Origin of the sequence: Szabonella alba (genome assembly GCF_016765775.1) — a bacterium.
Lineage (GTDB): Bacteria > Pseudomonadota > Alphaproteobacteria > Rhodobacterales > Rhodobacteraceae > Szabonella > Szabonella alba.
In genome coordinates this window covers 227,674-284,479 of record NZ_JAESVN010000002.1, presented here as the reverse complement: position 1 = coordinate 284,479, position 56,806 = coordinate 227,674, and the positions used below count along the sequence as shown (strand labels likewise).

The following is a 56,806-nucleotide window of genomic DNA, read 5'->3' as shown; positions in this document are numbered from 1 at the left end:
CCGATTTCGGCGCCGAGGTCGTGAAGATCGAGGCCCCCGGCAAGGGCGATCCGCTGCGCGCATGGTCGGTCGAAAACTCTGAACTCTGGTGGAAGGTCTATGCGCGCAACAAGAAAAGCATGACGCTGAACCTGTCACGGCAGGAAGGGCGCGATATCCTGATGGAGATCCTGCCGCATTTCGACGTGCTGGTGGAAAGCTTCGTGCCCGGCAAGCTGGAGGCATGGGGACTGTCGCCCGAGGCGCTGCATGAGCGCAATCCGGGACTGGTGATCGTGCGCGCCTCGGGCTGGGGACAGACCGGCACCTACAGCCCGCGGCCCGGCTTCGGCACGCTGATCGAATCGATGAGCGGCTTTGCCCATATGACCGGGCAGCCCGACGGCCCCCCCACCCTGCCGCCCTTGCCGCTGGCCGATATGACCGCCTGTCTTTACGGCACCATGGCCACGATGATGGCGCTTTATCACCGCGATCTGCGGGGCGGGGCGGGGCAGGTGATCGACCTTGCGATCTATGAACCGATGATCGCGATTCTGGGCCCATCGGCGGCGGAATATCAGCATTTTGGTATCGTCCAGCAGCGGCGCGGCAATCGCGCGCCCACCAATGCGCCGCGCAACACCTATGAAACGCAGGACGGCAAATGGATCGCGATTTCCGCCGCCACGCAGGCGATGACGGAAAAGACCCTTCATGCCATCGGCCGCCCCGAAATGATTGCCGATCCGCGTTTCGCAACCAATGCCGCGCGGGTGCGCAATGTCGAGGAACTGGATGCAGCCCTGCAGGCCGAGATCGGCGCGCGGCCACAGGCGGAAATGCTGGCGATCTTCCATGCCGCAGGCGTCACCGCCGCCCCGGTCTATGACATCACCCAGTTGTTGGAAGATGAACATGTCATCAGCCGCGAGGTCATCGTGGATGTGCCTGACCGCGACCGGGGCAGCGTGAAGATGCACAATATCATCCCGCGCATGTCCGGCACACCGGGGCGGATCCGGTCGACCGGGCCCGCGCTTGGCGAACATGGCGACGCGATCCTGCGCGAATTCGGTTTTGACGAGGACCGCATCAGGGCTGCCCGTGCCGACGGGCTTTTCTGACCTGACAAAGGTGATCCGGGAAGGAGCAAGAGTGAGATGAGCGACACGATGATGATCGCGGTGGAACCGCTGAAGGAATTCTGCCGTCAGGTGCTGCGCAAGGTGGGCGTGCCCGAGGACGACGCCCGCCTGTCGATTGATGTGCTGGTCGAGGCCGATCTGCGCGGGGTCTATTCGCATGGCGTCGTGCGTCTGCCGATCTATGCCGAACGGCTGCGCGCGGGTGTGATGAATTCCGCGCCGAAAATGGTGACAAGGCGTGAGACGCCATCGACCTGCATCTTTGACGGCGACAATGGCATCGGCATGATTGTCGGTGTCCGGTCAATGGAAGTGGCGATTGAAAAGGCCCGCCGTTCGGGCGCGCCCTCTTTCATCTCGGTCGAACGCAGCAACCATTACGGCGCTGCCGCCTATTTCGCCGAACAGGCCGCCGATGCGGGGATGATCGGCTTTTCCTTCACCATCGGCGGCATCAACCATATGGCGCCCTGGGGTGGGCGCGAGGCGATGCTGGGCAACAATCCCTTTGCCATCGCCCTGCCCACGCCCTGCGGTTTCAACATCGTGCTGGACATGGCCTGTTCGGTGGCCGCGCGCGGCAAGATCATCGTCGCCGCCGCCAATGGCGATCCGATCCCGCCCGACTGGGCGCTTGGCCCCGACGGGCAGCCCACCACCGATGCCGTCGAGGCCCTGAAAGGTCTGGTGCAGCCCGTGGGCGGGCCGAAAGGCTATGCGCTGACGCTGATCATCGGGCTGTTGTCCACCATGCTGTCCGAGGCGTTTTTCGGGTCCGAAGTCACCCATCTTTATGAGGATTTCGACAATCCGCAGAATATCGGCCATCTGCAGGGCGCGCTGCCGATCGAGCTGTTTCAGGATATGGACCGCTATAACGAGCGGATCACCAAGGCGGTCGAGGAAATGCGCAACACCAAGCCCGCCGCTGGCGTCGAACGGGTCTATCTGCCCGGCGAGCGCGAGCATCTGGCGCGTGAGGCCGCAATCCGGCAGGGCATCCCGCTGGGCCATGGCGTTCTGGACGACCTGCGCCAGATCGGCGGCAAGCTGGGCGTGCCCTTTGACGATATCGTCACCGGCCGGGCCTGACCGGCCCCCTTGCCGCTGTCATGACAAGGGCGGACCTAGCCTGCCGAATGGCGGGTCCGCCAGTAGAACTGGGAAACCTCGGACAGATGCTCTCTCATCGCCTGCTCTGCCGCTGCCGGATCGCGGGCGCGGATCGCCTCGAAGATCTGCGCATGGGACGCATAGGCCCGCGCCGCCGATCCGGCCTGACGCAACGAGGTCAGGCGCTGTTCGGTCAGCCATTCGGCCAGCGTCGCGTTCAGCGCGTCAAACAGCGGATTGCCGCAGATCGCCGCCACGCGGTTGTGAAAGGCGACATCGCTGCGTGCAAAGGCATCGACATCGGCCAGCGCGCGCTTGTTCTCGGCCAGATGGCGTTCAAGATCAGCGATATCCGAGGCGCGCGCCATCATCGCGGCGCGGCGCACGATGGCGCTTTCCCAGAATTCCCGCGCATCCTGAAAGTTCCGCAGCCCTTCGCGGTCGCGCAGCAGATTGGCCACAACGCCCGAGAATTCGCCCAGAATGACCGTGGCATCAGGTTCGGTGACAACCGCGCGCCCGCCATTGCGCAATTCCAGCACACCCTTCTTGCTGAGCGCGAAAAGCGCCTCACGCACCGAGGTGCGGCCAATGCCCAGCATCTCGGCCAGTTCGCGTTCGGCAGGCAGGCGGTCCCCGACCTTCAGATGCCCGGTGCGGATCCATTCCTCGATCTTCTCGGCCGCCTCTTCATAGAGTTTGCGGCGCCGGATCTTCTGGTTTGGAACGTCCCACATATGACCTGCCTGTTACCAAGGGTGGCCCAGTATAATCGGCATGTCCGATGACGTCCACGCTTTGCCCGACCGCCCGGCCAACGAATGCCGCCTCTGCCTCATTCCAATCGAAATTCAGGAAAGCTCCGTCCTCCATGTTTGTCGTGACCGTCCATTTTGAAATCCATCCGCCCCTGATCGAAGACTTCCTGCCGCTGATCCGGGAAAATGCGCGCCGTTCGGTCGAGGATGAACCGGGTTGCCGGCAATTCGATGTCTGTATCGACCCCGGTGCCCGGCACAGAGTCTTTCTGTATGAGGTCTATGACGATGCCGATGCCTTCAGCGCCCATCAGCAGACCCCGCATTTCGCGCAGTTCGACGGGGCGTCACGGACGATGGTGGCGGGGAAATCGGTCAGCATCCTCAACCGGCTCTGATCTGGCTGTTGTGGCCGCCCGGCAATGGGGCTAATCGGGGCGGGAAGGCGGTTCGACCATGTTCCCCATTGCAGATGAGTTCAGGCAACGACTGCAATCCCTTGGCGGGGTTCTGGTCGCACTGTGTCTGCTGCTGGCGCTGGCCTATGAGGGCACGGGCCGCCCTGCGCTGGTTCAGGTGGCCGGTCTGGGCATTCTTGTTGCGATCCTGTGTTTCAGCCCGGGTATCAGCAAGTCACGGCTGATCTTTCTGGCCGTCGGCGCGGCGCTTCTGGTCTGGAGCATACTGACCCGGGCCGACTGGATGACCGGGGTTCTGACCGCGCTGCACCGGGGCGGCATCGTGATTGCGGTCTTCACGGCGCTTGCGGCCCTGCGCATGGCGGCCATGGCATCCCCCGCGATCATTTCCTGCGGACGGTTTCTGGCCGAACAGAAACCCGGGCGGCGCTATCTGGCGCTGTCCTTCGGCGGGCATCTTTTCGGGCTGGTTCTGCTTTACGGCTCTATCTCGCTTCTGGGCACGCTGGCGGCTGCCAGTGCCGCCCGCGCGGCGGATCCGCAGATCGCCGAAATCCGCCTGCGCCGGATGCTTCTGGCCATCCAGCGCGGTTTTGCCGCCACCTTGTGCTGGTCGCCCATCGCCTTTTCCATGGTGATCGCGACAACGCTGGTGCCCGGCGCCACATGGAGCGCGGCAGCCCTGCCCGCCTTTGCCAGCGGCATCCTGTTCATGGCGGTCGGCTGGGCGCTGGATACGATCTTCAAGCCACGCACCCCGCCCCGCCCTGCGGCCGGCGACGCCGATCCGGGCGGCTGGATGCAGCATCTGGCGCCGCTGTTCTATCTTTTCGCGCTGGTGCTGGTCGGGGTCGCTGTGCTGCATCATCTGACCGGGATCGAGGTGATCGGTGTAGTCATGGGCATCGTGCCCCTGATCGCGCTGCTGTGGATGCTGCTGCAAGAGGCGCGCCCGGCCAATGAGGGTGAGGCGCGTGAAACGGGAATGGCCGTCACGCGGCTGGGGCGTCGGGTGGGCCGGTTCGTCATCACGGAATTGCCCGGCTATCGCGCCGAGATCCTGCTGTTGTTCATGGCGGCCTTCATCGGCAGTCTGGGATCCTTCCTGCTGGTGCCGCTGATGCAGGACTACGGCCCCGATCTGGGTTCGATCCATCCCGCGCTGATCCTGTTCGCGGTGGTCTGCATCATTCCGCTGGCAGGACAACTTGGGATGAACCCGCTGCTGTCGGTGTCCTTGCTGATCCCGTTGCTGCCATCGCCGGACGTGCTGGGCATTTCCCCGGTTGCCATGGTTCTGGCCGTCACCGGGGGCTGGTCGCTTTGCGGCACGACCTCACCCTTCACGGCCTCGGTCCTGCTGATCGGCAATCTGGGCAAGACCTCGGCCCGGCGGGTCGGTCTGGTCTGGAACAGCGCCCATGCGGCAATCCTGATCCCGGTGCTGGCGGTCTGGGCGATCCTGAACGGCTGATCCGCACACTGCACCGCCAGCTTCATGCCGATGCGGCGGTCAGATCCCCTCGGCGTGGCGGGTATCCAGCAACAGCAGCGTCAGTTCATCGCGCAGCGCCTTCAGGTCCATCGCATCGGCGGGCGGCAGGCCGGGTGCGGCCAGCGCATCATCGAATGCGTCAAGCACCGGTTCCTCACCCTTGCGGATGCTGTCCATTGAACTGCCGTCAATGTCGTCGAACAGGGCGCGCAGGCTGACCATCGCCTTGTTGAGGCTGCCCATGAAACTGCCTTCGGCATCGGGCTCCTGCCCGTGGCGGATCAACATCGCGGTCAGCGCGGCATTGTGCCGGTTATGCAGGGCGCGGAAGCGGTCCACGACAGGGCGGAATTCAGGCTCGGCCTTTTCCACCATCGTCACGAAACCCGCCAGCGCATCGGCGCTGCGCCGCTGCAGGGTCAGCAATTCCCGCACCGCATCGGGTTCGGCGTCGAATTCGGGATTTGCCATGATCGGGGCACCAATCGGTGTCAGCATGGAATGTCCTTTCTCGATCTGGTCACGTCGGGACGCGGCAGAAGTGCCGCGACCTGACAGGAACAACCCCCGCCGCGCCGGAAGGTTCCGAAATTGGCCCGGTTTCCTGTGCAGCATCCGCGTCTCCTGTGCCGCACCTGCCGCCGCCTTGATGCGCATGAATGGCATGTCCAGCGCCATCCAGCCCTTGGCTTCTGCCGCCGGGATGCTTAGGTGCCAGTCAACCGGAGGTTTCCGCATGACCCGATATTCCCTTCTGGATCTGTCTCCCATTCCCGAGGGTGAGACCGCCGCCGAGGCACTTGCCCATACTGTCGATCTGGCCCGCGCGGCCGAGGACTTCGGCTATCACCGCTACTGGCTGGCCGAACATCACAACATGCCCGGCATTGCCAGCGCCGCGACCGCCATCGTGATCGGCCATGTCGCCGCCGCGACCAGCACCATGCGCGTGGGCGCGGGCGGCATTATGCTGCCCAATCACGCGCCTCTGGTGATTGCCGAACAGTTCGGCACGCTCGCCACGCTTTACCCTGGGCGGATCGACCTTGGCCTTGGGCGCGCGCCCGGCACCGATATGGCGACCGCCCGCGCCCTGCGCCGCCATATGGCGCCCGAGGATGCCTTCCCCCGCGATGTGCAGGAACTGATCGCCTATCTGGGCGACATGCCGGACAATGCCGCCGTGCGCGCCATTCCGGGGACCGGCACGCATGTTCCGGTCTGGATCCTCGGCTCCAGCCTTTATGGTGCTCAGCTCGCGGCCTTTCTGGGCCTGCCCTATGCCTTTGCATCGCATTTCGCCCCGGCCATGCTGGAACAGGCGCTGCAGATCTATCGCAGCACCTTCCAGCCTTCCGAACATCTGGACCAGCCGCATGTGATGATCGCCGCCGGGGTCTGCGCGGCGGATACGGATGAGGAGGCGGCCTTCCTGCGCTCCTCCCAGATGCTGGCCTTTGCGCGGTTGCGCACCGGCAGGCCCGGCAAGCTGCCACGGCCGGTGCGCGATATCGGGGCCGAGATTCCGCCGCAGGTCATGGCCGGGGTGCAAGAGGCGCTGTCGGTTTCGGCCACCGGATCGGCCGACACGATCCGCACAGAGCTTGCCGCGATCATCGAACGCTACCGCCCGGACGAGTTGATGGTCACCGGCATGATCCATGACCATGAGGCGCGGCTGCGGTCCTTCGGCATCGCCGCCGGGGTTCTGGCCGATCTGTAACGACCGCCGCAACACCCCTGCAAATGACAAGGGCTGCCTGATCCTGTGATCAGGCAGCCCTTTTTGTATTCGGTGGCCCGCTGTCAGGCCCTTGCTGGAATGACCGGCGCTTCGGGTTCGGGCGCCATCTCCTTGCGCGAGATCAGCACATAGAAGGCCGGCACCACGAACAGCGTGAAGATCGTGCCGACCGTGATGCCGGAAAAGATCACCAGACCCATCGCAAAGCGTGCCGCCGCCCCCGCGCCATCCGCCGTCATCAGCGGCACAACGCCCAGCGCGGTTGCCGCCGTCGTCATCAGGATCGGGCGCAGGCGCTGACGGGCCGAGGCAACGATGCCCTCGGCACGGCTCAGCCCATTTTCATGGCGCAGCTGATTGGCGAATTCCACCAGCAGGATACCGTGTTTGGTAATCAGCCCGATTAGCGTGATCAGCCCGACCTGCGTGTAGATGTTCAGCGTTCCCAACCCCAGATTAAGCGGCACGATCACCCCGAAAATCGACAGCGGCACCGACATAAGGATGATAAGCGGATCGCGGAAGCTTTCGAACTGCGCCGCCAGAACCAGATAGATGACGACGATGGCCAGCGCGAAGGCCACGGCAATCGTGTTGCCTTCGGTCTTTTCAAGCCGCGACTGGCCGGAATAGTCGATGAAGAAGCCCGAGGGCAGCAGGGGTGCTGCGATTTCCTCGATCACGGCCAGACCGTCACCGGTTGACACGCCGGGCAATGGCAAGGCGGTGATCGTGGCCGAGTTGAGCTGGTTGAACTGCTCGATCGTGGCCGGGGCCGCGCGGGTCTCGACCTCGATCACGGCCGAAAGCGGCACCATGTCGCCCGTGGTCGACCGGATATAGATTTCGCCCAGCCGTTCGGGATTGTCGCGATATTCCTGCGGAACCTGCAGGATTACGTCATAGCTGTTGCTGTCACGGTCGAACTGCGACACCGGCCCGTCGCCCACCAGAAGCGCAAGCGTCTGGCCGATCTGGCTGGCGGGCAGGTTCAGCGCCGCCGCCCGGTCCCGGTCGATGCGCACGACAAGCTGTGTCGTGTCGAAATTCAGCGAATTCTGCACAACGATGAACCGCCCCGAGGCCTGCGCCTCCTGCCGGATCTGGTCGGCGACCTCAAAGACCTGTGACGGATCACCGGTGGACTGGATCACCATGGAAATCGGCAGACCACCCCCGGCCCCCGGCAGTGATGGCGGGGCGAAGACGAAGGCCTGGACGCCCGCAACCGGGGCCAGCCGGGCCTGAAGATCGGCCTGAATTTCCGCCTGCGACCGCTCCCGGTCCGCCCAGTCGTCAAAGGCCCAGAGCGCGATAGCCGAACTGGTCTGCCCGCCGAACCCGGTGATCGAGAAATTCGCCGAAAGTTCAGGCAGGTCATCGGTCAGTTCGCGCATCTGGTCGACATAGCGCTGGGTATAGTCGCTGGTCGCATAGCTGGGCGCGTTGACGAAGGAAAACAGCGCGCCGGAATCCTCTTCCGGGGCGAGTTCGCCCGATGTCTTGGTGAGCAGATACCCCGTCACCCCCATCAGCACGACGACCAGAAGCACCGTCACCGGCAGATAGTCCAGCGATGAGGACACGCGCCGTTCATACCAGCCCTCGAAGCGCACAAAACCGCGGTTCAGGCTTTGCTGGAACCGGTTTTCCCCCCCGCGTTTCAGCAACCGGGCCGCCATCATCGGTGAGATTGTCAGCGCCACGATCCCCGAAATGAAGACCGCGCCCGCCAATGTCACCGCGAATTCCTGAAACAGCGCGCCGGTCAGACCGCCGGTGAAGAACAGCGGCAGGAACACCGCGATCAGCGTCAGCATCATTGCGATGATCGCGGTCGAAAGCTCCCGCATCGAGGTAAAGGCCGCCTGCATCGGGCTGAGCCCGTCATCGGCATGGCGCTGCACATTCTCAACCACGATGATCGCGTCATCGACGACCAGACCGATGGCCAGAACCATGGCCAGCAGCGTCAGAAGGTTGATCGAATAACCCATCAGGAACAGGATGAACATGACGCCCACCAGCGACAGCGGGATCGCGACCAGCGGCATCAGCACAGACCGGATGGAGCCAAGGAACAGCAGGATGATGACGGCCACGATCACCGTGGCCTCGATGATCGTGCGCAGAACCTCATTGATCGAGGCCGAGATCTGCTCGGTCGAGTCATACATCATCGTCAGAGTCATGCCCTCTGGCAGGCTGTCGCGGATCGCGGGCAGTTCGGCCAGAACATTGGCCGAGGTGTCCAGCGGGTTGGCCGAAGGCGTCGGGAAAACGCCGATGAAGGTGCCCGGCTGACCGTTGAAATTCACGATCGTATCGGTGCTGGCGGCCTCAAGCGCGATGCGCGCGACATCATGCAGGCGCACGACCTCATTCCCGCTGCCTGAAATCGGCAGCAGGCCAAAGGCCTCGGGCGTCTGCAGGGTCGATTCCATGGTGATCGCATAGGTCACCAGTTCATTCGTGGTGCGGCCCGGCGCGGCAAGAAAGTTCGCGCCGTTGATCGCGGCCGACACATCCGCCGCCGTCAGCCCCTGACCGGCCAGCCGAACCGGATCAATCCAGACGCGCATGGCATAGCTGGCCCCGCCCAGAACCTGCGATTCCGCGACGCCGTCGATGGTGGACATGCGCGGCACCATGACCCGCTCGATATATTCGGTAATCTGTTCGGGCGTCATCGCAGGATTCTGCACGCCCAGATACATCATCGCGAAGGTCATGCCGGTGCCCTTGACGATGCTGGGATCCTCGGCATCCTGCGGCAGGCTTGACCGGACCTGCTGCACCTTGGACATGACTTCGGTCAGCGCGGTATCGGGATTCTCGCCCAGCCGCATCTGGACTGTCACGACCGAGGCCGAGGGGCGTGAGGTGGTGGAGACGTAATCCACGCCTTCGGCCGTCGCCACCGCCGCCGCGATGGGGGAGGTGACAAAGCCCTGAATCAGATCCGCCGAAGCGCCGGGATAGACGGTCGTGACCGTGATGACGGTCTCATCCACTTCGGGATATTGCCGGGTCTGCAGGTTGAACATGCCTTGCAGCCCCAGCAGAATGATGAGCAGCCCCAGAACGGTCGAGGCGACCGGCCGCTTGATGAACAGTTCTGAAAGGTTCATTCCGTTGCGCCTTCCTCTGTCTGAGCCGTTTCGGCGGGCGCGTCGGTCTGCGCTGTTTCGGCCTGCGCGGTTTCTGCAGGCGCGTCGGATAGGGTTACCGGCGAACCGTTCGACAGACGGTTCTGACCGCTGATGACAACGCGGTCCCCGGCAATAACACCCTCGCGGATCTCGATCTGACCTTCCGAGCGGCGGCCCTTTTCGACAAAGACCTGCCGCACGACCAATGTTTCGGGGTCTTCCTCGCCCTGGCGGACGACATAGACGAAATCACCGTAAAGACTGCTGATGACCGCGTTCTGCGGCAGGCTGATGATGCCCTCCTCACGCGGCAGGTCCAGACGCAGCCGCACGAACTGGCCCGGCGTCAGGCTCCCCTCGGTCATGTCAACCGTACCGCGCACCGCGACCAGACGGCTGGACGGATCCACGCGCGGGTCGATGCCGCTGATCTTGCCGTCAAAGCTTTGGCGGTTGTCGTCACTGCGCAGATGCAGGGTCTGGCCGATGAACAGATCCGGCAGGCTTTGCTCGGACAGGCTGAAATCGACGCGCATCACGCTCAGGTCCTGCAGGGTGGCGATGGTGGTGCCGGGCTGCACATATTGCCCCAGATCGACCCGCGACAGGCCGATGGTGCCTCCGAAGGGGGCTGCGACCTCACGCTGTTCGACAACCGCCTCGGCCCGGGCGACCTGGGCCTCGGCGGCGCGGAAGGCCGCGCGCGTGGCGTCCAGCGTCGCATCGGTGGCCACTCCGCGCCGCTGCAATTGCTGCTGGCGTTCCAGATTGGTGCGCTCCAGCTCAAGCTGGGTGCGCGCGGCTTCAAGATCGGCATTCTGCACGACATTGTCCAACCGGATCAGGATATCCCCCGCCGCAACCTCGGTATTGGGCTCAAACAGGACTTCCCGCAGGATGCCCGGCGCCTCGACCGTCAGTTCGACCCCCTGATTCGCATTGACCGTGCCGATGGCATTCAATGCCGGCTGCCATTCGTCGGGCTGCGCCTCGACGGTTTCCACCGGAAGCGGTTGAACCGGCAGATTGGAAAAGATCTGTTCAATCATCCGGTCGCGGAACAGATTGAAACCGATCAGTCCGCCCCCGATCAAAGCCAAAAGAACTACTGCAATTACAAGACGTTTGATCATGGGGTGATCCTGACTCACCGGTCCGGTCCCGGACCATTGTTTTCACCGTCCTGCAGCCACAAATGGCCGCAGGGCGCAACGCGGAAATGCCCCCCTCCGAACAGAGAGGGCGGATGAGGCGACGCTGCGCAAAGCAATACACGCGAACGGCACTTGATCCCAGAGCCGCGTCGCTATACCGTCTGGTCGGTAAAGTCAACGATCCTTGAGAACAGTTGCGCGCATCAGGAAGAAAGGCACGTCATCGAACATCCCGCCCCCGAGATCAGCCGCAAATCCGACACCCGCCGCCGCATCCTGGATGCGGCCGAGGCACTGGCACGATGTGAGGGTTCGGGCAATCTGTCGCTGGATGCCGTTGCCGCGCGGGCGGGTGTATCCAAGGGCGGTTTGCTGTACCATTTCCCATCCAAGGGACGGCTGATGGAGGCGCTGGTCGAGGATTATCTGGGCCGCTTCGCCGCCGCTTTGGGTGCCGAGGAACGCACGGGCCAGCCCGACGCGGTGATCCGGGCCTATGTCACGCAATTCCGCACCGAATGCCGCGACAAGAAGAAACCCGCCTCGGGCCTGCTGGCGGCGCTGGCCGAGGATCCGGACATGCTCAGCCCGGTCCGGCGGCATGAAAGCGATTTTCTGGCGCGGATCCGGGCCAATGCGTCAGATCCGCAGATGGCGACGCTGGCCTTTCTGGCCATCAACGGGCTGCGCGCGATGGATCTGCTGAACACGCAGGTTCTGCCACCAGATGAGGTTGATACCCTGCTGGACTGGCTGGGCAAGCGACTGGAAAGCTGACCCTTTCCCATCCTGCCCATTCCGGCGGACCAGATCGCGGCACAGGGGGTCACAGGCCGCCTTTACCGTTTGCCCCGATCTACTCTCCCGCCCCGTTCCCCTTAGTCAGCCATGACGTCCACCCGACCGGCCCGTCCTGCAACTTTGTTCTGAAACAGAACAATTTGGGCTTCTATGCCCAGTTGGCGTAAATTTTCTTGACAGGTTTCACCTTTTATCCCCCTTATTAGTTCCATGATCGAACAAACGATTCAGGCTGAGCTTGTCGTTGATGCCGCGCCCGCCCCGGTCGCGGCGCTGGCTTCCTTTCCCGGATCGGATGCGGATGGCTGGGGCAGGATCGGGCTGACCGGGCTGACCCCGGCGCTGGACTTCGCGCCAAACCTTGGCTGCTTCCTTGTCCGGCACCGCGACCGGCTGGTGCTGTGCGATACCGGCATCGGTCCGGGGCCGAACATCTATCTGGACGGATTGCGCGGCAGCCTTTTGCAGCGGCTTGCGGCCATCGGGGTTGCGCCGGATCAGATCGACCTTGTGCTGTTCACCCATCTGCATATGGATCACATTGGCTGGGCCTCGCAGCCCGGGCCGGGTGGCGGGCGGATCGCGACCTTCCCGAAGGCACATTACATCGCCGCCGGGGATGAGCTGGATTACTGGTCCTCGGGCGCGGTTTCGGCAAAGGCCCATCACCACGCCGCCTATGCCGAGATCCTGCATCCGCTGGTGGCGACAGGCGCCGTCGCGGGCATCGCCCCCGGAACCGATATCACCCCCGGCCTGCGCTTTCTGGCGATGCCGGGCCATACGCCGGGCCATTGCGCGATCCGCTTTGACGGGGGGCCGCAGCCGCTGGTGATTGCGGGGGATGTCTTTCACTGTCCGGGGCAGGTGGAACGCCCCGACTGGTCGCACCGGGCCGATATGGACCCCGACCGCGCCCACAGGACAAGGCAGGATTTTCTGGAACAGGCCGCCGCCGAAAACTGGCGGATCGGCGCGGGGCATTTCCGCAACGGACTGGCCTTTGGGGAAATTGCGGCAAAGGGCGGCGGATACCGCTTTGTGCCACAGGGAAACGGTCGTTCAGCGACCGGATGGTGAAACGAAAATTGGTCACAGGGAGAATGAGATGAAACAACTTTCGGGACTGCTTCTGACAACCGCGCTGGCGCTGCCCTTGGCGGGGACCGCGCAGGCGGTGGAAATCGAATACTGGCAATATCACTTTGCCGAGCGGGTCGAGGCGATGGATCAGCTGATCGCGCGCTTTCAGGACGAAAACCCCGATATCACCGTCAAGCACACGACCTTTCCCTATGCCCAGTATCAGGCCAAGGTCGCGGCGGCGGTTCCCGCGGGCGAAGGACCGGATGTCGTGCAGCTTTATTACGGCTGGCTGCGCGATTACAACAAGGCGGGCCTGCTGGCGCCGCTGCCCGCGGATGAGTTCGACCCCGCCACGATTGATGCGGAATTTTTCCCCATCGTGCAGTCGATGAAGGTGGACGGCGCCTATTACGGCCTGCCGACCGCCGTGCGCACCATGGCGATGTTCTACAACAAGGATCTGCTGGCCGAGGTGGGCTATGACCCCGAAACCCCGCCCACAACCCTGGATGAGGTGGTCGAGGCGACGCAGAAGATCGTCAAGCGTGACGAGGCGGGCAATCTGCTGGTCGCGGGCATCACCGCCGCCCCGGTATCGCAGGATGCCCATTGGTGGCGTGAGGTTCTGGTGCGGCAGTTCGGTGGCCAGTCCTATTCGGAGGATTACCGCACGGTCACCTATAATTCGCCCGAAGGGGCCGCCGCCCTGCAGGCGATCAGCCAGTTCTTCACCGATCTGGACGTGGTCGATTACGGCTTCATGGATGAGGCGCAGGCCTCTTTCGCCGCCGGAAAGGCCGGTTTCCTGATGGACGGGTCCTTCCGCATCGGCGCCGTCAGCCGCGTCGAAGGGCTGAACTGGGGTGTCGCCCCCCTGCCCACCCATAACGGGATCGAGGGCAATTATTCCTCCTACTGGCTGAACGGCATCAGTTCCCAGACCACGGGGGAAGAGCTTGCGGCAGCGCAGAAGTTCCTGAAGTTCATCACCAGCCCGGACTCGATGCAGCTTTGGCTTGATGTGGTGGGCGAACTGCCCGCGCGCCCCTCGGTGGCGATGACGGATGCCAATGCCAGCCATCCGGTTTACGGCCCTTTCATCGCCGGTCTGGCCCATGCCCATGCGACCGATTTCGTCAATGAGGCCGCCCAGCGCCAGATCTGGCTGGACATGATCGACATGATTGATGTCGGCGGCATGTCGGTCGAGGAGGCGCTTGCAGCCTCAGCCGAGGCCGAACAGGCGCTGATCGACCGCTATTACGCCGAATAATCCGATCCGAAACCCCTCTGCCGTCCGGTCTCCGGGCGGCAGTCCACAGGGCAATGGCCGCATGAAACACCTCTACAACCGGCTGAGTTTTCAGCAGAAGAAGGCCTATTGGGCGTGGCTGTTTCTGGCCGTGCCGATCCTATTCTTCGCGGCGGTGCGGTTCTATCCGACGATCAACGCCGCGATGATCTCCTTTACCGACTGGAACCTGCTGACCGAGGGCAAATGGGTCGGTCTGGCGAATTATGAACGAATGTTCACAGACAAGGTGTTCTGGAAGGTCTTCGCCAATACCTTCCTCTATCTGATCGTGGGCCTGCCGGTCAGCCTGACGCTGGCCTTTGTCGTGGCCTATTACCTCGATCAGGTCCGGTTCATGCATGGGTTCATCCGCAGTCTTTACTTCATTCCCTATCTGACAACGGCGGTGGCCATGGCATGGGTTTGGCGCTGGGGCTATCAGCCCGCACCGATGGGGGTCATCAATCAGATATTGTCCAGCATCGGAATGCCGCAACAGCCCTTTCTGCGCTCCCCCAATCAGGCGCTTTATGCGGTGCTGGCCCCCGCGATCTGGGCGGGACTGGGCTTTCAGGTCATCATTTTCATGGCCGGGCTGCGCGCCATTCCCGAAACCTATTACGAGGCCGCGCGGATCGACGGGATCGGCAAGCTGGCCACGCTGTGGGAAATCACCCTGCCGCTGTTGCGTCCGACCCTTGTTTTCATTGTCGTGCTGACCTCGATCGGCCTGCTGCGCATCTTTGATCAGGTCTATAACATGACGGTGGACGGACAAGGCGGGCCGCTGAATGCCACCCGGCCCCTTGTGCTGAACATCTACAACACCGCCTTCAAGGATTTCGACATGGGCTATGCGACCGCGCAGACCATGGTGCTGTTTCTTGTGCTGCTGATCATCACGCTGATCCAGCTTCGCCTGATGAGGTCGAAATGAACGCCCCCGCCGGCCAGCCCCGCCTGCCCTTCGGGCTCAGCGGCTCACCCGGGCGGATCGTGGTCTGGACACTGCTGTTTCTGGGCGGGGTGGTGATGATCTCACCTTTCCTGTTCATGATCTCAAGCTCGCTCAAGACGCCCGACCAGATCTATGACCTGCGGCTGATCCCCGAACGTCCGACGTTGGAAAACTATGTCGCGCTGTTCCGTGACAGCCTGTTCCTGAAATGGTTCGTCAACTCCTTCATCACCTCGACCCTTGTCACCCTGTCGGTGTTGTTTTTCGATGCGCTGATCGGCTATGTGCTGTGCAAATACGATTTCCGGGGCCGCACCTTCGTCTTCATCGCGATCCTTTCCACCCTGATGATCCCGACCGAGATGCTGGTGATCCCCTGGTATCTGATCAGCGCGCATTTCGGCTGGATCGACACCTATTGGGGCATCATGTTTCCCGGGCTGATGACAGGGTTCGGCGTCTTCCTGATGCGGCAGTTCTTCCAGTCGGTGCCGGATGAATTGCTGGATGCCGCGCGGGTCGATGGTCTGGGGGAATTCCGCATCTGGTGGACCATCGCAATGCCGCTGGTCACCCCCGCCCTGTCGGCGCTGGCGATCTTCACCTTTCTGGGCAACTGGACGGCCTTTCTCTGGCCGCTGATCGTCACCAACAGCCGCGATCTTTACACCGTGCCGGTGGGGCTTGCCTCTTTCGCGGGGGAAAACCTGACGCGGTGGGAGGTGGTGATGACCGGTGCCGCTGTCGCGACCATCCCGACGCTGATCGTCTTCATCATCTTCCAGAAATACATCGTCCGGGGCGTCGTCCTGTCGGGTCTCAAGGGGTAAACATGTCCAGCCATCACGATGCCGACCGGTCGCGCTTTCCCGATCCGGTCTATGCCAGAACCGTTCTGGCGCCGCTGTTCGACCATTCAAAGCGGGAGTTCGCGGGCGAGTTGTCGCGCATCAACCGCGCGCATTGCGTCATGCTGACCGAAACCGCGATCCTGACCGCAGCCGAGGGCACGGCCATCGCCGGCGCGCTGGCGCGGATCGACGCCACGCTGGACCCCGCCGCAATGGTCTATAGTGGTGAGCATGAGGATATGTTCTTTGCCATCGAGGCGGAGCTGAAGGCGATCCTTGGCCCCGACATGGCGGGGCGGCTGCATACCGGGCGCAGCCGGAACGACATGGATCACACGATCCTGCGCCTGCGCCTGCGGGACGAAATCGACGCGCTGGCCACGAAGGGGCGGCAGCTGGCACAGGCGATGCTGAACAAGGCGCAGGCGGAACGTGACACGATCATCGTCGCCTATACCCATGGCCAGCCCGCCCAGCCCACAACCTTTGGCCATTATATCGGGGCGGCACTTGAGGTGCTGCTACGCGATCTTGACCGCCTTGCCGCAGCACGGCAGGTGGTGGACCGCTGCCCGATGGGCGCTGCGGCGATCACCACCACGGGCTTTGCGCTGGACCGCCCGCGCATGGCCACCCTGCTGGGCTTTGCCGAACCGCAACGCAATTCCTATGGCTGCATCGCGACGGTGGATTATGTGACCGCCAGCTATTCCGCGCTGTCGCTGATGATGCTGCATCTGGGCCGGGTGGTGCAGGATCTTCAGTTCTGGACCAGTTTCGAGGTCGGGCAGATCTATGTGCCCAACGGCTTTGTGCAGATCAGTTCCATCATGCCGCAAAAACGCAATCCGGTCCCGGTGGAACATATGCGGCTTCTGGCCTCACAAGCGATGGGGCAAGCGCAGGCGATGGTCGGCACGATGCACAACACCCCCTTCACCGACATGAATGACAGTGAGGGCGAGGTGCAGACCGCCGGTTACCGCGCCTTCGCCCTTGCCGGGCGGATGCTGGATCTGATGGCCGCCCTGCTGCCCAGCCTTGCGGTGGAGGGGGAACGCGTGCGCGCCAATATCGACCGCTCCTGCATCACCGTGACGGAACTGGCCGATACGCTTGTGCGGGCAGAGGGGCTGCCCTTCCGCATCGCGCATGAGATCGCGGCGGATGTGGCGCGCGGCGTCACCGCCCGTCAGACAGCACTCAGCGATGGCCATGACCTGTTCGCGGCGGCCTTCCAACACGCCGTCGGCCGCGCGCCGCGCCTGTCGGCGGCGGATTACGCCCTTGCCGTCTCGCCGCGCAATTTCATTGCCATCCGCGACCGCATCGGCGGCCCCGCCCCGGCGGCCATGGACGAAAGCCTTGCCGTTTACCGTTCCGCGCTGCAGGCCCTGACCGACCGCGCCGAGGCCGGGGCCCGGCGCATTGCCGATGCCGCAGACCTGTTGGCCGGGGCCTTTGCACAACTGACCGAAACCGATCCGCAGGAGGCGCGCTGAATGGCCACCGTCACGATCCGCAATCTGGTCAAACGCTACCGTGAGGCCGAGGTGCTGCATGGTATCAATCTGGACATTGCCGATGGCGAATTCGTGGTGTTGGTCGGCCCCTCGGGTTGCGGCAAATCCACCACCCTGCGCATGATCGCGGGGCTTGAGGATATTTCCGGCGGTGAGGTTCTGATCGGCGACCGTGTGGTGAACCAGCTGGAACCGAAAGAGCGCAATATCGCGATGGTGTTCCAGAATTACGCCATCTATCCACATATGACGATCTACAAGAATATAAGTTTCGGCCTGCGCACCGCGCGCCTTCCCGCTGCCGAAAAGGACCGCCGAATCCGCGCGGTTGCCGAACAGCTTGAACTGACGCCCTATCTGGACCGCAAGCCCGGGCAGCTTTCGGGCGGGCAGCGCCAGCGCGTCGCCATCGGGCGCGCGATCATCCGCGATCCGGCGGTGTTTCTGTTCGATGAACCGCTGTCGAACCTTGATGCGCAACTGCGCGCCCAGACAAGGCTGGAAATCAAGAAACTGCATCAGCGGCTGGGATCGACCATCATCTTCGTGACCCATGATCAGGTCGAGGCGATGACGCTGGCGGATCGCATCGTGATCATGCGCGACGGCCATATTCAGCAGATCGGCACACCGACCGAGGTTTATGACCACCCCGCGAATACATTTGTCGCGCGTTTCATCGGCAGCCCGTCGATGAACCTGCTGCCCGGCGCGGTGACCGCTGATGGTGGCCTTGCGCTGGACGGCAATGGCCCGATTGCCCATCCCGCCGCCCGGGGACTGGCGCCGGGCAGCCGGGTGCTGCTGGGGGTGCGGGCCGATGACCTGCGGGTGCAATCGCATACCGGCGCCACGGACAAAGCACCGGGCCTGCAGCTTTCCGGGCGCGTTTCGGTGGTTGAACCGCTTGGCCCCGATATGCTGGTCTATCTCGATGCCGGGCTCGATGCCGGAACGCAGCAGGTGATCGCCAAGGCCGATACCCGCCAGACCCTGCGCCCCGGCGATGAGGTCACACTGACCGCCGCCCCCGAAACCCTGCATCTGTTCGATGAACAAAGCGGCAAGGCGGTGGCAGTCTGAGCATGGAAACCACATCACCCCAGAAATCCGGCCCGACCCCCGGTTCCGACCCCGAAACCACGCCCCGCAGCGGGCCCGAGACGCGCATGGGCGATCTGACGGCATCGGCGGGGAAATCCCTGTCGCGGCAAGTGTCATTGCGCACGGTGCTGCGCATGGTCCGCGATCAGGGCACCATTTCGCGCGCCGAACTGGCACGCCAGACCGGTCTTTCCAAACAGACAGTATCCGAGGTGGTGGGCGACCTGATGGCGGCGGGCTGGCTGTGTGAGGCAGGGCAAACCTCGGGCACGCCCGGCCGCACTGCGACCAACTACCGGCTGAACGGCAGCCGCGCCCATGTTTTCGGCTGTGATCTGGGCGGCACCAAGATCCGTCTGGCGCTGGCCGATCTGCGTGGGCGCATCCTGCTGGAACGCAGCGTCCCCACCCCGCCCGAGGGCGGTGAGACGGTTCTCGACCAGATCGTAAGCCTGCTGCGCGAACTGATCACCGAGGCGGGGATTGATCCCGCATCCTTGCTGAGCGGCGCAGTCGGCGCGCCGGGTGCCTATGACCGGGCCACGGACAGGCTGCGGCTGGTGTCAAACATCGCGGGGCTTGAGGCGATCCATCCCGCGCGTTTCTTTAAGGACCGGCTGGGCATTCCGATCGCGGTGGAAAACGACGTGTCCATTGCCGCGATGGGAGAGCTTGATCTGGGCGAGGTGCCGCGCGACGGCACCTTTGCCTTCCTTGCCATCGGCACTGGTGTCGGGCTGGGCATCGTGTCCGAGGGCCGTATCCTGCGCGGTGCGCGGGGGGGGGCTGGGGAAATCGCCTCGCTGCCGCTGGGCGGCAATCCCTATGACGCGCGCAATTTCGCATCGGGAACCCTGGAAAGCGTGCTGTCCAGTGCCGCATTGCTGCATCAGTATCACGCGCTTGGCGGGGCCGGGGCGGGTTCAATCTCGGAAATGTTCGACCGTCTGGAACAAGGTGATCCGGTGGCAGCCCGCGTGCTGGACGAGGCCGCGCGCAATATCGCGCTGGCCATTGTGGCCGTCACGGCGATTGTGGACCCCGAGATCGTGGTGACGGGCGGGGCCATCGGGGCGCGGCCCGAACTGATTGACCGGGTGCGCGCGGCCCTGCCCGGCTGCACGCCGAACCCCACGCCGCTGCGCATCTCGACCCTTGGCGCGCGGGCCGGTCTGGCAGGTGCGGTGGTGATGGCGGTAGAAAAACTGCATGAGGATCTGTTTCTGCGCTGACCGGACGAGGCCGCACGGGGCCATCGGGCAAAGCTGACTTTGCCTCCGCGCCGATCCCGCGTAATCTGGGGCCATGACCAAGGAACAGGCAGCGGACCGGCAGGACGATGATGACGCGGTAGGGCCGCTGTCGCTGCCTGCCCATGTCGCCGGGTCGGGCGGGCTGAACCGGCTGGTGGAAACCGCGCGCGACTATGCCCGCGCTGCCGCATCCGAAAACACGCAGCGCGCCTATGCGCAGGACTGGGCGCATTTCGGGCGCTGGTGCCGCAGGCGCGGCGCAGACCCGATGCTGCCCGTGCCTGAACTGATCGGGCTCTACATCACCGATCTTGCCGCCCCGGGCGGCAAGGTGCCCGCCCTGTCGGTATCATCCATTGAGCGGCGGCTGTCAGGGCTTGGCTGGGCCTATGCGCAGCGCGGGCAGCGGATGGATCGCAAGGACCGCCATATCGCCAGCGTCCTTGCCGGAATCCGCCGCCGCCATGCGCGCCCGCCCCGGCAGAAAGAGGCGATCCTGCCCGAAGATCTGCTGGCCATGACAGCCACCCTGCCGCATGACCTGCGCGGGCTGCGCGACCGGGCGATCCTGCTGCTGGGATTTGCAGGCGGCTTGCGGCGGTCCGAGATTGTCGGTCTTGATACCGGCAAGGAGGACACGCCTGACAGCCGGGGCTGGGTCGAGGTGATGGAGGCGGGCGCGCTGGTCACCCTGCAGGGCAAGACCGGCTGGCGTGAGGTGGAAATCGGGCGCGGGTCGGGACCGCAAAGCTGTCCGGTCCATGCGCTGACGCAATGGCTGCATTTTGCGCGGATTGACTTCGGCCCGGTCTTTGTCGCGGTCGCGCGCGACGGGCGATCAGCGACCGGCGCGCGGCTGACCGACAAGCATGTGGCCCGGCTCGTCAAGGCTTGCGTCCGCGATGCGGGTCTGCGCCCTGATCTGCCCGAGGCGGAGCGCATCGCACTTTATTCCGGCCATTCGCTGCGCGCGGGCCTTGCCAGCAGCGCCGAGACCGATGAACGCCATGTCCAGAAACATCTGGGCCATGCCAGTGCTGAAATGTCGCGCCGCTATCAGCGGCGGCGTGACAGGTTCCGCGTCAATCTGACCAAGGCTGCAGGTTTGTAACCGCATCTGAAACCGGGGCGGGCGCATTGCACGCCCTGCCCCGGCAAGCGTTCACCGGATCAGTTCCCGATACGGCAGGCCGCCACCACCGCAAGGTTCAGGATGTCATTCGCGGTCGAAACCGTCGAACAGATCTGGATCGGTTTCGGCACCCCAGTCAGGATCGGGCCGATCACGGTTGCCCCGGCCATTTCCTGCATCAGCTTCACCGAAATGCTGGCGGAATGGCGCGCCGGAACGACTAGGATATTCGCCGGGCCGGTCAGACGGCAGAACGGATACTGCGCCATGATCTCGGGGTTGAGCGCCACATCCACGGTCATTTCGCCCTCATATTCGAAATCAACCTTCATCCGGTCCAGAACGCGCGGCGCCTGATGCATCTTCGTCGCGCGTTCCGACACCGGATAACCGAATGTCGAGAAGGACACGAAGGCCACGCGCGGCTCCAGTCCCAGATTGCGGGCGACCCCGGCGGCGCGGATCGCGATGGTGGCCAGATCCTCGGGTTCGGGCCATTCATGCACCAGCGTATCAGTGACAAAGATGATCCGCCCCTTGTGCAGCAGCGCCGTAACCCCGACCGCCCCATCCCCGGCCTTGGCGTCGAAAACATGGTTCATCAGGCTGAGGATATGTGCGGATTTCCGGGTTGCCCCAGTCACCAGACCATCACCATGGCCATGGGCCAACATCAGCGCCGAGAATACATGCCGGTCGCGCGAGGCGAGGCGGTGGATATCCTGCCGGTCAAAACCTTCACGCTGCAGCCGGGCATAGAGAAATTCGCGGTAGGTATCCAGATGGCGGGTATTGGCGGCATTGACCACCTCAAGCTCGCGGACCGCATCGGCCAGACCTGCCGCCTCCAGCTTTTCGCGCACATCGGCCTCACGTCCCACGACCAGCGCGTGACCCAGACCGGACCGCTGATAGGCGACAGCGGCGCGCAGCACGCGCGGATCGTCGCCTTCGGCAAAGATCATGCGGGCCTGCGCCTGACGCGCCCGCGCATGAACCCCCTGCAGGATCGAGGCGGTGGGGTCCATCCGGCTTTTGAGGGCCAGCGTATAGGCATTCATATCGACGATGGGACGACGCGCCACGCCGGTATCCATGCCCGCCTTGGCGACGGCAGGCGGGATGACATGGATCAGACGCGGATCGAAGGGCGTGGGGATGATGTAATCGCGCCCGAAGGACAGTTTGCGACCGTAAGCCATGGCCACCTCATCAGGCACGTCCTCACGCGCGAGTTTGGCAAGGGCTTGCGCGCAGGCGATCTTCATCTCGTCATTGATGGCGCGGGCATGGATATCCAGCGCACCCCGGAAAAGGTAGGGAAAGCCAAGCACGTTGTTGACCTGATTGGGATAATCGCTGCGCCCCGTGGCCACGATGGCATCGGGGCGCACGGCATGGGCATCCTCGGGGGTGATTTCGGGGTCGGGATTGGCCATGGCGAAGATCACCGGATTATCGGCCATCGAGGCCACCATATCCTGCGTCACCGCCCCCTTGGCCGAGACGCCCAGAAACACATCGGCACCCTTCATCGCCTCTTCCAGCGTTCGCAGGTCGGTCTTGGCGGCATGGGCCGATTTCCACTGGTTCATGCCCTCGGTCCGGCCCTGCCAGACAACGCCCTTGGTGTCGCACATGATGCAGTTGTCGGGTGCGGCGCCCATGGATTTCAGAAGTTCCAGACAGGCAATGCCAGCCGCCCCAGCGCCATTCAGCACGATGCGGCAATCCTGGATCTTCTTGCCGGTCATTTCCAGCGCATTGATCAGCCCCGCCGCGCAGATCACCGCGGTGCCGTGCTGATCGTCATGGAACACCGGAATATCACAGATTTCCTTGAGCCGCTGTTCGATGATGAAACATTCCGGCGCCTTGATATCCTCAAGATTGATGCCGCCGAAGGTGGGCGACATCAGCTTTACCGCCTTGATGATCTCTTCGGCATCCTCGGTATCCAGTTCGATATCGATGGCATTCACATCGGCAAAGCGCTTGAACAGCACCGCCTTGCCCTCCATCACCGGTTTGGAGGCCAGCGCGCCCAGATTGCCCATGCCAAGGATCGCGGTGCCGTTCGAGATGACGGCGACCATATTGCCCTTCACCGTATAGTCATAGGCCGCCTCGGGCCGGTCAGCGATGGCCTGCACGGGCACGGCGACGCCGGGCGAATAGGCAAGGCTCAGATCGCGTTGCGTCGCCATCGGGGTTGAGGCGACCACGTCATATTTACCCGGGCGCGGTTCAAGGTGATAGGCAAGCGCCTCTTCGGCGGTGATCTTGGTCCTGGACATGATGGGCCTCCCTTTGCCCGAACGGTGATAGCCGCCTGCGCACGCCACGACAACGAATTTGCCGCTTTCAGCCGGAAGGGCGGTTTTGTAGGGTCGGGCGCGACAGGCAGGGGGATCCATGTCCGACGACAATGTGACGCCGATGATGGCGCAGTATCTGGAGATCAAGGGGCGCTACCGGGAGGCGCTGCTGTTCTACCGGATGGGCGATTTCTACGAGATGTTCTTTGACGACGCGGTGGCGGCGGCCGAGGCGCTGGATATCGCACTGACCAAGCGCGGCAAGCATCTGGGGCAGGACATCGCGATGTGCGGTGTACCGGTCCATTCGGCCGAGGGCTACCTTCTGTCGCTGATCCGCAAGGGATTCCGTGTGGCGATCGCCGAGCAGATGGAAGACCCGGCCGAAGCAAAGAAGCGCGGGTCGAAATCGGTGGTGGCACGGGATGTGGTGCGGCTGGTCACCCCCGGCACCCTGACCGAAGACACGCTGCTGGAGGCGCGGCGCAACAATTATCTGGCCGCATTCGGCGAGGTTCGGGGCGATTGCGCGCTGGCATGGTGCGATATCTCAACCGGGGAATTGCGGGTGGTGCCCTGCCCGTTGCCCCGGCTGGGCATGGAACTGGCGCGACTGATGCCAAAGGAATTGCTGCTGGCCGAAGGCGGGTTCACCCCCGAAGATATGGCGGTTGCGGTGACACCGCTGGCGCGGTCAGCCTTTGACAGCACTGGGGCGGAGCGGCGGCTTTGCGATCTGTTCGGGGTCGGGTCGCTGGAGGGCTTTGGCAGTTTCGGGCGGGCCGAGATTTCGGCCATGGGCGCGCTGATCGACTATCTGGACCTGACCCAGCGGGGTAAGCTGCCGCTGCTGCAGCCGCCACAGCGCGAAAATCCGGGTGGCGTGGTGCAGATCGACGCCGCAACCCGGCGCAATCTGGAAATCACCGCCAGTCTTTCGGGCGGGCGTGAAGGGTCGTTGCTGTCGGTCATGGACCGCACCTTGACCGCAGGCGGCGGGCGGTTGCTGGAGCGGCGGCTTTCTGCCCCTTCACGCGATGGCGAGGTGATCGGGCGGCGCCTGCAATCGGTGCGGTTTCTGGTGGAACAAAGCCGCCTGCGGGACGATCTGCGCGCCATGCTGCGCCGGGTGCCCGATATCGACCGGGCGCTGTCACGCCTGTCGCTGGACCGGGGCGGGCCGCGCGATCTGGCCGCGATCCGGGGCGGGGTGCAGGCGGCGGCGGGACTGCGCGATCTGCTGACCGCATCCGGGGCGGTGCCCGATCTGCTGCTGCAATCCGGGTGTGATCTGGGCGGGCATGAAGGGCTGGCCGATCTGCTGGAGCGGGCGCTGGTCGCGGAACCACCGCTGCTGGCGCGCGATGGTGGGCTGATCGCGACCGGATACGATACCGAACTGGATGAGGTGCGACAGTTGCGCGACGAAGGGCGCGGCGTGATTGCACGGATGCAGGCGGAGTTCATCGAACAGACCGGCATCTCCAGCCTGAAGATCAAGCATAACAATGTGCTGGGCTATTTCGTCGATGTGACGACCACCCATGCCGACCGGATGCTGTCACCGCCTTTGTCGGAAACCTTCATCCATCGACAGACCACGGCGGGACAGGTGCGGTTCACGACCGTCGCGCTGTCGGAGATCGAAACGCGGATCCTGAATGCGGGCAATCACGCGCAGGAGATCGAGAAGCGGCATTTCACCGCGCTGCGCAAGGCGGTGCTGGAGCGCGCGGCGGCTCTGGCCCAGACTGCAAGGGCGCTGGCCGAGATCGACCTTGCCGCCGCCCTTGCCGATCTGGCGATCAGTGAGAACTGGTGCGAACCCCGGATCGACAGCAGCCGCGCCTTCCGGGTCGAGGGTGGGCGGCATCCGGTGGTGGAACGCGCCCTGCGGCGGCAGGGCGGGGGGTTCATCGCCAATGACTGCGATCTGAGCGCCGGGGACAAGGCCGCGATCTGGCTGCTGACCGGGCCGAACATGGCAGGGAAATCCACCTTTCTGCGGCAGAATGCGCTGATCGCGCTGCTGGCGCAGGCGGGATCCTTCGTGCCGGCCAGCGAGGCGCATATCGGATTGGTCAGCCAGTTGTTCAGCCGCGTCGGGGCCTCGGATGATCTGGCGCGGGGGCGGTCGACCTTCATGGTGGAAATGGTCGAGACGGCGGCAATCCTGCATCAGGCCGATGACCGCGCGCTGGTGATCCTTGACGAGATCGGGCGCGGCACGGCGACATGGGACGGGTTGTCGATCGCCTGGGCGACGCTGGAGCATCTGCATGAGGTGAACCGCTGCCGGGCGCTGTTCGCCACGCATTACCATGAGATGACCGCCCTGGCCGGCAAGCTGGAGGGGGTGGAGAATGCGACGGTTGCGGTGAAGGAATGGGAGGGCGATGTGATCTTCCTGCACGAGATCCGCAAGGGGGCGGCGGATCGCAGCTATGGTGTGCAGGTGGCGAAACTGGCCGGCCTGCCCGATGCAGTGATCGAGCGGGCGCGCAGCGTGCTGGAACTGCTGGAATCGGGCGAACGGTCAGGCGCGGGCAGCAGACTCGCCCTGATCGACGATCTGCCGCTGTTCCGCACAGCCCCCGCACAGCCGCGCATCGCTGCGCCAAAGCCGTCAGAGGTGGAGGCCCGGCTGCGTGAGGTTCTGCCCGATCAGCTGACGCCGCTGGAGGCGCTGGCGCTGGTCTATGAACTGAAAGGCCGGATCAACCCCTGACCTTGCGGTGCAAGGACCACCGCGCCCGGATCATGGCCGGGCGCGTGGTTGATCCGGAAAGCGGGACGATCCGGCATGGACCGGCCTGAGCCTGCCCGGATCTCAGCTTGACGGAGTCTCAGCTTGCCGGAGTTGACGAGACACCGACCTGTGCCGGACGCAGAAGGCGGTCATGCAGCATGAAGCCCTCGGTCATGACCTGAATGATCTGACCCGCCTTGGTGCCGGGCAGCGGTGCCTCAAACATGGCCTGATGCAATTGCGGATCGAAGGTGTCGCCGGTCTGGGGAGAGATCAGCGTAATGCCATGTTTCGTCATCACATTCATCAATTCGCGCAGGGTCAGTTCTACCCCCTCGATCAGGGCAGTTGCCTGACCCTCCGCATCCTGCGCAGCCACATCAAGGGCGCGGCGCAGATTGTCATAGACTGGCAGAATATCGCGGGAAAGCCGGGAACTGCCATAATGCTCGGCCTCACGGCGATCCTTTTCACCCCGCTTGCGGGCGTTTTCCGCATCGGCAAGTGCGCGCATGAAACGGTCGCGCATATCGTCGCGTTCGGCGCGCAGCGCCTCAATCTCGGCGGTGGGGTCGTAATCCGGCGCCTCCCCGGCGAGAGGGTCGATATCCTGGAATTCGGTTGCCTGATCCTGCGGCATCTGGTCTTTCCTCACTTCATTCACGTCTGGGATCATCCTTTGCTTCGTTCGGACAACACGCGCCCGACAAGCTGCGCAGTATAGTCGACGATGGGAACGATCCGGCCATAATTCAACCGGGTCGGCCCGATCACGCCGACAGCGCCGATGATCTTCCGATCCGCGTTCATATAGGGAGAGACCACCAAAGAGGAACCCGAAAGTGAAAAAAGCTTGTTCTCGGAGCCGATAAAAATGCGCACCCCTTCCCCGGTTTCGGTGAGTTCCAGAAACTCGGCGATATCGCGCTTGCGCTCAAGATCATCGAAGAGGATGCGGATGCGGCCCAGATCCTCGGCCTCGGTCGTGCCTTCCAAAAGATTGCCACGACCGCGCACGATCAGCCTTTCACCCGATTCACCGGGATTTTCCCACAGCGCCACGCCGCTTTCGACCAGTTCCCGGGCCAGACTGTCAATCTCCTGACGACGCTGGCGGATCTCGGTCAGGATCACCTGTCGCAATTCCGAAATCGTGCGTCCCGTGGCCAGCGCATTAAGAAAATTTCCCGCCTCTCGCATCGAGGATGGCGTCTGACCCGGCGGCGGTGCGAAAACCCGGTTCTCGACATGACCATCGGCGAAGACCAGAACCACGAGCGCGCGATCAGGCGCCAGCGCGACGAATTCGATATGGCGGATCGGCGCCTCGTATTTCGGGGCAAGAACAAGGCTTGCGCCTTGTGTCAGTCCGGAAAGGGCGGAACCCACCCGGTCAAGCAGGCTGGCGACATCGCGGCCTTCGGGAGCAAGGGTGGCGTCGATGCGTTCACGGTCCTGCGCCTCGACCGCGCCGACCTCCAGCAGGCTGTCGATGAACATGCGCAGACCCATCTGGGTCGGCACACGCCCCGCCGAAACATGAGGACTGCCAAGAAGTCCCATGAATTCAAGGTCTTGCATGACATTTCGGATCGTCGCGGCGCTGACTTTCTCGGACATGCTGCGCGTCAGGCTGCGTGAACCGACCGGATCACCCGAGGCGAGATAGGATTCAACCACGCGGCGAAACACCTCTTTCGAGCGCTCATTCATTTCGGAGAGAATCTGGGAATGGTCGGGCATGGCGGTCTCGCAAAGCAAAGGCGATACTAGGGACCGGAAGCCGCCTTCGTCAATGAGGGTTGCATCCTCGCGCTCTGGCCGGATAGTTGGCGTGGAAACAGAAAGGATGCGATATGCGACCCTCGGGACGAAGCCTTGACGAACTCCGCGCCATAGAGATCGAACCGGGGCCGATGCGCCATGCGGAAGGGTCCTGTCTGATCCGGATCGGGGGCACGCATGTGCTGTGCTCGGCCTCGGTCGAGGACAAGCCACCGCCTTTTCTGAAGAACACTGGTCAGGGCTGGGTCACGGCGGAATATGGCATGCTGCCCCGCGCCACCCATAGCCGCAACCGGCGCGAAGCGGCGCAGGGCAAACAAAGCGGGCGCACACAGGAGATTCAGCGGCTGATCGGACGGTCGCTGCGCGCCGGGGTTGACCGTCAGGCCCTTGGAGAACGACAGATCGTTGTGGATTGCGACGTGCTGCAGGCCGATGGCGGAACGCGCTGCGCATCGATCACCGGGGGCTGGGTCGCGCTGCGGCTGGCGGTGAACAAACTGCTGAAGGCCGGTGTTCTGACCACTGACCCGGTAATGGACAATGTCGTCGCGGTGTCCTGCGGGCTTTATGCCGGGCAGCCGGTTCTGGATCTGGATTATGCCGAGGATTCCGTGGCCGGGGTGGATGGCAATTTCGTGATGACCGGACGCGGACGGATGATCGAGGTTCAGATGTCCTCGGAAGGGTCGACCTTCTCTCGCGCTGAGATGGAGGATCTGCTGGGACTGGCCGAGGCAGGATGTCAGGCACTGGCTGCGGCGCAGAACAAGGCTGTGGAGTAAAGCGATGCGGAAATTCGCAGAGCTGAAACTGCTGATTGCGACCCATAATGCCGGGAAACTGGAGGAAATGGCCGATTTGCTGAAGGATTTCGGCATCAAGGCAATTTCCGCTGGGCAGCTGAGCCTTGCGGAGCCGGAGGAAACCGAGGACAGTTTCATCGGCAATGCGCGGATCAAGGCCCATGCAGCGGCAGCAGCCTCGGGCCTTGTGGCACTTGCGGATGATTCCGGGCTTTGTGTCGATGCTTTGGGCGGCGATCCGGGCGTGCGCACGGCGGATTGGGCCGAGGGGCCAGGCGGCCGGAATTTCCACCGGGCGATGGAGCGGACATGGACGGCGCTGGAGGCGGTTTCCGCGCCGCATCCGCGCCGGGCGACATTCCGTTGCACCCTGGTCATGGCCTGGCCCGATGGGCATGATGAAGTGTTTGAAGGCGGCGTTTCCGGTCACCTGATCTGGCCGCCCCGGGGAGATCTGGGGCATGGTTACGACCCGATGTTCGTTCCGGATGGCCATGATCGCACATTCGGCGAAATGGATCGCTGGGCGAAGAACCGGATGAGCCATCGGTTTGATGCCTTCAGCAAGCTTGCGGCTGGTTGTTTCACGTGAAACTTTCCGCGTCAGCCAATCCCGGCCCCGTCGAAGATTGGCGGCAGGGCGGATTCGGAATCTATCTGCACTGGCCCTATTGCCTGGCAAAATGCCCCTATTGCGACTTCAACAGCCATGTTGCGTCGAATGTGGATCAAGGGGTCTGGGCCGAGCGCTATCTGTCCGAGATCCGCCGTATCGGGCAGGAGACCGAAGGGCGTGTGGTCAATTCCGTCTATTTCGGCGGTGGCACACCCTCCCTGATGGACGGTGAAACCGTTACCGCGATCCTGAATGAAATCCGCGCGACATGGCCCCTTGCCAATGATTGCGAGATCACGTTGGAGGCCAATCCAGGTGCGGTGGAGTTGGGGCGTTTTGCGGCCTATCGCGATGCGGGCGTTGACCGTATTTCCATCGGCGTTCAGGCCCTCAATGACCTGGATTTGCAGCGTCTGGGCAGATTGCATGACGTCACATCGGCCCTTGCCGCCATCAGGCTTGCGCGGTCCCTGTTCGGCCGGGTCAGCTTCGACCTGATCTATGCGCGGCAAAATCAGTCCCTGCAGGATTGGCAGGATGAATTGCAGCAGGCGTTGGACCTGGAACCCGATCACCTGTCGCTTTATCAGCTGACAATCGAGGAAGGCACGGTGTTTGCCAGACGCCATGCTGCAGGGCATCTGAAGGGACTACCGGAAGAAGATCTTTCAGCTGACATGTTCGATCTTACGCAGGAACGATGTGAAAAGGCCGGTCTGCCGGCCTATGAGGTTTCGAACCATGCCAGGGAAGGGCAAGAATCCCGGCATAATCTGATCTATTGGAACGCAGGCGATTATGCAGGCATCGGTCCCGGAGCCCATGGCCGGCTGACCCTGAACGGAACACGGTGGGCAACCGAGGCCCCACGCGCGCCAAATACCTGGCTGAAAGCGGTAGAGGATCTGCGATCTGATCAGCGAACCGCGCTGAGCCGGGAAGATCAGGCAATCGAATATGTTATGATGGGTCTTAGAACGCGGAAGGGCTTGTCAATGTCGCGTCTCAACGCCCTTGGCGCAGGCACATTTTCACCAAACCGCCTGTCTGAATTGCAAGAATCCGGTCTGCTTCTGGTGGAAGACGACCGATTGCGCGCAACCGATCAGGGCCGGATCCTGCTGAATCGGGTGATTGCGCAACTGCTGGGGGCCTGAACCTTAATCGAAATCGGATTCCAGCCCGGAGAGCGCCCGACAAAGATCGTCAAGCTGTTGCAGGCTGTTGTAACGGATTGACAGAAGGCCGCTTTCTCCGCCCGGTTCATGCTTGATGCTGACCGCCATGCGAATATTCGCGGAAAGATCCGCCTCAAGCGCGCGCGTATCGGCATCCTTTTCGGACTCGCGGGGGGCACTGCCATTGCGACGCGGCTTTGCTCCAGTGGCAGCGCGGGCCAGTTCTTCGGTCTGACGAACCGAATAGCCTTTGGCCAGCACTTCGCGGGCCAGTTTGGCCGGATCTTCCGCAGTGATAAGCGCGCGTGCGTGACCCGCGGTAAGCCTACCCTCCCGCACATAGGACTGAACCTCCTCCGGCAGGTTCAGCAGACGCAAAAGGTTTGCGATATGGCTGCGACTTTTGGACAAGGCTTCGGCCAGTTTCTCTTGCGTATGACCAAAACGATCCATCAACTGACGATATCCGAAGGCTTCTTCAATCGCGTTAAGGTCTTCGCGCTGGATATTCTCGATAATCGCGACTTCCAGAACTTCAGTGTCGTTGAAGTCGCGAATCAGCACAGGCACTTCATGGAGTTGCGCGATCTGTGACGCACGCCAGCGCCGTTCACCCGCGACGATTTCATAATGCCCATCAACACCCTTGGATGCGCGAACGATGAGCGGTTGCAACACACCCTTGACGGCGATCGACGCGGCCAGATCTTCCAGCGCGACCTGGCTGAAGGCGCGGCGCGGCTGATCCAGATTGGGATGCAGAACCTCAACCGGCAGACGGAGGATGCCCGGGCGAGCGGCCGGCGCCGTCCCGGCTGCCATGTCACCCTCACGCGGAAGCCCGATATCGGCCATCAGCGCCGACAAACCACGGCCGAGACCGCGACGATCGGCTTTCTTTTCCATCATGCAGGCTCCTTGCTGGTCTGGGGAACGAATCCATAGCGCGTTCCAACCTCGCGCGCCAGTTGCCGATAGGCTTCGGCACCCTTGGATTGCGGATCATAGGTCAGGACGGGCTGTGAATAGGAAGGCGCCTCACTGACGCGGACATTTCTGGGAATGATCGTGCGAAACACCAGATCGCCCAGCGTGTCCCGCGCGTCGGACTCCACCAGTTGCGACAGGTTGTTGCGATTGTCGACCATGGTCATCAGAACACCTTCGATCCGCAGCTCCGGATTGGCGGACTGACGGATCTCCCGGATCGAGATCATCAACTGCGACAGCCCTTCCAGCGCGAAGAATTCAGCCTGAAGCGGCACCAGAACCGAATCGCAGGCCACAAGCGCATTGACCGTCAACAGGTTGAGCGAGGGCGGACAGTCGATCAGCACAAGATCGAAGGCAGGAACATCGGCCCCCGTCTGGCGCAGGGCATCCCGCAGCAGAAAACTGCGCTTCTCGCTGGTAAAAAGCTCCAGATCGGCAGAGGAAAGATCCGAGTTTGCAGGGCAGATCGACAGACGCTCTAGTTGCGTTGAGAAACAGACCTCTGCAAGATCCGCGTTTTCCATCAGAAGATCGTAGCTGGTCCTGACCCTGCGCTCGGGTTCCATACCCAAACCGGTGGAGGAATTTCCCTGAGGGTCAAGATCGACAAGCAGAACCCGTGCACCCAGTTCTGCCAGACCGGCGGCAAGATTGATAGCGGTGGTTGTCTTGCCAACGCCACCCTTCTGGTTTGCAATCGCGATTATCCGCATCTTTTCCCGCATATCATGACTTCCGGAGTAAATCTTGGATTTCGAGGATCACGCCCTCAGGATCCGTCACGCTCTCATGCAGCTTCATCGAAAAATCCCAGTTCTGCCGCGCCTCCTCAACCTCGTTTCTGTAGTTGCGGCCCTTGGGAAACAAGGCGACAGCAGAGGGATCCGCATGCCGTTCCATGAAGCCGCAGAGCACGGGAAGTGCTGCCAATGCCCGCGCGCAGATTCGGTCAGCCTGCTGCGGCGCAGCCCGTTCTATACGGTCGACGATCACTTGCGCGTCCAGCGACAACTCTCGAATGACCGTAGTCAGGAATACCGCCTTGCGCCGATCCGCCTCAATCAGCGTGACGGCACCGGAGGCGCCTTCGGCCTTGCGCAGAATTGCCAGAACAAGCCCCGGAAAACCGGCGCCACTGCCCAGATCGACCCAGGACCGGCCCTCTGCAGCGGACAAATGATAGATCTGTGCCGAATCCAGAAAATGCCGGTGCCGCGCCTCTTTCAGCGTTGCCGGGGAAACCAGATTGATGGCTACGTTCCATTTTGTCAGCAGTGCCAGATAATGATCCAGCATCGGTGCGGCATCGCGGGAAATCATTTCTGTCGGGTCGGGACGCGTCACAGCAAACCACTCAGGCCGATTTGTGCAGATCGCGACGTTTCAGGCGCGACAGCAAAAGCAGCAGGGCTGCAGGCGTCATCCCCTCCAGAACTGCCGCCTGGGCAAGTGTCGCAGGCTGCGCGCGGACAAGTTTCTGCGCCAGTTCGGTCGAAAGTCCGGAAAGCGCCAGATAGTCGAAATCCGCCGGGATCTTCACCTGTTCTTCCTTGCGAAGCCGTTCGGCATCCTGTTCCTGCCGCGTCGCATAGCCTGCATAGATGGAATCCGCGATCAGTTGGTCGAAAATTGCGTCCGGCAGGCCTGCTAACTCGGGGATTGAAGTAAAATAGCGTTTCGCCGGGAAGTTCGGCAGGGCAATGGCCTGCGCTGCGCTGCGCTTTGCGCCGCCATTGCTGACGTTCACGCCCAGAGCGGTCAGGTCCCGGGCCGAAAGCGAAATCGCGTCCAGAACCTGCCTTGCACCAGTCAGCATCGCATTTTTCCGGCTGAAATGCTCCGCCCGTTCTGCCGAAACGCAACCCAAGGCGATACCAAGTTCTGTCAGGCGCTGATCGGCGTTATCGGCGCGGATCGTCAGGCGATATTCGGCGCGTGAAGTGAACATACGATAGGGTTCAGTCACACCCCGCGTAATCAGATCATCGATCAGAACGCCGATATAGCTGTTGGTACGGCTGAAATGCACAGCATCCAGTTCGCGGCTCAGTCTGGCTGCCGAAATTCCAGCCACCAGGCCCTGAGCTGCCGCTTCCTCATATCCGGTTGTGCCATTGATCTGACCGGCAAAGAACAGCCCCGGCAGAGACTTGACCTCCAGCCCCGGTGTCAGGTGGCGGGGGTCGAAATAGTCATATTCAATCGCATATCCGGGCTGCAGGATCGTAACCGACTCCAGACCGGCAATGCTGCGGATATACAGTTCTTGCACCGAGGCAGGCAAGGACGTGGAAATCCCGTTCGGATAGACGGTCGGATCATCAAGGCCTTCGGGCTCAAGAAAGACCTGATGGCTGTCCTTTTCGGCGAAACGAACGATCTTGTCCTCAATAGACGGACAGTAACGTGGGCCGACACCTTCGATATGCCCGCCATACATGGCCGACTGGCCAAGATTGGCCCGGACAATTTCATGGGTGCGCACATTCGTATGTGTGATTCCGCAAGAAATCTGCCGGACGAAAGGTTTGTCATTGAGGAAGGAGAACATGGTCGGTCGGTCATCACCGGCCTGCTGCTCAAGCCGCGACCAGTCGATGCTTCGCCCGTCAAGCCGCGCGGGTGTTCCGGTTTTCAGCCGTCCCCGCGTGAGTCCAAGCGCGCCAAGCTGTTCCGCCAGCAAAACCGAAGAAGGGTCACCCACCCGACCACCAATGCTGCGCTCGGCGCCGATATGCATCACGCCGTTCAGAAAAGTGCCCGCTGTCAGAACAACTGCCGATGCGGACAGGGTACTGCCATCACGCAGACGGATCCCCGCCACCCGACCCGAGTTCTGGATCAGACCGGCGACTTCCGCCTCGATAATGTCGAGACCCTCGATACGCGATAGCATCGCCTGCACCGCATCCCGATAAAGCTTCCGGTCCGCCTGCGTCCGCGGACCCTGAACCGCAGGCCCCTTGCTTTTGTTAAGCAATCGGAACTGAATGCCCGCCCGATCCGCCGCCTGGCCCATGATGCCATCCAGCGCGTCAATCTCGCGCACCAGATGCCCCTTGCCCAAGCCGCCGATGGCGGGATTGCAAGACATCACGCCGATCGTCGCCCGTTTCATCGTGACCAGCGCAGTCCTGACGCCCATCCGCGCTGCAACCGCAGCGGCCTCGGTCCCGGCATGGCCGCCGCCGATAATGATGACGTCAAACTGTTTCACGTGAAACACCTCATTTCCCGATACAGAACCGCGCGAATATCTCACCAAGCACCGATTCCACATCGACGGAGCCAAGCAAGGATGAAAGCGCACGGGCGGCCTGACGCAGATCTTCCGCGATCAGCTCAAGCGCGGCCGACTCGTCTTCTATCGCACTTCGCGCCGAGTCCAAAGACCCGATTGCGGAAATCAGGCAGCTGCGATGCCGCTGCCGGTTCATCAAGCCAGAACCTGCCGCCCTGTCGAGCAGCACCCCGGAAATCGCACTTTTCAAGGCTTCGACTCCTTCACCTGACAGCCCGGAAACACCGTCCGATCCGGGGGTCAGATCCGCCTTGCCCTGAAGCTCGATATCACCGGCGCGCCGTTCAAGCCCGGTGACAACACCCTCCCCGCCCAACAGGAAAACCCGCAGATCGGCGGCATTGGCCCGCGCCCGCGCCCGCTCAACCCCGATCTTCTCAATCCGGTCCTCGGTCTCACGCAGGCCCGCAGTGTCCAGCAAGGTGACGGCAAGCCCGTCCATATCCATCCGGACCTCGATGATATCTCGCGTCGTTCCCGCAAGATCCGAGGTAATCGCAACATCGCGACCAGACAAAGCATTGATAAGTGTCGATTTTCCAGCATTCGGCGCACCAATGATGGCAACCTCGAACCCGTTGCGGACACGCTCGGCCGCGGCAGAACTTTGCAGTTCCTCCTTCAAAGACGCGGTCAACCCGCCCAGAATCTCCCGAACCTCGGGAATGACATCCGTGGGCACATCCTCATCCGCGAAATCAATCGTTGCCTCGATCAGCGCAAACATCCGCAGGATCGCCGAACGCCAGGCCTCTACCTTGCGCCCTATGGCCCCCGACAGCATTTCAAGCGCCTGCAATCGCTGCGATTCGGTTTCAGCCTCAATCAGATCGGCAAGCCCTTCGACCTGCGACAGGTCCAGCCGCCCATGGTCCATTGCACGCCGGGTAAATTCCCCCGGCTCGGCAAGCCGCAGCCCGGGCTGATCCGACAGCGCCGACAGAACCGCCGAAACAACCGCGATACTGCCATGGACGTGAAGCTCCACCATATCCTCACCGGTGAAACTGGCGCCTTTCGCGAAAAGCAGCACAAGCGCTTCATCCAGAACGCGGTCCTGCCAGCGCAAAAGGCGCAAGGAGGCGCGGCGCGGCTCCGGCAAGCTGCCGGCCAGCGCCAAGGTCGCGGCAAAGGCCCGGTCACCCGAGATCCGGATGATCGCAACGCCGGCTTTCCCCCGCGCGGTGGCGGGGGCGAAAATCGTATCCATGGGTCGGACCCCGCTCGAGGCTTGGTCAGGAGTTCATCGAATCGAAGAAATCGGAATTCGACTTGGTCTGTTTCAGCTTCGAAATCAGGAATTCGATGGCATCGGTTGTCCCCATCGGATTCAGAATCCGGCGCAGGACATAGGTCTTCTGCAGATCGGTCTTCTCGACCAGCAGATCCTCTTTCCGGGTTCCCGATTTCAGGATGTCCATGGCCGGGAAGACCCGCTTGTCGGCCACCTTGCGGTCCAGCACGATCTCGCTGTTGCCCGTGCCCTTGAACTCTTCGAAGATCACCTCGTCCATCCGGCTGCCGGTATCAATCAGCGCCGTCGCGATGATGGTCAACGATCCGCCTTCCTCGATATTCCGCGCCGCCCCGAAAAACCGCTTCGGCCGCTGCAGCGCATTAGCATCGACACCGCCGGTCAGGACCTTGCCTGAAGAGGGCACAACAGTATTGAACGCCCTACCAAGTCTTGTGATAGAGTCCAGCAATATCACAACATCTCGCTTGTGTTCGACCAGACGCTTGGCCTTCTCGATCACCATTTCCGCAACCGCCACATGCCGCGTCGCAGGCTCGTCGAAGGTCGAGGACACAACCTCCCCCCGCACCGAACGCTGCATATCCGTCACCTCTTCCGGCCGCTCGTCGATCAGCAGCACGATCAGATAGCATTCCGGATGGTTGACCGCGATGGACTGGGCAATGTTCTGCAACAGCACCGTTTTACCGGTGCGCGGCGGCGCCACGATCAGCGCGCGCTGGCCTTTGCCGATCGGGGCGATCAGATCGATGATCCGCGCCGAACGGTCCCGGATCGTCGGATCCTCGACTTCCATCTTCAGACGCTCATCGGGATAAAGCGGGGTCAGGTTGTCAAAATGCACCTTGTGGCGCGCCCGTTCCGGATCGTCGAAATTGATCCGCGTCACCTTGGTCATCGAGAAATAACGCTCGGACTCACGCGGGGCGGCGATCACCCCCTCGATGGTGTCGCCGGTGCGCAGCGAAAACTGCCGGATCGTATCGGGTGAGACATAGATATCATCCGGGCCGGGCAGATAATTCGCCTCGGGGCTGCGCAGGAAGCCGAACCCGTCCTGCAGGACCTCAAGCACACCATCGCCACCGATCTCCCAGCCTTCTTCGGCATGCTCTTTCAAAAGCGAGAACATCATCTCGCCCTTGCGCATCGAAGGGGCGTTCTCGATCTCCCATTCTTCGGCCATCGCCAGAAGATCCGCAGGAGTCTTGGCCTTCAGATCGGCAAGATTGAGGCGTTCGATTTCGATAATGTCTTCGGTCATGGGAACAGTCCTGAACGTCCAGCCATTCGGCTTGCGTCATATGAGGGTCGCGGGCAATCAAGATCGCCAGATGGGTCGCGAGGCAGGTCACGGGGGAATTCTGACCGGACGGCCAGCGCATTCCACATAGGGCGGCGGGGCGGCTGAGTCAACTCTGCTCCGCCCTTGCCGTTCAGAACTTCACAAAAACCGAAAAGACGATCACCAGCATCAAAACTGTCGGCACCTCATTCATCAGCCGATAGGTCCGTCCCGTCCTTGTGTTGCGCCCCTGTGCAAACTCGGTTCTGCGCCGTGCCAGCCAGTGATGGAACCAGGTCATTCCCAGCACCGCGCCCGCCTTGGTCCAGGGCCAGACCAGCGACCAGTCGACCAGACCGGGCGTTGCCACCAGTGCCAGACCGAACACCCAACTGGACACCATCGCAGGCCCCATGATCGCCCGCAGCAACCGCCGTTCCATGGTCTGGAACAAAAGATCGGTTTTGTTCCCCGATCCCACCTGCTCGACGTGATAGACAAAAAGACGGGGCAGGTAGAACAGCCCTGCCATCCAGGCGATGACGGACACGACATGCAGCGCCTTCACCCAGGGATGCAGGGACCACAGAACTTCACCCATCATTGCCAGCACCGCCCCGTCCTTCTTCTTTATAAAGAAAGATTAATAGAAAGAATGATGATGATATAGGGGCTGGGGATAAGGGAATGAAGCAGATTGTCCCATGATCCATCCCCAGAAGGAATACTGTGGAAAAGTTTGGGACAGTTTCCAAGATCTTGGTTTATGCATTGAAAAATAAAGATTTTATCGGAAATCAGCCAGTGGATTAATTTCATGCTATCCTGCCTGCCTCGTCTTGCCAACACCCCGCCCGGAATATCCTGCACATGGGGAGAACCCGCCCGGGCTTGACAAGAAACCCGGCCCACTTGCACCTGACAGGGCAAGATCCCGGGTCAGACCCGGGTTATCCGCTTTTCCACCTGCAGGAACAAATCGCGTTTTTCCACAGAGCCGCACACAGGACCGCCCATGCCCCCTCCGATCGTTCTGGCCTCCTCCTCCGAGACAAGGCTGCGTCTATTGCGGGCGGCGGGTCTGCCCGTCTCGACCCAGCCCGCGCGACTGGATGAAGAGGCAATCACCGCCTCCCTGATGGCCGAGGGCGCCTCGCCGCGCGATCTGGCCGATACCCTTGCCGAGATGAAGGCCCGAAAGATAGGCGAACGCAGCCCCGGTGCCATCGTTCTGGGCTGCGATCAGGTGCTTGAATTCAAGGGCCGCGTCTTTGGCAAGCCCGCAACGCCCGATCTGGCCCGGACCCAGCTGCAGGCGATGCGGGGCCAGACGCACAGGCTGCTGTCGTCGGTTGTCCTTTATCATGAGGCGCAGCCGCAATGGCGCCATATCGGTGAGGCGCGTCTCACGATGCGGGATTTCTCGGATGACTGGCTTGACGGCTATCTGAACCGTAACTGGGACAGCCTGCGCCATTCCGCAGGCGGATACCTGCTGGAAGAGGAGGGCGTGCGCCTCTTCTCGGCGGTGGAAGGGGATTACTTCACCATCCTCGGGCTTCCTTTGCTGCCGCTTCTCGGATATCTGGGGCTGAGAGGATTCATACCGTCATGACCGATCATCCGCGTCTTCCGCTTGCCGGGGTCATCGGGTCGCCGATCGCCCATAGCCGATCGCCGGTCCTGCATGGCTACTGGCTGCGCCGTTACGGACTCAAGGGCCATTACATTCCGCTGGATATCGCGCAGGCCGATCTGGCCGAGGCGCTCAAGATGTTGCCGCGCATGGGCTTTGTCGGGCTGAATGTCACCATCCCGCACAAGGAATCCATTCTGGCGCTGGCCGATATCGTGACTGACCGCGCGGCCCTGATCGGGGCAGCAAACACGATCATTTTCCGCAAGGATGGCAAGGTCCATGCCGACAATACCGATGGATCGGGCTTTGTCGCCAATCTGCGGCAATATGCGCCGAACTGGAACCCTGCCGCCGGTCCGGCGGTCGTGTTCGGGGCCGGGGGTGCTGCGCGTGCTGTGGTCGCGGCGCTGATTGAGGTCGGCGTGCCCGAAATCCGTCTGACCAACCGCACCCGTCCCCGGGCCGAGGCGCTGCGCGCTGCTTTCGGGGCCAAGATCACGGTTCTGGACTGGGTGCAGTCGCAGGGCGCGCTGTCGGATGCGGCAACCGTGGTGAACACCACCGCGCTTGGCATGGTGGGCAAGCCGGAATTCACCCTGTCGCTGGAAGACATCAACCCCGCCGCATTGGTCAATGATCTGGTCTATACCCCGCTTGAAACCAGTTTTCTGAAGGCCGCCGCCGCACGGGGCTGCACTGTCGTGGACGGTCTGGGAATGCTTTTGCATCAGGCCGCACCCGGGTTTGAGCGCTGGTTCGGCCAGCGCCCCGAGGTGGATCAGGCGACGCGCGATGTGGTTCTGGCTTCATGACCGCTTTCCGGCTGGGGCTGACCGGCTCTATCGGCATGGGCAAGACCACCACCGCCCGCATCTTTGCCGAGGCGGGGCTGGAGGTCTGGGATGCCGATGCCGCCGTGCACCGTCTGTACCGACCGGATGGCGCAGCGGTGGCCCCTTTGGCGGCTGTCTTTCCCGAAGTTTCCGACCCGCAGGGTGTGAACCGTGACGCGCTGTCGCGCCGCATAGCCGGGGATCCCGCGGCCCTGGCGCAGATAGAAAGCATCGTGCATCCGCTGGTGGCAGCCGACCGCAGCACCTTTCTGAACGCGGCGCAGTCCGATATCGTGGTGCTGGATATCCCGCTTCTGTTTGAGAAAGGGACCGAGGCCGACATGGATGCGACACTTCTTGTCACGGCACCTGCCGCGCTGCAGCGAGCCCGTGTAATGGCCCGGCCCGGCATGACCGTCGAGCGGTTCGAGATGCTGCTGTCACGCCAGATGCCCGACCGTGAAAAGCGCAGTCGTGCCACGCATATCATTGAAACCCTGTCGCTTGATGCGGTCCGCGCCTGTGTCGCGGCGCTGATCGCCCATATCCGTTCCGATATCCGGGGCCGTCCCGATGCGTGAGATCGTTTTGGACACCGAAACCACCGGATTTGACCCGGTTCAGGGCGACCGGATCGTTGAAATCGGCGCGGTGGAGCTGTTCAACCATCTGCCGACGGGCAAGACCTATCACCAATATATCAACCCCGAACGCGGCATGCCGGATGAGGCGTTCGGCGTGCATGGCATCGGGCCCGACCTGCTGGCCACCCCGCGCCCGGCCACCCCGGGTGAGGTGACGCTGCGCGACAAGCCGGTGTTCCGTGACATCGCTGCCGCTTTCGTGGATTTCATCGGTACCGCCCGGCTGGTCATCCACAATGCCAGCTTTGACATGAAATTCCTCAATCACGAACTGCAAGCGGTGGGTTTTCCCCGGATGCCCGACAACCGTGCGCTGGATACGCTGGCCATTGCGCGGCAGAAATTCCCCGGTTCTCCCGCGTCACTGGATGCGCTGTGCCGGCGTTTCGGCGTCGACAATTCCGGTCGGGAAAAGCATGGCGCGCTGCTGGACAGCGAAATTCTGGCCGAGGTCTACCTGGAACTGATCGGCGGGCGGCAGCCGGATTTCGCCCTGTCCAGCAGCACCAGCCAAAACAGCGGCCCGGCCAGCGATGACTGGCGCCCGCGTCCGCGCCCCACACCCCTGCCCCCCCGCCTGACCGAGGCCGAGGCCGAGGCCCATGCAGAATTCGTGGCAAAGTTGGGTGAGGATGCGATCTGGTCCAAGCCGCGGTCCGGCTGAAGCCCGGTCAATGCCCCGGCCCTGCCGCCGGATGGCCCCGACCCGCACTGCTGGCCCGCCGGGCGTCCGTTCCGCGATATGGACATGCAGATCGGTGTTGCCGGTTTTGGCCCGCGCACGGCCGGGAAGGCGGCAGGATGGTCCTGCCCCTTCGGATTGGCCGCGCGCAGGGCATTCTGCCCCGGCCCCGGGTTCAGGAAACCGGTTGTTCGGCCTTCTGCGCTTCCATCCGGCGGGCCAGTTCACTGCGATAAAGTGCAAGGAAATCGACCATGTCGATATTCAGCGGCGGAAAACCACCATCGCGCGTCACGTCCGAGATGATGCGCCGCACGAAGGGAAACAGCAGGCGCGGGCATTCGATCAGCAAGAACGGATGCAACTGATCCTCGGGCACATTCTCGACATGGAAAACCCCGGCATAGTCCAGTTCGATCAGGAACAGGGTTTCGTCCTTGGCCTTGTTCTTCGAGGTGATGCGGTATTTCGTGATGATCTCATACTGATGATCGGCCGCCCGCTTGCGCGCATCAAGGCTGACGGAAACCTGCGTGTCGGGCTGCACGTCGCCATCCTGAAGACCGCGCTGCGCCACGCCGTTTTCAAAGGACAGATCGCGCACGAATTGCGCCAGAACCTGCATTTTCACCGGAAGCGGGGAATCCGCCAAACCGTTTTCTTCCGCCATATCCCAATACTCCCTGTCAGATTGTCGGGCGCGTCATAGCAGGTCGCTGGCCCGTCCTCAATGCTCCGTCCAGCCGGAAGGACGCTGACCCGGGCGCCGGGGTGCCGGAACATCGGGCGGCAATCGCGGGCCGCCACGCCCCTCGGGCGTCACGTCTTCCCATTCGCCGTCAATGATGCCGCCGTCACGCGGTCTGCGCCCGGTACTGCCCCCCGGCCCACCGCCCGGAAAGATCCTGACCCGCGATGCGATCCTTGCAATGATGAGACGCCGCAGCGGCGGAATCAGCAGCAGAAAGCCGATCGTATCGGTGAAAAACCCGGGCATCAGCAGCAGAACCCCGGCAATCAGCAGCATCGCGCCATGGGCCAGCGGCGACAAAGGGTCGCGCAGGGCCGCTTGTTCCTGCCGCAGATCCTCAAGCACGCGAAGCCCCTGCCAGCGCACAAGCGCGGTGCCGATCACCGCCGTCAGCAGCACAACACCCAGCGTCGGCCAGAGCGTCAGCAGGCCGCCGACCTGAATGAACAGCGCGATCTCGATCAACGGGATCAGGATGAAGGGCAAAAGAAGCCACATTGTCGACGTCCTTTCCGCCCCTTCCGGGGTCTTTCGGGCATAAGCCTGCGGGTCTGGCGGTAGACTTGCGCCCACCCCTGCCCTACATAAGAGCAAAGCGGGGCGATACCAACCTCCCTGCAACGCCACATGGCCCCGCCGGGGGGATCCGAGGAACCGTATGAACAGCTCGCTCATTCAACTTCTGGTGCTCGCAGGCATCGCCGTCTTTCTGATCCTGAAACTCCGTTCGGTTCTTGGAACTCGCGAAGGGTTCGAGAAACCGACGCTGCCCGCGGATGAGGCCACGCCGGTCCGTCGCCGGGGGTTTGAGGTGATCGAGGGCGGGCCGGATCGCGACATCACCGACAATGTCCCCGAAGGATCGCCTGCCGCAGAGGCGCTGGCCGCGATGAAGGCGGCAGAGCCGTCCTTTTCGGTTTCGGAATTCATGGGCGGCGCGCGCGGCGCCTATGAGATGATCGTCATGGGCTATGAGAATGGCGATATGGACAGCATCCGCCCCTTCCTTGCGCCCGATGTCTTCGAGACCTTCGCCGGTGCCGTCGAGGCGCGCGAGGCGCAGGGCTACACCGTCGAGGCCACATTCGGCGGCGTGCGTGAGGTGGCCGTGCAGGATGCGACCTTCGACGCCGAAACCGCCGAGGGTGAGATTTCGGTGCGCTTTGTCGGGGAACTGACCACCCTTGTGCGAAACAAGGAAGGGGAGATCGTCGAAGGCAGCGCCACCGAGATCAAGCGTCAGCGCGATGTCTGGACCTTCGCGCGGCAGATGGGCGCGGATGATCCGAACTGGCTTCTGGTCGCGACCGGGGACTGATGCTTGCCGCGGCCCGATCCATCGCGCTTGGCCTTCTGCTGGGCCTGAGCGGCATGGACGCGCGCGCGCAGATGCTGGACTTCGAGGCGCTGGACGGCTGGGCGGAGGATGACCACCGCGCCGCCCTGTCGGTCTTTCTGGACACCTGCGATCTGTTGACCGATCCCGACTGGCGCCCGGTCTGCCGTCTTGCCCCGCAGGCCATGACCAGCCGCGAGGCCGCGCGCAGTTTCTTCGAATTGCTGTTCCGTCCGGTTGTGATTGGCGAGCCGCCCGCGCTTTTCACCGGCTATTATGAACCCGAACTGCCCGGATCCCTGACGCGCACGCCGCGGTTTCTCTATCCGATCCATGCCCGCCCGCCCGAAGTGCAGGATGGGGTGCAATGGCTGTCGCGGGCCGAGATCCAGCGGTCGGGCGTGTTGCGGGGCCGGGGGCTGGAGGTTGCATGGCTGGATGACCCGGTTGAGGCGTTCTTTCTGCAGGTGCAGGGTTCGGGCCGTATCCGCCTGCCCGACGGACGGGTGTTGCGGGTCGGTTATGGCGGGCGCAACGGTCATGCCTATCGGTCGGTCGGGCAGGAAATGGTGCGGCGCGGCATTGCGACCCGCGATCAGGTTTCGGCGCAGGGGATCAAGGCCTGGGTGCGCGCCAATGGTGCGGTGGGGCAGGACCTGCTGCATCACAACCCGTCCTATGTGTTCTTCCGCCGCCTGCCGGATCTGCCTGCCGAAAAAGGGCCGATCGGGGCGATGGGTCGATCCATCACCACGATGCGATCCATCGCGGTCGATCCGGCCTTCGTGACGCTGGGCGCGCCGGTCTGGATCGAGAAGGAAGGCCGCGCCCCGATCCGCCGGTTGATGATCGCGCAGGATACCGGCGGCGCAATCAAGGGCGCGCAGCGGGCCGATATCTTTTTCGGCACCGGGCCTGATGAGGGGCTTGCGGCGGGCACGCTGAAAGATGGCGGACGGCTGGTGGTGCTGCTGCCCATCGAACGGGCCTATGCCCTGTTGCCGGAGGGTTGAGCCATGGCCCGCCGCCGCCATTTGCGCCCCGATGAGGAACAGCTCTGGGGGGCGGTCGCCCGATCCATCACCCCGATGCATGGCGCCACCCTGCGCAAGCGGCTGGAACAGCCCGGGGAACCGGCCCCTGATCCTGTGAAACCGGCGACTGAGCCGCCGCCGCCCCCGTTCCGCGCCGGGTTCCGGATCGGGGAAAAGGCCCGCCCCACCGCCACCCGCGACGCCGAAACCGCCCCGGTCCGCATGGATGCCAAGGCCTTTGGCAAGATGGTGCGCGGCAAGCTGATGCCCGAGGCGCGGATCGACCTGCATGGCATGACGCTGAACGAGGCGCATCCCGAACTGATCCGCTTCATCCTGAATGCGCAGACGCAAGGCATGCGGCTGGTGCTGGTCATCACCGGCAAGGGCAAACCGGGGCTGGACCATGACCCGTTTCCCCATCGCCGGGGCATTCTGCGTCAGCAGGTGCCGCATTGGCTGCGGCAGGCCCCGCTTGGGCCTGCGATCCTGCAGGTGACCGAGGCGCATCTGCGCCATGGCGGCGGTGGTGCGCTTTATGTCTATCTGCGGCGGGGGCGGTGACGGGGCGGCGAGATCTTCCAGCGTTGCAGAAGTTGCCCCCTTCCGTTTTCAGTGACCGAGGCCATCGCCTCGGTCAGTTGAAGCACTGAAAACAGACCCGTTCGGTGGCCATGGCCACCGGACAGCGCCTGCCTGCCCCTCGGCAGGCGCTTTGCGCCAGCCCAGTCAGGCGCCGTCCTATGGCATCGCATATTGAAGACGGGCCTGCCGACACTGGGTCGAAGCGGGCGGGGAAAAGCAGTGCTTTTCCTGATCCGCCCGAACACCGCGCCGCGCGCCTGCGTTGGATCTTTTCCTGTGCTGGCCTGATGATGCGGCCTTTGCCGCATCCGGCCAGAAACTCAGCGCGTGATCCGGTGAAGGCGGCCTGCCTCCAGCCTTTGCCAATCACCTTCGCTGCCATCGGGCCAGATCACCCGGACCTCTGCCTCTGTCGCCGTGCCCAGCCCGAAATGCCATGGCACCAGTTGCCCGCTGACATGGCCGCCGCCGATCAGCACTTCGCGCCGCTGCGTCCCCGCCGCGTCGCGCAGTTCGATCCATGATCCGATAGCATCCCGGTTGCCGCCCTCCTGATGCAGCGCCACCGCCAGCCAGTTGCCCGCGCCATCGGTCACATTGCGCCAGATCTGCGCGGGCGTGCGACGGTTCACCACCACCAGATCGGTCAGACCATCTGCATTGAGATCCAGCACCAGCGCCCCGCGCGCAATCTCCATACTGGCAACCCCCGCGCTGTCCGCCATCTCGGCAAAGCGGCCATCCTCTTGCTGCACCAGCAGGTTGTTGGGGTCGCGTTCAGCGAAGTCGGGCATCTTGTCGACATTGCCTTTGGCCACGAAAAGATCCAGCCGCCCGTCATTGTTCACATCCTCGAATTGCGGATGCCATGCGGTCGAGGGGCGCACATCATCCCCGGTAAAGGGCCGGTGCGCCGTCACCCCCAGCCGCCCCGCGATATCAGAGTAACGCGGCCTGCCCGGCCCGCTATCCGGTGGAAAAGTCTGCAGCCGGTTGTCGGCCATCGAGGTCAGGTAGAAATCCGGGTAGCCATCACCGGTGATATCGGCCGACGCGATGCCCATGCCCCAAAGCCGCAGCCGCGCCCAGCCTTCCTCGGCGGTATAAAGGCGCGGTGGCTGGCCGGGCTCCATCCGCCAAAGCTGTTCCTGCCCGCCCTTGAAATATTCGCGGTCATTCGACACCCGCAGATCGCGCCGCCCCGACCGGTCCCAGTCGGAAAACAGCATCGACAGGGGGCAATGCGCGGGTTCCAGCATAAGGGGGGCGGCATAGCCCCCGCCCGCAACGGGCCGGAACAGCGGGTTTTCGGTGCAGGAGCCCCATGGAAACGCCTCCTCCCGCCGGTCGACATAATTGCCGAAGGCCAGTGTCGGCCAGTCATTGCCCGGCTCCCATGTCGCGGCAAAGGCGGTGGTCCAGCCATCGCCGCCGTCAAAACCCCAGGCCTCATTCGCGCGTTCGAACCGGCAATCGCCAAGGCCCCGCAGCAACAGGTTTTCTCCCACCCGCAGCACGGCCAGATCGGTGATGCCATCGCCGTCGATATCCAGCGGATAGGCCCCTGTCACCGCCTTCATCGCCGGGCCATCCGCCACCGGTTCAAACCGCAGCGGGCCGCCGGGTTCGGACAGGTTGCGCCACAGGCCTGCCGGGCCCGCGCCCCCGGCCAGAAACAGATCTGGCAGCCCGTCACCCGAACAGTCAAACCCCGCACCCCCGCCGCCGACCATATAGTCCCAGTCACCGGTGAAACGGCTTTCAACGCCACTGGTCGCGGTTTCCTCGGCGAAACGCGGTGCGGCGGGCGGGTCGGCCAGCGCGGGGGAGGCAATCAGCAGCAGCGTGGCGGAACGGATCATGCCCGTGTCCTCAGCGCCGTGACATGCGCGCCGACACAATATCCCTGATCCAGCCCCTGTTCGATGGCGGTGCGGAAATGGATGCCGCCGTAAAGCCGCGAAATCGCGGCCTCGCTGGCGGCCTCGCGAAAGCCGGTGAAGCTGCGGACCGGCAATCCGTCATCGACATGGGTTGCGTCTTCAAAGGCGAAATCCTCACCAAACAGATGGATCAGAACCGCCGCCGCCGCCCCCGACTGTGTGGAATGGCCCGACGGGTATTCCGGGAAAGGCGGGGTAATCAGAAGCGGTTCCCAGGCCGGATCAACGGCCCGGCGGATCGCGGTGACGGGGCGGATATAGTCATGGTGATATTTCTGCTGCCAGCAGGCGATGAACCCGTCGGCGATCGCGATGCCTAAAAGCGCCAGCCCCTCGGCCAGTCGGTCGGCGGGCAAGGCGTCGCGTTCCGCAATGTCCAGCAGGATCCAGACCCAATGCCCCGGCGGGGTGGGCGACAGCATCGGATCATCCGACCAGAACCGCGCGATGATCTTCTGTTCTTCGGTCAAAGCCTTTGAGACCTCGTAAACCTCGCGCATCTCACGCTGGAACTCCGATGCGGGATCGTCCGAATAGGGCGGCGGGACGGGCAGGGCGCAAAATTCCCCCGGTGGCAGGGCAAAGGGGCGGTTTTTATGCCAGTCCGGCAGCAAGGGCGCCTGTTGCAGCGCAATACCCGAGGTCGGAACCCAGGCATCCGGCGCGTCACGGCGGGGCCAGTCCTGCGGAAATCCCATGTTCAGCACCGGATCACCGCCATCGGACGCCGAGGCGGCGATGACATGCCGGGCAATGGCCTGCCCCAGCGTAATACTTGCGGTCGCGGTTTCAGCGGACAGACCGTCGGTTGCGGCGGCATGGATGCGGCGGTCCATCGCGGCCATGGCGCGCTGGCCGGTCGGGCCGGTATTGCCGAAGAAATGCGGCACCGCCAGCGCCATCGCGCCTTGCAATACTGCGCCCGGATCGCAGGCATGATCGGCGGGAGGCCCGGCCCCGACCCCGCGCAACTGACTGGCCAGCGGTTGCAGGCCGGGCCGGGTTGCCGCCATCGCCTCATGACAGGTGATGCCCAGCCAGGCAAAGGCGCGGCTGGCCACGGGGGGGGAATAGGTGGGCGTATGGCGCACCAGTTCAAGGATCAGTCGATACCATGGGATGATGATATCCCGCGCGGGGTCGGTTGCCGCCTGCGCCCTGCCCGCCCCTGCCCCGATCAGTAATCCTGCCGCGCCCGTCGCCAGCAATGCGCGCCGCGTGATACTGCCCTTTGCCGCAAAACCCATGCCGCATCCTCCGTCCTTCGGGCAAAGCCTAGCCGTTTGCGCCCCCGCTTGGGAACAGGATTTCGCGCAGGCGTCAGACCCGGCTGTGCCGCAATCCCGTCCAGACCAGCAGGCAGGCCAGCGCGAAATAGACCGCGATCCCCGTCATCTGCCGCGGATAATCCAGACCTGCGTCAATCAGCCCGCCGGTCAGCAGCGGCCCCAATGCCGAACCCAGCACCATGACCGAGGCCCCCACCGCCTTGATCGACCCGATATGCCGCGTGCCATAGACCTCGGCCCAGAAGGCGGTGGGTACCGTCGCCTGCGCCCCCGCCGTCAGGCCCATGAACACCATCAGCGGGGCCGCCTGTGCCAGATTGTCGGCCTGTCCCATCAACAGGAAGAAAGCCACCAATGGCAGTTGGTAGAACGCCATCAGCCGGACCGCGCCGACCCTGTCCACCAGCCAGCCAGAACCCAGCATTGCCACGACCGTGGCCGCCGAATAGACCGGAAAGATCGCGACCAGCGCGACATGGGGCCAGCCCTTAACCTCGGCCAGATGCACCTGCTGAAAGAAGAACGCGGTGTTGAAAGCCGCAGGCCCCAGAAGGGCAGGGATCAGGAACCAGAACAGCGGATGGCGCAAGACCTCTGCGCGGGTCCAGTGCCGGCCCTCCATCCCTGTCGATTGCGATTCCGCAGCCATGCTTTGCGGTGTCCGCTCGGCCCGCAACAGCGTCAGGATCACAGGCAAACAGATCAGCAGGATACCCGCCGCCACCAACCAGAGCGTTCGCCAGTCTGCCAGCGCCTTGGCGGCCACAAAGCTGAGGGGCAGGCTGACCTCGCCCATTGAAAATCCTAGGGCAGCGATTGCCAGTGCCCGTCCGCGATTGGCCACGAACCAGCGGGCCATCGCGACGCCTGAAATATGGCTCATCATCCCCTGACCCAGTAACCGCAGGAGGAAGATCGTCAACACCAGCGCCCAGATCGCAGAGGAGACCGACATCAGCACGCAGGCCAGAACCAGACCGGTGATCACTGCAGCCGCCAGCACCCTGACCCGGAACTTGTCAGTCAGAACGCCGGACCACAGCATGACGACCGCCGATGCGGTGGTCGCAACGCCATATATGGCGCCCCAGCCCCCATGCGACAGTCCGAATTCGAACCTGATTTCCCCTGCGAAAACCGATATGAAATAGGTCTGCCCGAAACTGGACAGCCAGGAAATTAGGAACCCCGCGAACAGGAATTTCGCATTGGTCCGCAGGAATGTGAAAATCGGCATCTTGCGCCCTTCGGATGGATCTACATCCCATCGGCACATGAAAAAGGAAAGGGGTGGTATGGCAGAAAGCTGCGGGGAAAGGCCGCCCTCGGCTTAAAGCACATAGCGCGACAGATCGGCCGAACGCGACAGTTCTCCCAGATGTGTCTCGACAAAGGAATCATTCACCGTGACCGCCTCACCCCCCCGGTCGGGCGCGGTGAAGGAAAGCTCCTCAAACACCCGTTCCAGAACGGTATAAAGTCGCCGCGCTCCGATGTTTTCCACCGACTGGTTGACCTCGGCGGCGATGCGGGCAAGGGCTGCGATACCGTCTTCGGTAAAGTCCACGGTCACGCCCTCGGTGCCCATCAGCGCGGTATATTGCAGCGTCAGGGCATTGTCGGTTTCGGTCAGGATGCGCACGAAATCCGCCTCCGTCAGCGCGCGCAGTTCCACGCGGATCGGCAGGCGGCCCTGCAATTCGGGCAAAAGGTCCGAGGGTTTGGCGATATGGAACGCGCCCGAGGCGATGAACAGGATATGGTCGGTTTTCACCGGCCCGTGCTTGGTGGACACGGTCGTGCCCTCGATCAGCGGCAGCAGGTCGCGCTGCACGCCTTCGCGGCTGACATCGGCGCCGCGGGCATCGGCGCGGGCGCAGACCTTGTCGATCTCATCCAGAAAGACGATGCCGTTTTCCTGCACCGCCTCAAGGGCTGCGGCCTTCACCGCTTCGTCATCCAGCAATTTGTCGGCCTCTTCGCCGATCAGCAGGTCATGGCTTTCGGCGACGGTGATCTTCTTGCGGGTCTTGCGCTGGAAGGCCTTGCCGAACAGGTCCTGCAGGCCCTGCATCTGCGCCTCCATTCCGTTGCCCATGCCGCCCATCATCGGAAAGGGGCTGGCAGTGTCGGCCAGTTCCAGTTCGATCACGGTATCGTCCAGCTCCCCCCGGCGCAGCTTGGCGCGGAACATCTCGCGCGTCTGTTCGCGCGCGTCGCGGCCCGCGATGGCCTCGATCACGCGCTCCTCGGCGGCGGCCTTGGCGCGGGCCTTCACCTCCTCGCGCATGCGTTCGCGGGTCTCGATCATCGCATTGTCCACCAGATCGCGGATGATGCTGTCCACATCGCGCCCGACATAGCCCACTTCGGTGAATTTCGTCGCCTCGACCTTCAGGAAAGGCGCTTTCGCGAGCTTCGCCAGACGGCGCGAAATCTCGGTCTTGCCCACCCCGGTCGGCCCGATCATCAGGATATTCTTGGGATAAACCTCATCGCGCAGATCGTCGGCCAGTTGCTTGCGCCGCCAGCGGTTGCGCAGCGCCACGGCCACGGCGCGCTTGGCCTCTTTCTGGCCAATGATAAAGCGGTCGAGTTCGGACACGATTTCGCGGGGGGTGAGGTCGGTCATGGGGTCAGTCCTCTGGATGGTGGCGCATCAGCAGGCAATCGCCGGTGCGGCCCTCAAGTTCGGGGATCGGGCGGAAGCCCGCCTTCGCATAGGCCCGGACGGCGCGCAGGTTGGCCGGGTCCGGGTCGATGATGATGAAATCCTGGCCGCGCTGTCGCAGAAGCGCCACGAACGCGCGCAGCACCGTTGATCCGATGCCCCGCGACAAATTCGCGGAATCGGCCAGGGAAAGGTCCACACCCACGCTATGGTCGGGCAGGTCGAGAATCCATGGGGCATTGCCCAGCCATGGCTCCACCCGGTTATCGGCGATGCGCCACATCTGAATGTAGCCACAAGGAATACCTGCGATTTCGAACAGGAAAGGCTCGGTCGTATCGCGTCCCTCGATCATGTCGCGGATATAGCCAAGCTCGGTTTCCGCATCGCCCCACCATTCGCGCCAATGCGGTCGCGCCAGCCAGTCCGCCAGCAGCGGCAGATCGGCAAGGGTCACGGGCCGGAAGGTGATGGGGGCCTCAGCCACCGATCACCTCAACCGTCAGGTTGCCATTGGTATAGACGCAGATCTCCGCTGCAATCGCCATGGCACGGCGGGCGATGTCTTCGGCGGGCATGTCGGTGGTCATCAGACCCCGCGCCGCCGCCAGCGCGTAATTGCCGCCCGACCCGATGGCCGCCACGTCATGTTCGGGTTCCAGCACATCGCCTGCCCCGGTGATGACGTAAAGATCCGCGCCATCGGTGACGATCAGCATCGCCTCAAGATTGCGCAGATATTTGTCGGTCCGCCAGTCCTTGGCCAGCTCCACGCAGGCGCGCGCCAGTTGTCCGGGTACGGATTCCAGCTTTTTCTCAAGCCGTTCCAGCAAGGTGAAGGCATCCGCCGTCGAACCGGCAAAGCCCGCCACGACATCGCGCCCGCCGGGCGACAGGCGGCGCACCTTGCGGGCCGATCCCTTGATGACGGTCTGGCCAAGGCTGACCTGTCCGTCGCCCGCGACCACGACCTGTCCGCCGCGCCGAACGGCAAGGATCGTCGTGCCATGCCAGCCGGGAAATCTGTCATCCGCCATTGCGTCCTCGTCGTTTTGCATCCTTTGGCCCTATATGGCCGGGGCAAAGCCGCTTCACAAGGTGACTGGCTTTCGCAGCAGGCCGCGCCGGTGCAGGATCGCGCGCAACAAAGGGACCGGAATGACCGCGACGGATCTGCATTTCTACCTGCCCAGCCCCCTGCGTGAGGACAGCGCGGCAGGGGCGGTCAATATCGCCACCCGCATCGCGGCGGCGGTGGCGCCGTTCGGCTGGCGCGCGCAATGGCATGGCGACAGCCCGGCCGAGCGGGCCCGCGCCCTTGGCCCCGGCTATCACCTGTTTCACATGCAGGAACCGGTCGGCCCGCGCTGCCTGACCCTGCGCCGCGCCTATGCCTATCCGTTCTGGCAGATCGAGGCGACGAATGAGCGCTGGAATTTCGACGTGGCCAAATCCGCCTTCGACCCGACAGGCGTGGATATGGCCACCGCGCGCCCCTTCTTCCGCCGCATGGGCCGCAAGCTGCTGGGAGAGGGGGATGCCACATCCGAAGGATTCATCTTCATGCCGCTGCAGGGGCGCTTGCGCGAACAGCGGTCCTTTCAGGCCCTGAGCCCCGAAGCGATGATCGCGGCAACGCTGGACCATCTGCCGGGGCGCCAGATCCGCGCCACGCTGCATCCGCGCGAAACCTATGACGCCGCCGATCTGGCGATGCTGGACGGGATCGCCGCCCGCTTTCCCCGGTTTCGCGTGATCCGGGCCGATGCGCGCGACGCGTTGCGCGCCTGTGATCTGGTGGTGACGCAGAATTCGTCTGTGGCACTTTCGGGATATTTCGCGCGCAAAAGGGCGGTGCTGTTCGCAGGCGCGGATTTTCATCATATCGCCGGATCGGTGCCGCGCGACGGGCTGGCGACGGCCTTTGCTGGGCGTGAGGGGCGCGTGCCGTTCGTCGCCTATGCCGGGTGGTTCTTCGGTAGTTGCATCAATGCGGGCGCGCCCGATGCCTCCGCGATGATCCTTGCCCGGTTGCGGCGGCATGGCTGGCCGCTGTGATCGCGGCTTTCTTCCTGCCCCCGACGCGCCTATAAACGCTGCGATTGCCGCAAGACGGGACGCCCCATGACCATCCATCTTTACCGCAACGATCTTCCGGACGGACTGAAACTTGGTCCCGTGGTCGCCATTGATACCGAGACGATGGGCCTTGACCCGCGCCGTGACCGGCTGTGCCTTGTGCAGCTTTCCTCGGGCGACGGGCATGCCCATCTGGTGCAGATCGCGCGCGGCCAGACCGAAGCGCCGAACCTGCAACGCCTGCTGGCCGATCCGGCGGTGCTGAAACTGTTCCATTTCGGGCGTTTCGACATTGCCGCGATGCAGAACGCCTTTGGCACGGTCACCGCTCCGGTCTGGTGCACCAAGATCGCCTCGCGCCTTGTGCGCACCTTCACCGACCGGCACGGGCTGAAATACCTGCTGGCCGAACTGGTGGGCGTCGATGTGTCGAAGCAGCAGCAGACCTCGGACTGGGGGGCTGCCGACCTGACCGAGGCGCAAAAGGAATATGCCGCCTCGGATGTGCTGTATCTGCACAAGCTGAAGGATGAACTGGAAAAACGGCTGATCCGCGAGGGGCGTCTGGCGCTGGCGCAGCGGCTGTTCGACTTCCTGCCGACGCGGGCCGAGCTTGACCTTCTGGGGTGGGATGAACCGCTGGACATTTACCATCATTGACGGGGCATCACTGACCGGGCGGCGGAGGACCGCCAAGCGGTTCGGCAGCGGCTTGGCGCGGTGCGCCCAAGGGATTACCTTTTGCGCGGATGGCAGGGGACGGTCGCATGACGGGCCATGACAATTTCCATTCGGCGCTGGTCTCATGGCTGAAGATCATCCTGCCGCTGATCGCGCTGGCGATCCTGTCGACGCTGTTCCTTGTCGCGCGCACCGTGGATCCGTCCGACGCCATTCCCTTTGCGCAGGTCGATATCGAGGACCGCGTGCGCGAGCCGCGCCTGACCCTGCCGACATGGGCGGGCGTGACCGATGACGGCGCCGCCCTGACCGTTGCCGCAGCCGAGGCCCGGCCCGGGGATGGCAGCCCGAGCGCGGAAAAGCTGGTCGCGCGGCTGGAAACCCCGGACGGGGGCAGCGCCGATCTGGTGTCGGATCATGGAAGACTGGACCCTGAAACCAACCGTCTGATCGTGTCGGGCGGGGTGGTGCTGAGCACATCGACCGGATACCGGATCCGGACCGAAGAGATGAGCGCTGCCCTGGACCGGACCGGCCTTTTGTCCGAACAGCCGGTCACCGCAACCGGACCGGCAGGACGCATCGACGCGCAATCCATGACGCTTTCAGAAAAATCAGGGCAGCCGGGGCAGTATCTTCTGGTTTTCAAGGGCGCGGTGAAGCTGCTATACCAACCGGCAGATTGATCTCTTTTCCGAGGAATGGCATGTTTTCTGGCCTTCGCCCGCTTGCCTTTGTCCTGATCGCCGCAGCACTTGCGCCGATTGCGGCACCATCTGTCCATGCGCAGGGTGCGCAGATCGACTTTGGCGGGATGCAGCAGGATACCTCGCTGCCGGTTGAGGTTACGGCGGATCAGCTTTCGGTCGATCAGGCCAATGGCAGCGCCACGTTTAGCGGCAATGTGCTTGTCGGTCAGGGTGAGATGCGGCTTTCGGCGGCCGAGGTGCAGGTGGAATATACCGAGGGCGGTGGCGGCATCGAACGGCTGCATGCCACGGGCGGGGTGACGCTGGCCAATGCCACCGATGCCGCCGAGGCGCAGGAAGCGGTCTATACCATCGCCAGCGGTGAGGTGGTGATGACGGGCAATGTGCTGCTGACACAGGGGCCGAACGCGATTTCCGGGCAGCGGCTGGTCATCAACCTGACCACGGGCAGCGGCGTCATGGAAGGGCGCGTGCAGACCGTGTTCCAGCCCGGCGCATCGAGGAACTGATGACGCAGCCCGGTCTGAGCGTGACAAAGGGCGATGCGGGACTGGTCATCCGCAATCTGCGCAAAAGCTATAAACGCCGCCCGGTGATCCGCGACGTGTCGATGGAACTGAGCCGGGGAGAGGTCGTGGCCCTGCTTGGCCCGAACGGATCGGGCAAGACCACCTGTTTCTATGCCATTGCAGGGCTTGTGTCACCCGAGGGCGGGCAGGTTCTGATCGACGGGCGCGATGTGACGCCCTTGCCGATGTATCGGCGCGCGCGGCTGGGCATCGGCTATCTGCCGCAGGAAGTGTCGATCTTCCGGGGTCTCAGCGTTGAGGACAATATCCTTGCGGTGCTTGAGATCGTGCTGTCGGACCGTCACAAGCGGCGCGAACGGCTTGAGGAACTGCTGTCGGAATTCTCGATCACCCATCTGCGCCGCGCGCCTGCGCTGGCGCTGTCGGGCGGGGAACGGCGGCGGGTGGAAATCGCGCGCTGTCTGGCCGCCGATCCGAAATATCTGCTGCTGGACGAACCCTTTGCCGGGGTGGACCCCATCGCGGTCGGGGAAATCCGGCATCTGGTCGCCGATCTGAAGCGGCGCGGTATCGGGGTGCTTATCACCGATCACAATGTTCGCGAGACGCTGGAGATCGTGGACCGCGCCTATATCCTGCATGACGGCAAGGTGCTGATGTCCGGCACCACCGACGAGGTCGTGCGTGATGAAAACGTGCGCCGCGTCTATCTGGGCCAGAATTTCCGCGTCGGCTGAACCTTGCCGCCTTTCGCCATGCCCCTCCGGGCCTTGCCTGCCGGGCCGTTGTGGCGGGCGGGCGCGCCTGCGCCGCGACCATGGCGCCCCCACCCCCTGCCCCGACCCAGACCCCATTGACAAGCGGCGGTCCGCTGCGGCCAAATGATCCCAATGCTTGCGATTTCCGCCCGGCGTGAACACATCCTTAAGGATATGTCCGCCTCATCAGGGCGGTGCTTGAAACCCATCGGCAGGACTTTCCGCAAGGTGCGGAAAGGCAACGAGCCGAAGTTAGAAGGAGGGATCATGCGGTATCAGATCAGCGGGAGGCAGATCGACATTGGTGAGGCGCTCACAACCCATGTGAAGGCCGAACTGGGTGAAACGGTCGAGAAATACGCCCAGCGACCCACCGATGCCGTCGTGATCTTTTCCCGCAACGGGCACGAACTTGTCTGCGAGGCGACGATCCACCTTTCGACCGGGCTGAATGCCCAGGCCAAGGGCCATGCCACCGAAATCTATGCCGCCTTCGAATCCTGCCGCGAAAAGATGGACAAGCAGCTGCGCCGCTACAAGCGCCGGTTGCGCGACCATCACCGTGACCGCACGGCACCTGTTGAGTTTGATGGCGGATCCGCCTATATCCTCGCCGCCGAGGAACAGGAGGACGCCGAACCCGACACGCTCACGCCCATGATCATCGCCGAGATGGAAACCAAGGTTCCCTCCATCACCGTGGGCGAGGCGGTCATGCAGCTGGAACTGGCCGGGCAAAGGATGCTTGTCTTCCGCAACGAAGGACATGGCGGGGTAAACGTGGTCTATCGCCGGGATGACGGCAACATAGGATGGATCGACCCGCGCAACAGTAAATGACGTCCCTGCGGGGGCGCGCAGGACGAAAAACCTATGGATCTTTCCAAACTGCTGAACCCGAGTTCTGTCCGATTCATCGGGCAGACCACCAGCAAGAAACGTCTTTTCCAGGATATCGGAGAGGTCGTTGCCGCTGCGCACGGGGTCAATGCCTCGGTCGCGCTGGAAGGGCTGCAGGAACGTGAAAGCATGGGACCGACCGGTGTGGGGCATGGCATCGCCTTGCCCCATGCCCGGCTTCATTCACTTGACCGGATTGTCGGAGTGTTCATGCGGCTGGAAAAGCCGCTGGAATACGATTCGGTCGATCGTCTGCCCGTCGATCTGGTTTTCGCGCTGTTCGCGCCCAAGGATTCGGGGGTCGATCACCTCAAGGCGCTGGCGCTGGTCAGCCGCACCATGCGCGATGAGTCGATCTGCACCAAGCTGCGGGCCAATAGCGACCCGGCGAAACTTTATGCCATCCTGATCGAATCCCGCGCGCCGCAGGCGGCCTGACCGGATATGCCGAGGCCGGTCGATCCCGCCGCCCTGACCCGCGCCCTGCG

The 56,806-nt window shown here is 63.3% G+C and carries 55 protein-coding genes (2 of these 55 running past the window's edge); 33 read left to right on the top strand and 22 right to left on the bottom strand.

Features of this window, described 5'->3' with window-relative positions:
- Together JL811_RS05815 and JL811_RS05810 are read left to right on the top strand one after the other, a co-directional pair.
- Nucleotides 1-1,106, top strand: the 3' portion of a protein-coding gene (locus tag JL811_RS05815; protein WP_202687551.1) for a CaiB/BaiF CoA transferase family protein. 121 nt of this gene lie to the left of the window's left edge; the window shows 1,106 of its 1,227 coding nt (coding positions 122-1,227); its start codon lies off the left edge, out of view; its stop codon occupies nt 1,104-1,106.
- Nucleotides 1,107-1,142: 36 nt separating this feature from the next.
- Nucleotides 1,143-2,219 carry an Ldh family oxidoreductase gene (locus tag JL811_RS05810; protein WP_202687550.1) on the top strand — a complete coding sequence of 359 codons (1,077 nt, stop codon included), beginning with the start codon at nt 1,143-1,145 and terminating at the stop codon, nt 2,217-2,219.
- Nucleotides 2,220-2,254: 35 nt separating this feature from the next.
- Here the strand turns inward: JL811_RS05810 and JL811_RS05805 are convergent, their stop codons facing one another.
- Entirely contained in the window at nt 2,255-2,977 is a 723-nt protein-coding gene (locus tag JL811_RS05805) for an FCD domain-containing protein (protein ID WP_202687549.1), read from the bottom strand.
- A 134-nt stretch (nt 2,978-3,111) separates the two neighbouring features.
- On the opposite strand from JL811_RS05805, the gene JL811_RS05800 reads away from it, so the two are divergent.
- Together JL811_RS05800 and JL811_RS05795 are read left to right on the top strand one after the other, a co-directional pair.
- Complete coding sequence (locus tag JL811_RS05800) at nt 3,112-3,396, top strand: putative quinol monooxygenase (RefSeq protein ID WP_202687548.1); 285 nt, start codon at nt 3,112-3,114, stop codon at nt 3,394-3,396.
- A 58-nt stretch (nt 3,397-3,454) separates the two neighbouring features.
- Nucleotides 3,455-4,891, top strand: a complete 1,437-nt coding sequence (locus tag JL811_RS05795) for a hypothetical protein (protein WP_202687547.1) — start codon at nt 3,455-3,457, stop codon at nt 4,889-4,891.
- A 39-nt stretch (nt 4,892-4,930) separates the two neighbouring features.
- Here the strand turns inward: JL811_RS05795 and JL811_RS05790 are convergent, their stop codons facing one another.
- Complete coding sequence (locus JL811_RS05790; RefSeq protein ID WP_202687546.1) at nt 4,931-5,650, bottom strand: DUF2383 domain-containing protein; 720 nt, start codon at nt 5,648-5,650, stop codon at nt 4,931-4,933.
- On the opposite strand from JL811_RS05790, the gene JL811_RS05785 reads away from it, so the two are divergent.
- Nucleotides 5,649-6,635, top strand: coding sequence for an LLM class flavin-dependent oxidoreductase (locus JL811_RS05785; protein WP_202687545.1), 987 nt, complete (start codon nt 5,649-5,651; stop codon nt 6,633-6,635). The genes JL811_RS05790 and JL811_RS05785 overlap by 2 nt on opposite strands.
- Before the next feature lie 83 nt (nt 6,636-6,718).
- Here JL811_RS05785 and JL811_RS05780 read toward each other — a convergent pair whose 3' ends face one another.
- Together JL811_RS05780 and JL811_RS05775 are read right to left on the bottom strand one after the other, a co-directional pair.
- Nucleotides 6,719-9,787, bottom strand: coding sequence for an efflux RND transporter permease subunit (locus tag JL811_RS05780; RefSeq protein WP_202687544.1), 3,069 nt, complete (start codon nt 9,785-9,787; stop codon nt 6,719-6,721).
- On the bottom strand, nt 9,784-10,941 hold the full coding sequence (locus JL811_RS05775; RefSeq protein WP_202687543.1) for an efflux RND transporter periplasmic adaptor subunit: 1,158 nt from the start codon (nt 10,939-10,941) through the stop codon (nt 9,784-9,786). The genes JL811_RS05780 and JL811_RS05775 overlap by 4 nt, the downstream gene beginning before the upstream one ends.
- 153 nt (nt 10,942-11,094) lie before the next feature.
- On the opposite strand from JL811_RS05775, the gene JL811_RS05770 reads away from it, so the two are divergent.
- From JL811_RS05770 to JL811_RS05730, 9 genes are all read left to right on the top strand, one after another.
- Entirely contained in the window at nt 11,095-11,739 is a 645-nt protein-coding gene (locus tag JL811_RS05770; protein ID WP_202687542.1) for a TetR/AcrR family transcriptional regulator, read from the top strand.
- A gap of 234 nt (nt 11,740-11,973) precedes the next feature.
- Nucleotides 11,974-12,843, top strand: a complete 870-nt coding sequence (locus JL811_RS05765; RefSeq protein WP_202687541.1) for an MBL fold metallo-hydrolase — start codon at nt 11,974-11,976, stop codon at nt 12,841-12,843.
- A 28-nt stretch (nt 12,844-12,871) separates the two neighbouring features.
- A complete protein-coding gene (locus JL811_RS05760; protein ID WP_202687540.1) occupies nt 12,872-14,122 on the top strand; it encodes an extracellular solute-binding protein in 1,251 nt (416 codons plus the stop codon).
- Between the two features lie 61 nt (nt 14,123-14,183).
- The gene (locus JL811_RS05755) at nt 14,184-15,080 is read left to right on the top strand and encodes a carbohydrate ABC transporter permease (protein ID WP_202687539.1); all 897 of its coding nucleotides are present in this window, start codon (nt 14,184-14,186) and stop codon (nt 15,078-15,080) included.
- Nucleotides 15,077-15,931, top strand: coding sequence for a carbohydrate ABC transporter permease (locus JL811_RS05750; protein ID WP_202687538.1), 855 nt, complete (start codon nt 15,077-15,079; stop codon nt 15,929-15,931). The genes JL811_RS05755 and JL811_RS05750 overlap by 4 nt, the downstream gene beginning before the upstream one ends.
- A 2-nt stretch (nt 15,932-15,933) precedes the next feature.
- The gene (gene argH, locus JL811_RS05745) at nt 15,934-17,454 is read left to right on the top strand and encodes an argininosuccinate lyase (RefSeq protein WP_202687537.1); all 1,521 of its coding nucleotides are present in this window, start codon (nt 15,934-15,936) and stop codon (nt 17,452-17,454) included.
- A complete protein-coding gene (locus JL811_RS05740) occupies nt 17,455-18,558 on the top strand; it encodes an ABC transporter ATP-binding protein (protein ID WP_202687536.1) in 1,104 nt (367 codons plus the stop codon).
- A 2-nt stretch (nt 18,559-18,560) separates the two neighbouring features.
- Nucleotides 18,561-19,811: an ROK family transcriptional regulator gene (locus tag JL811_RS05735; RefSeq protein WP_202687535.1), complete on the top strand. Its 1,251-nt coding sequence runs from the start codon at nt 18,561-18,563 to the stop codon at nt 19,809-19,811.
- Between the two features lie 73 nt (nt 19,812-19,884).
- Complete coding sequence (locus JL811_RS05730) at nt 19,885-20,943, top strand: tyrosine-type recombinase/integrase (RefSeq protein WP_202687534.1); 1,059 nt, start codon at nt 19,885-19,887, stop codon at nt 20,941-20,943.
- Nucleotides 20,944-21,002: 59 nt separating this feature from the next.
- Here the strand turns inward: JL811_RS05730 and JL811_RS05725 are convergent, their stop codons facing one another.
- Entirely contained in the window at nt 21,003-23,261 is a 2,259-nt protein-coding gene (locus JL811_RS05725) for an NADP-dependent malic enzyme (protein WP_202687533.1), read from the bottom strand.
- Between the two features lie 118 nt (nt 23,262-23,379).
- Between JL811_RS05725 and mutS the strand changes: the two genes are divergently transcribed.
- A complete protein-coding gene (gene mutS / locus JL811_RS05720; RefSeq protein ID WP_202687532.1) occupies nt 23,380-26,010 on the top strand; it encodes a DNA mismatch repair protein MutS in 2,631 nt (876 codons plus the stop codon).
- 118 nt (nt 26,011-26,128) lie between these two features.
- Here mutS and JL811_RS05715 read toward each other — a convergent pair whose 3' ends face one another.
- Together JL811_RS05715 and hrcA are read right to left on the bottom strand one after the other, a co-directional pair.
- Nucleotides 26,129-26,671 carry a nucleotide exchange factor GrpE gene (locus JL811_RS05715; protein ID WP_202687531.1) on the bottom strand — a complete coding sequence of 181 codons (543 nt, stop codon included), beginning with the start codon at nt 26,669-26,671 and terminating at the stop codon, nt 26,129-26,131.
- A 32-nt stretch (nt 26,672-26,703) separates the two neighbouring features.
- Nucleotides 26,704-27,774 carry a heat-inducible transcriptional repressor HrcA gene (hrcA, locus tag JL811_RS05710; protein WP_202687530.1) on the bottom strand — a complete coding sequence of 357 codons (1,071 nt, stop codon included), beginning with the start codon at nt 27,772-27,774 and terminating at the stop codon, nt 26,704-26,706.
- Between the two features lie 113 nt (nt 27,775-27,887).
- Between hrcA and rph the strand changes: the two genes are divergently transcribed.
- Genes rph through hemW form a run of 3 tightly spaced genes read left to right on the top strand, consistent with a single transcriptional unit; the run spans nt 27,888 to nt 30,395 of the window.
- Nucleotides 27,888-28,601 carry a ribonuclease PH gene (gene rph, locus JL811_RS05705; RefSeq protein ID WP_202687529.1) on the top strand — a complete coding sequence of 238 codons (714 nt, stop codon included), beginning with the start codon at nt 27,888-27,890 and terminating at the stop codon, nt 28,599-28,601.
- A gap of 4 nt (nt 28,602-28,605) precedes the next feature.
- Nucleotides 28,606-29,214, top strand: coding sequence for an RdgB/HAM1 family non-canonical purine NTP pyrophosphatase (gene rdgB, locus JL811_RS05700; protein WP_202687528.1), 609 nt, complete (start codon nt 28,606-28,608; stop codon nt 29,212-29,214).
- Entirely contained in the window at nt 29,211-30,395 is a 1,185-nt protein-coding gene (hemW, locus tag JL811_RS05695) for a radical SAM family heme chaperone HemW (protein ID WP_202687527.1), read from the top strand. Before rdgB ends, hemW begins: the two co-directional genes overlap by 4 nt.
- Before the next feature lie 3 nt (nt 30,396-30,398).
- Here hemW and JL811_RS05690 read toward each other — a convergent pair whose 3' ends face one another.
- The 7 genes from JL811_RS05690 to JL811_RS05660 form a co-directional block, all read right to left on the bottom strand.
- Nucleotides 30,399-31,325 (bottom strand): ParB/RepB/Spo0J family partition protein, encoded by a 927-nt coding sequence (locus JL811_RS05690; RefSeq protein WP_202687526.1) that lies wholly within the window; start codon nt 31,323-31,325, stop codon nt 30,399-30,401.
- Nucleotides 31,322-32,134, bottom strand: coding sequence for a ParA family protein (locus JL811_RS05685; RefSeq protein ID WP_237684823.1), 813 nt, complete (start codon nt 32,132-32,134; stop codon nt 31,322-31,324). The genes JL811_RS05690 and JL811_RS05685 overlap by 4 nt, the downstream gene beginning before the upstream one ends.
- Before the next feature lies 1 nt (nt 32,135).
- Complete coding sequence (gene rsmG / locus JL811_RS05680; protein WP_337924725.1) at nt 32,136-32,753, bottom strand: 16S rRNA (guanine(527)-N(7))-methyltransferase RsmG; 618 nt, start codon at nt 32,751-32,753, stop codon at nt 32,136-32,138.
- A gap of 10 nt (nt 32,754-32,763) precedes the next feature.
- The gene (gene mnmG / locus JL811_RS05675) at nt 32,764-34,626 is read right to left on the bottom strand and encodes a tRNA uridine-5-carboxymethylaminomethyl(34) synthesis enzyme MnmG (RefSeq protein WP_202687525.1); all 1,863 of its coding nucleotides are present in this window, start codon (nt 34,624-34,626) and stop codon (nt 32,764-32,766) included.
- 10 nt (nt 34,627-34,636) lie between these two features.
- Nucleotides 34,637-35,920 carry a tRNA uridine-5-carboxymethylaminomethyl(34) synthesis GTPase MnmE gene (gene mnmE / locus JL811_RS05670; protein ID WP_202687524.1) on the bottom strand — a complete coding sequence of 428 codons (1,284 nt, stop codon included), beginning with the start codon at nt 35,918-35,920 and terminating at the stop codon, nt 34,637-34,639.
- A 25-nt stretch (nt 35,921-35,945) separates the two neighbouring features.
- Nucleotides 35,946-37,232, bottom strand: coding sequence for a transcription termination factor Rho (gene rho / locus JL811_RS05665; protein ID WP_202687523.1), 1,287 nt, complete (start codon nt 37,230-37,232; stop codon nt 35,946-35,948).
- Nucleotides 37,233-37,404: 172 nt separating this feature from the next.
- The gene (locus JL811_RS05660; RefSeq protein WP_237684856.1) at nt 37,405-37,857 is read right to left on the bottom strand and encodes a CopD family protein; all 453 of its coding nucleotides are present in this window, start codon (nt 37,855-37,857) and stop codon (nt 37,405-37,407) included.
- Between the two features lie 411 nt (nt 37,858-38,268).
- Here JL811_RS05660 and JL811_RS05655 point away from each other — a divergent pair, with 411 nt between their 5' ends.
- From JL811_RS05655 to dnaQ, 4 genes are read left to right on the top strand one after another with little or no spacing between them, the layout of a single operon-like run.
- Nucleotides 38,269-38,868 (top strand): Maf family protein, encoded by a 600-nt coding sequence (locus JL811_RS05655; protein WP_202687522.1) that lies wholly within the window; start codon nt 38,269-38,271, stop codon nt 38,866-38,868.
- Nucleotides 38,865-39,704, top strand: coding sequence for a shikimate dehydrogenase (locus tag JL811_RS05650; protein WP_202687521.1), 840 nt, complete (start codon nt 38,865-38,867; stop codon nt 39,702-39,704). Before JL811_RS05655 ends, JL811_RS05650 begins: the two co-directional genes overlap by 4 nt.
- The gene (coaE, locus tag JL811_RS05645) at nt 39,701-40,306 is read left to right on the top strand and encodes a dephospho-CoA kinase (protein WP_202687520.1); all 606 of its coding nucleotides are present in this window, start codon (nt 39,701-39,703) and stop codon (nt 40,304-40,306) included. The genes JL811_RS05650 and coaE overlap by 4 nt, the downstream gene beginning before the upstream one ends.
- Nucleotides 40,299-41,033, top strand: coding sequence for a DNA polymerase III subunit epsilon (gene dnaQ / locus JL811_RS05640; RefSeq protein WP_202687519.1), 735 nt, complete (start codon nt 40,299-40,301; stop codon nt 41,031-41,033). Before coaE ends, dnaQ begins: the two co-directional genes overlap by 8 nt.
- A 193-nt stretch (nt 41,034-41,226) precedes the next feature.
- Here dnaQ and secB read toward each other — a convergent pair whose 3' ends face one another.
- Nucleotides 41,227-41,721, bottom strand: a complete 495-nt coding sequence (gene secB, locus JL811_RS05635) for a protein-export chaperone SecB (protein WP_202687518.1) — start codon at nt 41,719-41,721, stop codon at nt 41,227-41,229.
- Nucleotides 41,722-41,778: 57 nt separating this feature from the next.
- Entirely contained in the window at nt 41,779-42,300 is a 522-nt protein-coding gene (locus tag JL811_RS05630) for an FxsA family protein (RefSeq protein WP_202687517.1), read from the bottom strand.
- Between the two features lie 160 nt (nt 42,301-42,460).
- Between JL811_RS05630 and JL811_RS05625 the strand changes: the two genes are divergently transcribed.
- Genes JL811_RS05625 through JL811_RS05615 form a run of 3 tightly spaced genes read left to right on the top strand, consistent with a single transcriptional unit; the run spans nt 42,461 to nt 44,736 of the window.
- A complete protein-coding gene (locus tag JL811_RS05625; protein ID WP_202687516.1) occupies nt 42,461-43,120 on the top strand; it encodes a Tim44/TimA family putative adaptor protein in 660 nt (219 codons plus the stop codon).
- Nucleotides 43,120-44,151, top strand: coding sequence for a murein transglycosylase A (gene mltA, locus JL811_RS05620; protein ID WP_202687515.1), 1,032 nt, complete (start codon nt 43,120-43,122; stop codon nt 44,149-44,151). Before JL811_RS05625 ends, mltA begins: the two co-directional genes overlap by 1 nt.
- A 3-nt stretch (nt 44,152-44,154) precedes the next feature.
- Entirely contained in the window at nt 44,155-44,736 is a 582-nt protein-coding gene (locus JL811_RS05615; RefSeq protein ID WP_202687514.1) for a Smr/MutS family protein, read from the top strand.
- A 341-nt stretch (nt 44,737-45,077) separates the two neighbouring features.
- On the opposite strand, the gene JL811_RS05610 is transcribed toward JL811_RS05615, so the two are convergent.
- From JL811_RS05610 to hslV, 6 genes are all read right to left on the bottom strand, one after another.
- Entirely contained in the window at nt 45,078-46,619 is a 1,542-nt protein-coding gene (locus JL811_RS05610) for a CRTAC1 family protein (protein WP_202687513.1), read from the bottom strand.
- Complete coding sequence (locus tag JL811_RS05605; protein ID WP_202687512.1) at nt 46,616-47,947, bottom strand: vanadium-dependent haloperoxidase; 1,332 nt, start codon at nt 47,945-47,947, stop codon at nt 46,616-46,618. Before JL811_RS05605 ends, JL811_RS05610 begins: the two co-directional genes overlap by 4 nt.
- Nucleotides 47,948-48,020: 73 nt before the next feature.
- Nucleotides 48,021-49,226 carry an MFS transporter gene (locus tag JL811_RS05600; RefSeq protein WP_202687511.1) on the bottom strand — a complete coding sequence of 402 codons (1,206 nt, stop codon included), beginning with the start codon at nt 49,224-49,226 and terminating at the stop codon, nt 48,021-48,023.
- Between the two features lie 93 nt (nt 49,227-49,319).
- Nucleotides 49,320-50,621 (bottom strand): ATP-dependent protease ATPase subunit HslU, encoded by a 1,302-nt coding sequence (gene hslU / locus JL811_RS05595; protein ID WP_202687510.1) that lies wholly within the window; start codon nt 50,619-50,621, stop codon nt 49,320-49,322.
- A 4-nt stretch (nt 50,622-50,625) separates the two neighbouring features.
- The gene (locus JL811_RS05590; RefSeq protein WP_337924724.1) at nt 50,626-51,147 is read right to left on the bottom strand and encodes a GNAT family N-acetyltransferase; all 522 of its coding nucleotides are present in this window, start codon (nt 51,145-51,147) and stop codon (nt 50,626-50,628) included.
- A complete protein-coding gene (gene hslV, locus JL811_RS05585; RefSeq protein ID WP_202687889.1) occupies nt 51,140-51,697 on the bottom strand; it encodes an ATP-dependent protease subunit HslV in 558 nt (185 codons plus the stop codon). Before hslV ends, JL811_RS05590 begins: the two co-directional genes overlap by 8 nt.
- A gap of 121 nt (nt 51,698-51,818) precedes the next feature.
- Here hslV and JL811_RS05580 point away from each other — a divergent pair, with 121 nt between their 5' ends.
- The 8 genes from JL811_RS05580 to queG all read left to right on the top strand — a co-directional run.
- Nucleotides 51,819-52,718, top strand: a complete 900-nt coding sequence (locus JL811_RS05580; RefSeq protein WP_202687509.1) for a hypothetical protein — start codon at nt 51,819-51,821, stop codon at nt 52,716-52,718.
- Nucleotides 52,719-52,784: 66 nt separating this feature from the next.
- On the top strand, nt 52,785-53,399 hold the full coding sequence (locus JL811_RS05575; protein WP_202687508.1) for a ribonuclease D: 615 nt from the start codon (nt 52,785-52,787) through the stop codon (nt 53,397-53,399).
- Nucleotides 53,400-53,506: 107 nt separating this feature from the next.
- Nucleotides 53,507-54,106, top strand: coding sequence for an LPS export ABC transporter periplasmic protein LptC (gene lptC, locus JL811_RS05570; RefSeq protein WP_202687507.1), 600 nt, complete (start codon nt 53,507-53,509; stop codon nt 54,104-54,106).
- Between the two features lie 20 nt (nt 54,107-54,126).
- A complete protein-coding gene (gene lptA, locus JL811_RS05565) occupies nt 54,127-54,639 on the top strand; it encodes a lipopolysaccharide transport periplasmic protein LptA (protein WP_202687506.1) in 513 nt (170 codons plus the stop codon).
- Nucleotides 54,639-55,397 (top strand): LPS export ABC transporter ATP-binding protein, encoded by a 759-nt coding sequence (gene lptB / locus JL811_RS05560; RefSeq protein WP_202687505.1) that lies wholly within the window; start codon nt 54,639-54,641, stop codon nt 55,395-55,397. The genes lptA and lptB overlap by 1 nt, the downstream gene beginning before the upstream one ends.
- A 288-nt stretch (nt 55,398-55,685) precedes the next feature.
- Nucleotides 55,686-56,258: a ribosome hibernation-promoting factor, HPF/YfiA family gene (gene hpf, locus JL811_RS05555; RefSeq protein ID WP_202687504.1), complete on the top strand. Its 573-nt coding sequence runs from the start codon at nt 55,686-55,688 to the stop codon at nt 56,256-56,258.
- Nucleotides 56,259-56,291: 33 nt separating this feature from the next.
- On the top strand, nt 56,292-56,756 hold the full coding sequence (locus JL811_RS05550; RefSeq protein ID WP_202687503.1) for a PTS sugar transporter subunit IIA: 465 nt from the start codon (nt 56,292-56,294) through the stop codon (nt 56,754-56,756).
- Between the two features lie 6 nt (nt 56,757-56,762).
- Nucleotides 56,763-56,806 carry the beginning of a tRNA epoxyqueuosine(34) reductase QueG gene (gene queG / locus JL811_RS05545; protein ID WP_202687502.1) on the top strand. Its footprint extends 1,027 nt past the window's final position, so 44 of the gene's 1,071 nt are visible here — the first part of the coding sequence; its start codon is at nt 56,763-56,765; the stop codon falls past the right edge of the window.

Coding starts and splice junctions, on each gene's coding strand:
- JL811_RS05755 (WP_202687539.1), top strand. CDS start 14,184: ATGAAACACCTCTACAACCGGCTGAGTTTTCAGCAGAAGAAGGCCTAT.
- argH (WP_202687537.1), top strand. CDS start 15,934: ATGTCCAGCCATCACGATGCCGACCGGTCGCGCTTTCCCGATCCGGTC.
- JL811_RS05810 (WP_202687550.1), top strand. CDS start 1,143: ATGAGCGACACGATGATGATCGCGGTGGAACCGCTGAAGGAATTCTGC.
- JL811_RS05765 (WP_202687541.1), top strand. CDS start 11,974: ATGATCGAACAAACGATTCAGGCTGAGCTTGTCGTTGATGCCGCGCCC.
- JL811_RS05615 (WP_202687514.1), top strand. CDS start 44,155: ATGGCCCGCCGCCGCCATTTGCGCCCCGATGAGGAACAGCTCTGGGGG.
- JL811_RS05715 (WP_202687531.1), bottom strand. CDS start 26,671: ATGCCGCAGGATCAGGCAACCGAATTCCAGGATATCGACCCTCTCGCC.
- JL811_RS05795 (WP_202687547.1), top strand. CDS start 3,455: ATGTTCCCCATTGCAGATGAGTTCAGGCAACGACTGCAATCCCTTGGC.
- coaE (WP_202687520.1), top strand. CDS start 39,701: ATGACCGCTTTCCGGCTGGGGCTGACCGGCTCTATCGGCATGGGCAAG.
- JL811_RS05600 (WP_202687511.1), bottom strand. CDS start 49,226: ATGCCGATTTTCACATTCCTGCGGACCAATGCGAAATTCCTGTTCGCG.
- lptB (WP_202687505.1), top strand. CDS start 54,639: ATGACGCAGCCCGGTCTGAGCGTGACAAAGGGCGATGCGGGACTGGTC.
- mnmE (WP_202687524.1), bottom strand. CDS start 35,920: ATGGATACGATTTTCGCCCCCGCCACCGCGCGGGGGAAAGCCGGCGTT.
- JL811_RS05660 (WP_237684856.1), bottom strand. CDS start 37,857: ATGATGGGTGAAGTTCTGTGGTCCCTGCATCCCTGGGTGAAGGCGCTG.
- JL811_RS05725 (WP_202687533.1), bottom strand. CDS start 23,261: ATGTCCAGGACCAAGATCACCGCCGAAGAGGCGCTTGCCTATCACCTT.
- JL811_RS05550 (WP_202687503.1), top strand. CDS start 56,292: ATGGATCTTTCCAAACTGCTGAACCCGAGTTCTGTCCGATTCATCGGG.
- mutS (WP_202687532.1), top strand. CDS start 23,380: ATGTCCGACGACAATGTGACGCCGATGATGGCGCAGTATCTGGAGATC.
- JL811_RS05760 (WP_202687540.1), top strand. CDS start 12,872: ATGAAACAACTTTCGGGACTGCTTCTGACAACCGCGCTGGCGCTGCCC.
- rdgB (WP_202687528.1), top strand. CDS start 28,606: ATGCGGAAATTCGCAGAGCTGAAACTGCTGATTGCGACCCATAATGCC.
- JL811_RS05785 (WP_202687545.1), top strand. CDS start 5,649: ATGACCCGATATTCCCTTCTGGATCTGTCTCCCATTCCCGAGGGTGAG.
- JL811_RS05775 (WP_202687543.1), bottom strand. CDS start 10,941: ATGATCAAACGTCTTGTAATTGCAGTAGTTCTTTTGGCTTTGATCGGG.
- JL811_RS05685 (WP_237684823.1), bottom strand. CDS start 32,134: ATGCGGGAAAAGATGCGGATAATCGCGATTGCAAACCAGAAGGGTGGC.
- lptA (WP_202687506.1), top strand. CDS start 54,127: ATGTTTTCTGGCCTTCGCCCGCTTGCCTTTGTCCTGATCGCCGCAGCA.
- JL811_RS05750 (WP_202687538.1), top strand. CDS start 15,077: ATGAACGCCCCCGCCGGCCAGCCCCGCCTGCCCTTCGGGCTCAGCGGC.
- JL811_RS05575 (WP_202687508.1), top strand. CDS start 52,785: ATGACCATCCATCTTTACCGCAACGATCTTCCGGACGGACTGAAACTT.
- JL811_RS05580 (WP_202687509.1), top strand. CDS start 51,819: ATGACCGCGACGGATCTGCATTTCTACCTGCCCAGCCCCCTGCGTGAG.
- JL811_RS05740 (WP_202687536.1), top strand. CDS start 17,455: ATGGCCACCGTCACGATCCGCAATCTGGTCAAACGCTACCGTGAGGCC.
- mltA (WP_202687515.1), top strand. CDS start 43,120: ATGCTTGCCGCGGCCCGATCCATCGCGCTTGGCCTTCTGCTGGGCCTG.
- JL811_RS05805 (WP_202687549.1), bottom strand. CDS start 2,977: ATGTGGGACGTTCCAAACCAGAAGATCCGGCGCCGCAAACTCTATGAA.
- JL811_RS05780 (WP_202687544.1), bottom strand. CDS start 9,787: ATGAACCTTTCAGAACTGTTCATCAAGCGGCCGGTCGCCTCGACCGTT.
- hpf (WP_202687504.1), top strand. CDS start 55,686: ATGCGGTATCAGATCAGCGGGAGGCAGATCGACATTGGTGAGGCGCTC.
- lptC (WP_202687507.1), top strand. CDS start 53,507: ATGACGGGCCATGACAATTTCCATTCGGCGCTGGTCTCATGGCTGAAG.
- JL811_RS05610 (WP_202687513.1), bottom strand. CDS start 46,619: ATGATCCGTTCCGCCACGCTGCTGCTGATTGCCTCCCCCGCGCTGGCC.
- secB (WP_202687518.1), bottom strand. CDS start 41,721: ATGGCGGAAGAAAACGGTTTGGCGGATTCCCCGCTTCCGGTGAAAATG.
- JL811_RS05800 (WP_202687548.1), top strand. CDS start 3,112: ATGTTTGTCGTGACCGTCCATTTTGAAATCCATCCGCCCCTGATCGAA.
- rph (WP_202687529.1), top strand. CDS start 27,888: ATGCGACCCTCGGGACGAAGCCTTGACGAACTCCGCGCCATAGAGATC.
- JL811_RS05735 (WP_202687535.1), top strand. CDS start 18,561: ATGGAAACCACATCACCCCAGAAATCCGGCCCGACCCCCGGTTCCGAC.
- JL811_RS05650 (WP_202687521.1), top strand. CDS start 38,865: ATGACCGATCATCCGCGTCTTCCGCTTGCCGGGGTCATCGGGTCGCCG.
- JL811_RS05630 (WP_202687517.1), bottom strand. CDS start 42,300: ATGTGGCTTCTTTTGCCCTTCATCCTGATCCCGTTGATCGAGATCGCG.
- JL811_RS05625 (WP_202687516.1), top strand. CDS start 42,461: ATGAACAGCTCGCTCATTCAACTTCTGGTGCTCGCAGGCATCGCCGTC.
- hrcA (WP_202687530.1), bottom strand. CDS start 27,774: ATGCCCGACCATTCCCAGATTCTCTCCGAAATGAATGAGCGCTCGAAA.
- JL811_RS05690 (WP_202687526.1), bottom strand. CDS start 31,325: ATGATGGAAAAGAAAGCCGATCGTCGCGGTCTCGGCCGTGGTTTGTCG.
- dnaQ (WP_202687519.1), top strand. CDS start 40,299: ATGCGTGAGATCGTTTTGGACACCGAAACCACCGGATTTGACCCGGTT.
- JL811_RS05730 (WP_202687534.1), top strand. CDS start 19,885: ATGACCAAGGAACAGGCAGCGGACCGGCAGGACGATGATGACGCGGTA.
- JL811_RS05790 (WP_202687546.1), bottom strand. CDS start 5,650: ATGCGGAAACCTCCGGTTGACTGGCACCTAAGCATCCCGGCGGCAGAA.
- rho (WP_202687523.1), bottom strand. CDS start 37,232: ATGACCGAAGACATTATCGAAATCGAACGCCTCAATCTTGCCGATCTG.
- hslV (WP_202687889.1), bottom strand. CDS start 51,697: ATGGCGGATGACAGATTTCCCGGCTGGCATGGCACGACGATCCTTGCC.
- JL811_RS05605 (WP_202687512.1), bottom strand. CDS start 47,947: ATGGGTTTTGCGGCAAAGGGCAGTATCACGCGGCGCGCATTGCTGGCG.
- JL811_RS05655 (WP_202687522.1), top strand. CDS start 38,269: ATGCCCCCTCCGATCGTTCTGGCCTCCTCCTCCGAGACAAGGCTGCGT.
- hslU (WP_202687510.1), bottom strand. CDS start 50,621: ATGACCGACCTCACCCCCCGCGAAATCGTGTCCGAACTCGACCGCTTT.